At 67.6% G+C, this 56,068-nt stretch carries 51 protein-coding genes, 1 pseudogene and 1 riboswitch (2 of these 53 only partly in view); of the genes and pseudogenes, 18 read left to right on the top strand and 34 right to left on the bottom strand.

Translation table 11 applies throughout. From position 1 onward, the window contains the following. Positions 1–956, bottom strand: partial view of a patatin-like phospholipase family protein gene (locus ACEPA4_RS00995; RefSeq protein WP_065178417.1) — the 5' portion only. The gene continues 892 nt to the left of window position 1, outside the view; the window shows 956 of its 1,848 coding nt (coding positions 1–956); its start codon is at positions 954–956; the stop codon falls past the left edge of the window. A gap of 239 nt (positions 957–1,195) precedes the next feature. Between ACEPA4_RS00995 and ACEPA4_RS00990 the strand changes: the two genes are divergently transcribed. The 4 genes from ACEPA4_RS00990 (at position 1,196) to pncA (ending at position 5,524) form a co-directional block, all read left to right on the top strand. Then, complete coding sequence (locus ACEPA4_RS00990; protein ID WP_065178416.1) at positions 1,196–2,245, top strand: bifunctional nicotinamide-nucleotide adenylyltransferase/Nudix hydroxylase; 1,050 nt, start codon at positions 1,196–1,198, stop codon at positions 2,243–2,245. Between the two features lie 64 nt (positions 2,246–2,309). Next, positions 2,310–3,719 carry a nicotinate phosphoribosyltransferase gene (locus tag ACEPA4_RS00985; RefSeq protein WP_065185587.1) on the top strand — a complete coding sequence of 470 codons (1,410 nt, stop codon included), beginning with the start codon at positions 2,310–2,312 and terminating at the stop codon, positions 3,717–3,719. Between the two features lie 98 nt (positions 3,720–3,817). Further along, positions 3,818–4,032, top strand: a riboswitch (cobalamin riboswitch). A gap of 138 nt (positions 4,033–4,170) precedes the next feature. Continuing rightward, complete coding sequence (locus tag ACEPA4_RS00980) at positions 4,171–4,842, top strand: epoxyqueuosine reductase QueH (protein ID WP_061480745.1); 672 nt, start codon at positions 4,171–4,173, stop codon at positions 4,840–4,842. A 55-nt stretch (positions 4,843–4,897) separates the two neighbouring features. Continuing rightward, positions 4,898–5,524: a bifunctional nicotinamidase/pyrazinamidase gene (gene pncA, locus ACEPA4_RS00975; protein ID WP_139726612.1), complete on the top strand. Its 627-nt coding sequence runs from the start codon at positions 4,898–4,900 to the stop codon at positions 5,522–5,524. 287 nt (positions 5,525–5,811) lie between these two features. Here the strand turns inward: pncA and ACEPA4_RS00970 are convergent. Both ACEPA4_RS00970 and purU read right to left on the bottom strand, forming a co-directional pair. Continuing rightward, positions 5,812–5,964: pseudogene (locus tag ACEPA4_RS00970) on the bottom strand (formyltetrahydrofolate deformylase); the annotation flags it as partial. Positions 5,965–6,216: 252 nt separating this feature from the next. Then, entirely contained in the window at positions 6,217–7,068 is an 852-nt protein-coding gene (gene purU, locus ACEPA4_RS00965) for a formyltetrahydrofolate deformylase (protein WP_065178413.1), read from the bottom strand. Between the two features lie 114 nt (positions 7,069–7,182). Here purU and ACEPA4_RS00960 point away from each other — a divergent pair, with 114 nt between their 5' ends. Further along, positions 7,183–8,094 (top strand): LysR family transcriptional regulator, encoded by a 912-nt coding sequence (locus ACEPA4_RS00960; RefSeq protein WP_053499298.1) that lies wholly within the window; start codon positions 7,183–7,185, stop codon positions 8,092–8,094. A gap of 3 nt (positions 8,095–8,097) precedes the next feature. On the opposite strand, the gene ACEPA4_RS00955 is transcribed toward ACEPA4_RS00960, so the two are convergent. From ACEPA4_RS00955 to ACEPA4_RS00945, 3 genes are all read right to left on the bottom strand, one after another. Next, a complete protein-coding gene (locus ACEPA4_RS00955; protein ID WP_188239507.1) occupies positions 8,098–9,198 on the bottom strand; it encodes an NADH:flavin oxidoreductase/NADH oxidase in 1,101 nt (366 codons plus the stop codon). Between the two features lie 159 nt (positions 9,199–9,357). Then, positions 9,358–10,164, bottom strand: a complete 807-nt coding sequence (locus ACEPA4_RS00950; RefSeq protein WP_188239508.1) for an NAD-dependent protein deacetylase — start codon at positions 10,162–10,164, stop codon at positions 9,358–9,360. Between the two features lie 43 nt (positions 10,165–10,207). Beyond that, positions 10,208–10,609: an acyl-CoA thioesterase gene (locus tag ACEPA4_RS00945; protein ID WP_138953304.1), complete on the bottom strand. Its 402-nt coding sequence runs from the start codon at positions 10,607–10,609 to the stop codon at positions 10,208–10,210. A 90-nt stretch (positions 10,610–10,699) separates the two neighbouring features. Here ACEPA4_RS00945 and ACEPA4_RS00940 point away from each other — a divergent pair, with 90 nt between their 5' ends. Then, positions 10,700–11,335, top strand: coding sequence for a LysE family translocator (locus ACEPA4_RS00940; RefSeq protein WP_005420681.1), 636 nt, complete (start codon positions 10,700–10,702; stop codon positions 11,333–11,335). Positions 11,336–11,437: 102 nt separating this feature from the next. On the opposite strand, the gene ACEPA4_RS00935 is transcribed toward ACEPA4_RS00940, so the two are convergent. The 4 genes from ACEPA4_RS00935 to ACEPA4_RS00920 all read right to left on the bottom strand — a co-directional run bounded on the left by ACEPA4_RS00935 (position 11,438) and on the right by ACEPA4_RS00920 (position 17,412). Further along, complete coding sequence (locus tag ACEPA4_RS00935; RefSeq protein ID WP_005420683.1) at positions 11,438–12,457, bottom strand: ribonucleotide-diphosphate reductase subunit beta; 1,020 nt, start codon at positions 12,455–12,457, stop codon at positions 11,438–11,440. 147 nt (positions 12,458–12,604) lie between these two features. Next, the gene (locus ACEPA4_RS00930) at positions 12,605–15,007 is read right to left on the bottom strand and encodes a ribonucleoside-diphosphate reductase subunit alpha (protein ID WP_053499270.1); all 2,403 of its coding nucleotides are present in this window, start codon (positions 15,005–15,007) and stop codon (positions 12,605–12,607) included. Between the two features lie 636 nt (positions 15,008–15,643). Then, positions 15,644–16,744, bottom strand: coding sequence for a cell division protein ZapE (gene zapE / locus ACEPA4_RS00925; RefSeq protein WP_065178408.1), 1,101 nt, complete (start codon positions 16,742–16,744; stop codon positions 15,644–15,646). Then, positions 16,741–17,412, bottom strand: coding sequence for an alpha/beta hydrolase (locus tag ACEPA4_RS00920; RefSeq protein WP_374082925.1), 672 nt, complete (start codon positions 17,410–17,412; stop codon positions 16,741–16,743). The genes zapE and ACEPA4_RS00920 overlap by 4 nt, the downstream gene beginning before the upstream one ends. Positions 17,413–17,455: 43 nt before the next feature. On the opposite strand from ACEPA4_RS00920, the gene ACEPA4_RS00915 reads away from it, so the two are divergent. Beyond that, positions 17,456–18,313: an EamA family transporter gene (locus ACEPA4_RS00915; RefSeq protein WP_065178406.1), complete on the top strand. Its 858-nt coding sequence runs from the start codon at positions 17,456–17,458 to the stop codon at positions 18,311–18,313. Between the two features lie 118 nt (positions 18,314–18,431). On the opposite strand, the gene ACEPA4_RS00910 is transcribed toward ACEPA4_RS00915, so the two are convergent. From ACEPA4_RS00910 to ACEPA4_RS00900, 3 genes are all read right to left on the bottom strand, one after another. After that, positions 18,432–19,877, bottom strand: a complete 1,446-nt coding sequence (locus tag ACEPA4_RS00910) for an ExeM/NucH family extracellular endonuclease (protein ID WP_065178405.1) — start codon at positions 19,875–19,877, stop codon at positions 18,432–18,434. A gap of 173 nt (positions 19,878–20,050) precedes the next feature. Continuing rightward, positions 20,051–20,569, bottom strand: a complete 519-nt coding sequence (locus tag ACEPA4_RS00905; RefSeq protein WP_065178404.1) for a cytochrome c5 family protein — start codon at positions 20,567–20,569, stop codon at positions 20,051–20,053. A 195-nt stretch (positions 20,570–20,764) separates the two neighbouring features. Next, positions 20,765–21,382, bottom strand: coding sequence for a TetR/AcrR family transcriptional regulator (locus tag ACEPA4_RS00900; RefSeq protein ID WP_005420712.1), 618 nt, complete (start codon positions 21,380–21,382; stop codon positions 20,765–20,767). 158 nt (positions 21,383–21,540) lie between these two features. Between ACEPA4_RS00900 and ACEPA4_RS00895 the strand changes: the two genes are divergently transcribed. The 3 genes from ACEPA4_RS00895 to ACEPA4_RS00885 are packed head-to-tail and all read left to right on the top strand — an operon-like array spanning position 21,541 to position 26,334. Then, positions 21,541–22,704, top strand: coding sequence for an isovaleryl-CoA dehydrogenase (locus ACEPA4_RS00895; RefSeq protein WP_053499282.1), 1,164 nt, complete (start codon positions 21,541–21,543; stop codon positions 22,702–22,704). A 10-nt stretch (positions 22,705–22,714) separates the two neighbouring features. Further along, the gene (locus ACEPA4_RS00890) at positions 22,715–24,325 is read left to right on the top strand and encodes a carboxyl transferase domain-containing protein (RefSeq protein WP_111174940.1); all 1,611 of its coding nucleotides are present in this window, start codon (positions 22,715–22,717) and stop codon (positions 24,323–24,325) included. 26 nt (positions 24,326–24,351) lie between these two features. Beyond that, positions 24,352–26,334 carry an acetyl/propionyl/methylcrotonyl-CoA carboxylase subunit alpha gene (locus tag ACEPA4_RS00885; RefSeq protein ID WP_262090538.1) on the top strand — a complete coding sequence of 661 codons (1,983 nt, stop codon included), beginning with the start codon at positions 24,352–24,354 and terminating at the stop codon, positions 26,332–26,334. A 19-nt stretch (positions 26,335–26,353) separates the two neighbouring features. Here ACEPA4_RS00885 and ACEPA4_RS00880 read toward each other — a convergent pair whose 3' ends face one another. Beyond that, positions 26,354–27,520, bottom strand: coding sequence for a putative peptide maturation dehydrogenase (locus ACEPA4_RS00880; protein ID WP_065178401.1), 1,167 nt, complete (start codon positions 27,518–27,520; stop codon positions 26,354–26,356). Between the two features lie 138 nt (positions 27,521–27,658). Here ACEPA4_RS00880 and ACEPA4_RS00875 point away from each other — a divergent pair, with 138 nt between their 5' ends. Next, entirely contained in the window at positions 27,659–27,955 is a 297-nt protein-coding gene (locus ACEPA4_RS00875) for an NHLP-related RiPP peptide (protein ID WP_065178400.1), read from the top strand. 7 nt (positions 27,956–27,962) lie between these two features. Here the strand turns inward: ACEPA4_RS00875 and ACEPA4_RS00870 are convergent, their stop codons facing one another. The 4 genes from ACEPA4_RS00870 to aceB all read right to left on the bottom strand — a co-directional run bounded on the left by ACEPA4_RS00870 (position 27,963) and on the right by aceB (position 34,935). Then, positions 27,963–30,455 carry a putative peptide modification system cyclase gene (locus ACEPA4_RS00870; protein ID WP_235646194.1) on the bottom strand — a complete coding sequence of 831 codons (2,493 nt, stop codon included), beginning with the start codon at positions 30,453–30,455 and terminating at the stop codon, positions 27,963–27,965. A 13-nt stretch (positions 30,456–30,468) separates the two neighbouring features. Then, positions 30,469–31,509, bottom strand: coding sequence for a diguanylate cyclase (locus tag ACEPA4_RS00865; protein ID WP_032954692.1), 1,041 nt, complete (start codon positions 31,507–31,509; stop codon positions 30,469–30,471). 437 nt (positions 31,510–31,946) lie between these two features. After that, positions 31,947–33,248, bottom strand: a complete 1,302-nt coding sequence (gene aceA, locus ACEPA4_RS00860) for an isocitrate lyase (protein ID WP_061480262.1) — start codon at positions 33,246–33,248, stop codon at positions 31,947–31,949. A 64-nt stretch (positions 33,249–33,312) separates the two neighbouring features. Beyond that, the gene (gene aceB / locus ACEPA4_RS00855; protein ID WP_005420731.1) at positions 33,313–34,935 is read right to left on the bottom strand and encodes a malate synthase A; all 1,623 of its coding nucleotides are present in this window, start codon (positions 34,933–34,935) and stop codon (positions 33,313–33,315) included. 110 nt (positions 34,936–35,045) lie between these two features. Here aceB and ACEPA4_RS00850 point away from each other — a divergent pair, with 110 nt between their 5' ends. Both ACEPA4_RS00850 and ACEPA4_RS00845 read left to right on the top strand, forming a co-directional pair. Next, positions 35,046–36,014 carry a LysR family transcriptional regulator gene (locus ACEPA4_RS00850; RefSeq protein WP_053499296.1) on the top strand — a complete coding sequence of 323 codons (969 nt, stop codon included), beginning with the start codon at positions 35,046–35,048 and terminating at the stop codon, positions 36,012–36,014. 339 nt (positions 36,015–36,353) lie between these two features. Further along, complete coding sequence (locus ACEPA4_RS00845; protein WP_005420736.1) at positions 36,354–37,262, top strand: LysR family transcriptional regulator; 909 nt, start codon at positions 36,354–36,356, stop codon at positions 37,260–37,262. Positions 37,263–37,354: 92 nt separating this feature from the next. Here ACEPA4_RS00845 and ACEPA4_RS00840 read toward each other — a convergent pair whose 3' ends face one another. Beyond that, the gene (locus tag ACEPA4_RS00840; RefSeq protein WP_069138101.1) at positions 37,355–38,611 is read right to left on the bottom strand and encodes an MFS transporter; all 1,257 of its coding nucleotides are present in this window, start codon (positions 38,609–38,611) and stop codon (positions 37,355–37,357) included. 124 nt (positions 38,612–38,735) lie between these two features. Beyond that, on the bottom strand, positions 38,736–39,362 hold the full coding sequence (gene lepB, locus ACEPA4_RS00835; protein WP_164093672.1) for a signal peptidase I: 627 nt from the start codon (positions 39,360–39,362) through the stop codon (positions 38,736–38,738). A gap of 244 nt (positions 39,363–39,606) precedes the next feature. Between lepB and ACEPA4_RS00830 the strand changes: the two genes are divergently transcribed. Beyond that, complete coding sequence (locus tag ACEPA4_RS00830) at positions 39,607–40,008, top strand: hypothetical protein (protein ID WP_065178395.1); 402 nt, start codon at positions 39,607–39,609, stop codon at positions 40,006–40,008. Positions 40,009–40,011: 3 nt separating this feature from the next. Further along, a complete protein-coding gene (locus ACEPA4_RS00825; RefSeq protein WP_004153636.1) occupies positions 40,012–40,458 on the top strand; it encodes a 3-dehydroquinate dehydratase in 447 nt (148 codons plus the stop codon). A 117-nt stretch (positions 40,459–40,575) separates the two neighbouring features. Here the strand turns inward: ACEPA4_RS00825 and dcp are convergent, their stop codons facing one another. The 3 genes from dcp to arfB all read right to left on the bottom strand — a co-directional run bounded on the left by dcp (position 40,576) and on the right by arfB (position 43,881). Continuing rightward, positions 40,576–42,732 carry a peptidyl-dipeptidase Dcp gene (gene dcp, locus ACEPA4_RS00820; RefSeq protein ID WP_164093673.1) on the bottom strand — a complete coding sequence of 719 codons (2,157 nt, stop codon included), beginning with the start codon at positions 42,730–42,732 and terminating at the stop codon, positions 40,576–40,578. Positions 42,733–42,842: 110 nt separating this feature from the next. Continuing rightward, positions 42,843–43,445, bottom strand: a complete 603-nt coding sequence (locus tag ACEPA4_RS00815; protein ID WP_005420754.1) for a lysophospholipid acyltransferase family protein — start codon at positions 43,443–43,445, stop codon at positions 42,843–42,845. 4 nt (positions 43,446–43,449) lie between these two features. Then, a complete protein-coding gene (arfB, locus tag ACEPA4_RS00810) occupies positions 43,450–43,881 on the bottom strand; it encodes an alternative ribosome rescue aminoacyl-tRNA hydrolase ArfB (RefSeq protein ID WP_005420755.1) in 432 nt (143 codons plus the stop codon). A gap of 133 nt (positions 43,882–44,014) precedes the next feature. On the opposite strand from arfB, the gene ACEPA4_RS00805 reads away from it, so the two are divergent. Then, positions 44,015–44,548: a DUF2059 domain-containing protein gene (locus ACEPA4_RS00805; RefSeq protein ID WP_005420757.1), complete on the top strand. Its 534-nt coding sequence runs from the start codon at positions 44,015–44,017 to the stop codon at positions 44,546–44,548. A 75-nt stretch (positions 44,549–44,623) separates the two neighbouring features. Here the strand turns inward: ACEPA4_RS00805 and ACEPA4_RS00800 are convergent, their stop codons facing one another. From ACEPA4_RS00800 to ACEPA4_RS00785, 4 genes are all read right to left on the bottom strand, one after another. Continuing rightward, on the bottom strand, positions 44,624–45,367 hold the full coding sequence (locus ACEPA4_RS00800; RefSeq protein WP_139726599.1) for a pseudouridine synthase: 744 nt from the start codon (positions 45,365–45,367) through the stop codon (positions 44,624–44,626). Positions 45,368–45,453: 86 nt separating this feature from the next. Beyond that, complete coding sequence (locus tag ACEPA4_RS00795; protein WP_065185663.1) at positions 45,454–46,005, bottom strand: O-methyltransferase; 552 nt, start codon at positions 46,003–46,005, stop codon at positions 45,454–45,456. 32 nt (positions 46,006–46,037) lie between these two features. Then, the gene (ubiB, locus tag ACEPA4_RS00790; RefSeq protein WP_139726598.1) at positions 46,038–47,693 is read right to left on the bottom strand and encodes a ubiquinone biosynthesis regulatory protein kinase UbiB; all 1,656 of its coding nucleotides are present in this window, start codon (positions 47,691–47,693) and stop codon (positions 46,038–46,040) included. Then, complete coding sequence (locus tag ACEPA4_RS00785) at positions 47,690–48,325, bottom strand: SCP2 domain-containing protein (RefSeq protein WP_005420772.1); 636 nt, start codon at positions 48,323–48,325, stop codon at positions 47,690–47,692. The genes ubiB and ACEPA4_RS00785 overlap by 4 nt, the downstream gene beginning before the upstream one ends. Before the next feature lie 497 nt (positions 48,326–48,822). On the opposite strand from ACEPA4_RS00785, the gene ddlA reads away from it, so the two are divergent. Next, positions 48,823–49,917 carry a D-alanine--D-alanine ligase gene (gene ddlA / locus ACEPA4_RS00780; protein ID WP_065178469.1) on the top strand — a complete coding sequence of 365 codons (1,095 nt, stop codon included), beginning with the start codon at positions 48,823–48,825 and terminating at the stop codon, positions 49,915–49,917. A 76-nt stretch (positions 49,918–49,993) separates the two neighbouring features. Here the strand turns inward: ddlA and ACEPA4_RS00775 are convergent, their stop codons facing one another. The 3 genes from ACEPA4_RS00775 to oleC form a co-directional block, all read right to left on the bottom strand. Next, a complete protein-coding gene (locus ACEPA4_RS00775; RefSeq protein ID WP_005407633.1) occupies positions 49,994–50,149 on the bottom strand; it encodes a DUF1328 domain-containing protein in 156 nt (51 codons plus the stop codon). Positions 50,150–50,230: 81 nt separating this feature from the next. Continuing rightward, on the bottom strand, positions 50,231–51,223 hold the full coding sequence (oleD, locus tag ACEPA4_RS00770) for a 2-alkyl-3-oxoalkanoate reductase (protein ID WP_164093063.1): 993 nt from the start codon (positions 51,221–51,223) through the stop codon (positions 50,231–50,233). After that, positions 51,220–52,878 (bottom strand): olefin beta-lactone synthetase, encoded by a 1,659-nt coding sequence (oleC, locus tag ACEPA4_RS00765; protein ID WP_164093064.1) that lies wholly within the window; start codon positions 52,876–52,878, stop codon positions 51,220–51,222. The genes oleD and oleC overlap by 4 nt, the downstream gene beginning before the upstream one ends. Positions 52,879–52,982: 104 nt before the next feature. Between oleC and ACEPA4_RS00760 the strand changes: the two genes are divergently transcribed. Beyond that, the gene (locus tag ACEPA4_RS00760; RefSeq protein WP_005407630.1) at positions 52,983–53,414 is read left to right on the top strand and encodes a YkgJ family cysteine cluster protein; all 432 of its coding nucleotides are present in this window, start codon (positions 52,983–52,985) and stop codon (positions 53,412–53,414) included. Between the two features lie 76 nt (positions 53,415–53,490). Here the strand turns inward: ACEPA4_RS00760 and ACEPA4_RS00755 are convergent, their stop codons facing one another. The 4 genes from ACEPA4_RS00755 to ACEPA4_RS00740 all read right to left on the bottom strand — a co-directional run. Then, positions 53,491–54,381 (bottom strand): alpha/beta fold hydrolase, encoded by an 891-nt coding sequence (locus ACEPA4_RS00755; protein ID WP_065195998.1) that lies wholly within the window; start codon positions 54,379–54,381, stop codon positions 53,491–53,493. Positions 54,382–54,521: 140 nt separating this feature from the next. Continuing rightward, a complete protein-coding gene (locus ACEPA4_RS00750; protein WP_005420782.1) occupies positions 54,522–55,538 on the bottom strand; it encodes a 3-oxoacyl-ACP synthase III in 1,017 nt (338 codons plus the stop codon). A gap of 102 nt (positions 55,539–55,640) precedes the next feature. Next, positions 55,641–55,958: a DUF4156 domain-containing protein gene (locus tag ACEPA4_RS00745; RefSeq protein WP_005407628.1), complete on the bottom strand. Its 318-nt coding sequence runs from the start codon at positions 55,956–55,958 to the stop codon at positions 55,641–55,643. A gap of 100 nt (positions 55,959–56,058) precedes the next feature. Beyond that, positions 56,059–56,068, bottom strand: the 3' end of a protein-coding gene (locus ACEPA4_RS00740; RefSeq protein WP_374082924.1) for a M16 family metallopeptidase. Its footprint extends 2,840 nt past the window's final position; only the last 10 of its 2,850 coding nucleotides appear in the window; its start codon lies beyond the right edge, outside the window; the stop codon is at positions 56,059–56,061.

Below are 56,068 nucleotides of genomic sequence, written 5' to 3'. Positions count from 1 at the left end.
AGCGGCACCGCGCTGATCAGCAACGGGAAGCTCAGGCTCATGCGCGTGGCCACCAGCACCGGCAGCTTCGGACCCTGCGGCAGGTGGTAGTACCGGCGCCCTTCCACCTCCAGCGGCGGGCCGGCCTGCGTCACCAGCCACTGCACCACGCTGGCGGGGAACAACTGCTCGAACTCCTCGCGCAGGAACCAGAACTGCGCGCCGCCCAGCGGCAGTGTGCGTGGTTCGTTGTGCGATACGCAGGTGGTGATCATCTGCAGGCTGATCGCATGCGGGCTGTCCGGCTCGCCGGCATAGCGCGGCGCGTCATGCAGGTCGGCAAAGGTCAGCGGTGCATCCAGCGGCTTGCCGGACAACTGCTGCAGGCATTCATGCAGCCACTCGGTCAATGCCGGTTTACGTGCATCGCGACCGAGGCCACTGCACAGGCCCAGCAGGTTGCGCCGGGCCACGCGCGCCACGCGCAGCGCGGCTCCGGCCACGCCTGCACCGTAGGCGCACAGCAGCGACGGCAGCAGCGTCGCGGCCACGCCGCTCCAACCACCGCCCCACCCGCCCAAACCGAGCAGCAGCGCCAGCGACACCAGCACTTCCAGCGGCGCGATCTCGAATACCGCCACCGCCAGGCACAGCAGTTTGTGCGGCAAGCTGGCATTGCCGGTCAGCACCACCAGCAGCCGATAGGCCGCACGCGCGCCCCGCGCCGGTTGGAACAGGCTGTAGATGAACCCCCGCCGCGACAACTGCGCCGACACCGCCGACAGCCCGCCATAACCGGCATCACCGGGCAGGTGCTCGCCGGCCTGCTGGCGCCGATCACCGTATGCCGCCGCAGCCGCCACCGCCGCAGCGATGGCGCCGGCAGAGGTGCCGCCGATGCTCTTGAACCGATACTCGCGTGCCAGCGCCAGTACCGCGTTGGGGTACACGATGCCGCTGGTGATGCCGCCTTTCATGACCAGATCGCAGTACTTGTCCGCCACCGTCTTGCCCCCGAGCCTACCGTCCGCCGCGTGGATGCCAGTATGGCGCAGAGGCTTCTCAGGGCCTGAGAACACCACCGCAGTCCGGGCAGGAATCTGCGGCGTTCAGCAGATGGCAGGCCTGCAGGCTTGACCGGCTACACCATCGGCGTAGCATCTGCAGCAAGCCAAGGGACAGACCCGCGGCTGCCACAACGACATGAGGGATTCTCATGGAATTCGACTATCTCGTCTTCATCGGGCGATTCGAGCCCTTCCACAACGGCCACGCCGCCGTTGCCCGCCTGGCCCTGAGCCGGGCCCGCAAGCTGATCTTCCTGGTCGGCTCTGCCGATACCCCCCGCAGCCTCCGCAATCCCTGGACCGTGGCCGAACGCGCCGTGATGATCCAGGCCGCCCTCGATGGCCACACCGACCGCCTGCTGATCCGCCCGCTGCGTGACCACCTGTACAACGAAGCACAGTGGATCGCCAACGTGCAGCGCCAGGTGGCCGACGCCCTGCGCAACGACGGTGCCGCCGCCGATGCAAAGGTGGGCCTGATCGGCATGGACAAGGATGCCTCCAGCTACTACCTGCGGGAGTTCCCGCAATGGCCGCTGGTGGACGTGCAGCACACCGCCACCCTGTCGGCCACCGAGCTGCGGCGCTACCTGTTCGAAGCCGGCGACGTCGACTTCCACGGCGCGCTGCTGATGCTGCGTGGCAATGTGCCGGCGCCGGTGTACGACATGCTCGAAGCGTTCCGCAAAAGCGCGCCTGCGTATGCCCAGCTGGTGGCCGAGTACCGCTTCATCGAACAGTACAAGGCCGCCTGGAAGGATGCGCCCTACGCGCCCACCTTCGTCACCACCGATGCGGTGGTGGTGCATTCGGGCCACGTGCTGCTGGTACGGCGCCGTTCGGAGCCCGGCAAGGGCCTGTGGGCGCTGCCCGGCGGTTTCGTTGGCCAGGAGCAGAGCCTGCTGGACAGTTGCCTGCGCGAACTGCGCGAGGAAACCCGTCTGAAGATTCCGCTGCCGGTGCTGAAGGGTTCGCTGAAGGGCCAGCAGGTATTCGACCACCCCGACCGCAGCCAGCGCGGCCGCACCATCACCCACGGTTTCCACTTCGAATTCCCGGCCGGCGACCTGCCGCCGGTGCGCGGTGGCGACGACGCCGACAAGGCGCGCTGGATACCGGTGAGTGAAGCGTTGGACATGGGCCCGCAATTGTTCGAAGACCACCTGCACATCCTGGAGTATTTCCTCGGCCGCGGCTGACCGGCCCGGTTTTCCCACTGGCGGATAGACCGCTGGTGTCACTCGACGCGAAGGAGCTTCCGTCATGCACTACCTCGATAACCTTCTCCTCAACACCGACAGCTACAAGGCCAGCCATTGGCTGCAGTACCCGCCGGGTACCGATGCCACGTTCTTCTACGTGGAATCACGTGGCGGCCTGCACGATCGCACGGTGTTCTTCGGCCTGCAGGCGATCCTCAAGGACGCCCTGGCACGGCCGGTCACCCACGCCGACATCGACGACGCAGCTGCGGTATTCGCCGCCCATGGCGAGCCGTTCAACGAAGCCGGCTGGCGCGATATCGTCGATCGGCTCGGCGGCCACCTGCCGGTGCGCATCCGTGCCGTGCCCGAGGGTAGCGTGGTACCCACCCACCAGGCACTGATGACCGTCGAGTCGACCGACCCGGCTGCATTCTGGGTGCCGTCGTACCTGGAAACACTGCTGCTGCGCGTGTGGTACCCGGTCACCGTGGCCACCATCAGCTGGCATGCACGGCAGACCATTGCTGCGTTCCTGCAGCGGACCAGCGACGATCCGCAGGGGCAGCTGCCGTTCAAGCTGCACGACTTCGGCGCGCGCGGGGTATCGAGCCTGGAATCGGCCGCGCTGGGCGGTGCCGCACACCTGGTCAACTTCCTCGGCACCGACACCGTATCGGCCCTGTGCCTGGCCCGCGCGCACTATCACGCGCCAATGGCCGGTTATTCGATTCCTGCCGCCGAGCACAGCACCATCACCAGCTGGGGCCGCGAGCGCGAAGTGGACGCCTACCGCAACATGCTGCGCCAGTTCGGCAAGCCGGGCGCGATCGTGGCAGTGGTGTCGGACAGCTATGACATCTACCGCGCGATCAGTGAGCACTGGGGCACGACGCTGCGTGATGAAGTGATCGCTTCGGGCGCCACCCTGGTCATCCGCCCCGACTCGGGTGACCCGGTGGACATGGTGGCCGAAAGCCTGCGCCGGCTGGATGAAGCGTTCGGCCACACCCTCAACGGCAAGGGCTACCGCGTGCTCAACCACGTTCGGGTGATCCAGGGTGATGGCATCAATCCGGATACGATCCGCGCCATCCTGCAGCGCATCACCGACGACGGCTATTCGGCCGACAACGTGGCCTTCGGCATGGGCGGCGCCCTGCTGCAACGACTGGACCGCGACACCCAGAAGTTCGCGCTGAAGTGCTCGGCAGCACGGGTCGAGGGTGCGTGGATCGACGTCTACAAGGACCCGGTCACCGATGCCGGCAAGGCCAGCAAGCGTGGCCGCATGCGCCTGCTGCGGCGCCTGGATGACGGCAGCCTGCACACGGTGGCGTTGCCTCCCAGCGGTGACGAGGCGCTGCCGACCGGCTTCGAGGATGCGATGGTGACCGTGTGGGAGAACGGGCGCCTGCTGCACGACCAGCGCTTGGATGAGATCCGCGCGCGGGCTGCGGCGGGGCGTTGAGGCGCATCCCGACCGGGGTCGGATCCCGTTGCAGCGCAAAGGGCTCCGACCCCGGTGCCCCTTGACCCACGCCGGCAACGCGTCCACCGTGGGCACGCCGAAGGTATCCCTGCCGTGGCTGGATGGCGGCAGGAAGTTAAACGGGAATCCGGTGAAGGCGCTTCGTGCGCCCATTCCGGAGCTGCCCCGCAGCGGTGAATGGAAACGAATCCTGCCAACAGCACTGGGCTCGCGCCTGGGAAGCGGCAGGGAGTAGGTGGGCTGCGGCCCGTGTCCATCAGCCCGAATACCGGCCCCGGCCGGGGGACACGACCGTCCCCTGATTCGACCTGGACTCTCCGCGGGGAGGGCGCCGGGGCCATCGCCCGCCTGCACGTACAGGCGGCGTGGCCGCGCGCGTCCTGTTCACGGTAACCGGCCAGACCGCTCCCACGCCCTGACGCACGCCACGATGACCGAGTTCCAACGCCCCACCCTGACCCTGCCCGCCGATGGCAAGCGCCTGCTGCTGCATTCGTGCTGCGCGCCGTGCTCGGGCGAAGTGATGGAGGCGATCACCGCTTCCGGGATCGACTACGCGATCTTCTTCTACAACCCCAACATCCATCCGGTGAAGGAGTACGAGCTGCGCAAGCAGGAGAACATCCGCTTCGCCGAGCAGCACGGCATTCCGTTCATCGACTGCGACTACGACACCGACAACTGGTTCAGCCGTGCGCGTGGCATGGAGAACGAGCCCGAGCGCGGCATCCGCTGCACGATGTGCTTCGACATGCGTTTCGAACGCACCGCGCTGTACGCGCACGAGCACGGCTACGACACCATCAGTTCGTCGCTGGGCATCTCGCGCTGGAAGAACATGGCGCAGATCAACGACTGCGGCATCCGCGCGGCGTCGCGCTATGAAGGCCTGCAGTACTGGGACTACAACTGGCGCAAGGGCGGCGGTGCCAGCCGCATGATCGAGATCAGCAAGCGCGAGCAGTTCTACCAGCAGGAGTACTGCGGCTGCGTGTACTCGCTGCGCGATGCCAACCGCCACCGCCGCGAGAACGGCCGCGAGCGGATCAGGATCGGCCTGCTGTACTACGGGCAGGACGCTGAGGCGCCGCAGGGCGATTGACGTGCAGGCATGGGGCGGCCACGCTGGTCGCTCCTTCTGATGTAGTGGATCTGCCATGATTGCCCTGCCCGCCGATGTCGCCCTGCTGGTGATCGACCTGCAGCCGGACTTCATGCCCGGCGGTGCGCTGGCCTGCGACCAGGGCGATGCGCTGGTGGCACCGATTGCCGACCTGCTGGCACAGCGTCGCTACCGCACCGTGGTGGCGACCCAGGACTGGCACCCGGCCGACCACGCCTCGTTCGCCAGCCAGCACCCCGGCAAGCGACCGTTCGAGACCATCCTGCTGCACGCGCAGCCACAGACCCTGTGGCCCGACCATTGCGTGCAGGGCAGCGCGGGTGCCGACCTGCACCCGGGCGTGGACTGGACCGTGGCCGACCTGATCCTGCGCAAGGGCACCCGCCCACAGGTGGATTCGTACAGCGCCTTCCGCGAGAACCACGGCCCCGATGGCGAGCGCCCGGCCACCGGCCTGGCCGGCTGGCTGCATGAGCGCCGCATCCGCGAAGTGCATGTGTGCGGCCTGGCCCGCGACTACTGCGTGCTGTGGAGCGCGCAGGACGCGGTGAAATCCGGCTTCCGGGTGAAGTTCCTGTGGGAGCTGACCCGGCCGGTGACCGAGGCCAACGACGCGGTGGTGCGCGAAGCGCTGGGCAAGGCGGGGATTGCGATCGTCTGAGGCGTGACCGCCGGGCATGGCCCGGCGCTACCGCGCACGTCGCTTATGCCGCTTGCGCGCTCCTGCCCACAACAACACAATCGATTCATCCAGCCCCCTAACTACGCCCCCCTATAGATCGCGGGACGGCCGAACCGGGGGCTTTTCATTGGATGAAATCAGGATTCGGTAGTGCCGGCCGCTGGCCGGCAACCTCGGGATCTCTGCAGTTGCCGGCCAGCGGCCGGCACTACCGGATAGCACCCGTGGTAGCGCCGGGCCATGCCCGGCGGACGCGGGATGGGCGATTACCGGAACACCACCGTGCGATGCCCATTGAGCAGGATGCGGTGCTCCACATGGCGGCGAACCGCGCGTGCCAGCACCAGCGATTCGGTGTCGCTGCCCAGCCGCACCAGCTCGCTCGGCGCCATGGCGTGGTCAACGCGGGCCACGTCCTGCACGTCGCTTATGCCGCTTGCGCGCTCCTGCCCACAACAACACAATCGATTCATCCAGCCCCCTAACTACGCCCCCCTACAGATCGCGGGACGGCCGAACCAGGGGCTTTTCATTGGATGAAATCAGGATTCGGTAGTGCCGGCCGCTGGCCGGCAACCTCGGGATCTCTGCAGTTGCCGGCCAGCAGCCGGCACTACCGGATAGCACCCGTGGTAGCGCCGGGCCATGCCCGGCGGACGCGGGATGGGCGATTACCGGAACACCACCGTGCGGTGCCCGTTGAGCAGGATGCGGTGCTCCACATGGCGGCGCACCGCGCGCGCCAGCACCAGCGATTCGGTATCGCTGCCCAGCCGCACCAGCTCGCGCGGCGCCATCGCGTGGTCCACGCGGGCCACGTCCTGTTCGATGATCGGGCCTTCGTCCAGATCCTCGGTGACGTAATGCGCGGTGGCGCCGATGATCTTGACCCCGCGCGCGTGCGCCTGATGATACGGCTGAGCGCCCTTGAAGCTGGGCAGGAAGCTGTGATGGATGTTGATCGCACGGCCGGCCAGCACGCGGCACAGCGTGGGTGACAGGATCTGCATGTAGCGCGCCAGCACCACCAGGTCGATGCGCTCACGCTCGACCAGGTCGATGATCTGCTGCTCCTGCACCGCACGCGTATCGGCGGTCACCGGCAGGTGGTGGAACGGTACCTGGTAAGACGCGGCCAATGGCGCAAAGTCGGCGTGGTTGGACGCCACTGCCGCGATATCGACCTTCAGCTGGCCGCTGTGGGCACGGAACAGCAGGTCGTTGAGGCAGTGCCCCTGCTTGCTGACCAGCACCAGCAGGCGTGCCCGGCGGCGCCCATCATGCAGCTGCCAGTCCATGCCGAAGCCTTCGGCAAGTTTGGCCATCGCGGCATGCACGGTCTCCAGCAGCAGGCTGGCATCGCGGTCGAAATGCACGCGCAGGAAGAAGCGGCCACTTTCCTCGTCGCCGAACTGCTGGGCGTCGAGGATGTTGCAGCCGTGGTCGAACAGCAGGCCGGACACTCGGTAGACGATACCGGTACGGTCGGGGCAGGACAGGGTGAGGATGGAATCGGGGCGCATCTCCACAGTGTAGGGCAGCTTCCTTCCCAGCAGCCGGATGATCACCGATGCAACCGAACCGCTTGGTTCAGTCCCAAGCGATACTTGGCAATCACCGTGGCAAGCTGGTCGGTCATGAACCTGTTGCAACTGATCCGCAGCTTCACCCGCACCGCAGAGACCGGCAGCATTGCCGCCGCGGCCCGCATCCTTGGCATCAGCGCCACCGCAGTCGGCCAGAACATCAACCGACTGGAAGCGCATCTGGGCGTACGGCTGCTGAACCGGAGTACGCGCCAGCTGGCCCTCAGCGAGGCCGGCGCGCTGTACCTGGCGCAGGTGCGCCACATCGAGGGCGACCTGGCGCGCGCGCAGGCGATGGTGACTGCCGGTGATATCGAACCGGCCGGTCCCCTGCGCATCGCCAGCAGCAGCGCCTTCGGCCGCCACGTGCTGGCACCGTTGCTGCCGTCACTGCAGCAGCGCTACCCGCAACTGCAGCTGGAGCTGCGCCTGACCGACCGCGCCGTGCAGCATGGTCCAGAGGCGGTGGATGCCAGCATCCGCATCGGCGCGCAGCTGGAGGACGGTGTGGTCGCACGGCAGCTGGCGCGCGTGCCATTCGTGTTCTGCGCCTCACCAACCTACCTGAAGACCCATGGCACGCCGCAGGAACCCTCGGACCTGGGCAGCCATCGCGGGCTGCTGCACCGCTTCCCCACCGATGGCCGGCCGCTGCGCTGGGGCCTGCTGAAGGACGGCCAGCGCGTGGACGCCGCGCTGCCGCCGAGCATGGTCTGCGATGACATCGATGCGCTGGCGTCGCTGGCGGCGGCCGGTGCCGGCCTCACACGATTGGCTGCCTTCGTGGCCGAGCCCTACCTGCGCGACGGCCGCCTGCAGGCGGTGTTCGGCGCCGACACGGCGTGGCGCCCGGAGCCGATGGAGGTCTATTTCTGCGTCAGCGACCGCCGCGACTTCACCGCCAAGATCCGCGCGCTGTTCGAGCATCTGCAGGCCGGCATGGCGCCGGCCTGGCGGGTGTGAGCCTCAGCGCGCCTTGAACACGCCACGCGCCTCGCGCGGCTCGCAGCGCAGGTACTGCGGCGCCGGCTCCACGCTGTCGCGCAATGCGGCAGCAGCGTGCCACGGCCAGCGCGGGTCGTAGAGGATGCCGCGTGCCAGCGCTACCGCATCGGCGTGGCGATGGCGCAGGATCGATTCGGCCTGCTCCGGTTCGGTGATCATGCCCACCGCGATCACCGGCATGCGCACCTTGGCCTTGATCGCTGCTGCGAACGGCACCTGGTAGCCCGGGCCGACGGTGATCTTCTGGCGCTCGTCCAAGCCACCGCTGGAAACGTGCAGGAAGTTGCAGCCGCGCGCGTCCAGCACCTGGGCCAGCGCTTCGCTCTGCACCAGATCCCAGCCGCCATCGACCCAGTCGCTGGCGGAGATGCGCACGCCCACGGCGACCTTGTCCGATACCGCCGCACGCACGGCGTCGAATACTTCCACGAGCAGGCGCAGGCGGTTCGGCAATGAGCCACCGTAGCCATCGGTGCGGTGGTTGCTCAGCGGCGACAGGAACTGGTGCAGCAGGTAGCCGTGCGCGGCATGCAGCTCGATCAGCTCGAAGCCCAGGCGCTCGGCGCGCACCGCACTGGCGGCGAAAGCGGCGATGAGCTCGGCGATGCCGGCCTCGTCCAGTTCCTGCGGTGCCGGATCGGCGGCATGGAACGGCAGCGGCGACGGCGCCACCGTGGCCCAGCCACGCGCATCATCGCCCGGCAGCTGGCCGCCGCCGTCCCACGGGCGCTTCACCGAGGCCTTGCGACCGGCGTGGCCGAGCTGGATGCCCAGCGGCATCGGCGACCAGCGGCGGACGCTGGCCAGCACCTGCGCCAGCGCGGCCTCGGTGCCGTCGTCCCACAAGCCCAGGTCGGCCCAGCTGATGCGGCCGCGCGGCTCGACCGCAGTGGCTTCCAGGATCAGCAGGCCGGCGCCGGACTGCGCCAGGTTGCCCAGGTGCATGGCGTGCCAGTCGCTGGCGCGACCGTCTTCGGCGGAGTACTGGCACATCGGCGCGATGACGATGCGGTTGGACAGGGTGAGGGGGCCGAATGAAATCGGCGAGAACAGCTGGCTCAAGACGGTGATGAACGACGTAGGGGGTGCGTATTGCACCGCTGCGCGGCTCGCGGATCAACCATCTGGATGGATCGCTGTTTCGCGTGACCTGCAGCAGCCGAGCGTGCGCTCGGCCCTACAGAAGCCCTCGCCCCTTGTAGAGCCGAGCCCGTGCTTGGCTCAGCGCGCAGCCCACGTGGCCAGCGCTTCAGCGCAGTCCCGCTCATCCTTGAACAACAGCAGGTCGTCGGCTCGGGTGCGGCCTCGGTTCAGCGCCACCACCGGCAACCCTGCCTTCGCGGCCGCCTGCACGAAGCGGAAGCCGGAATAGACCATCAGCGACGAGCCCACCACCAGCACGGCATCAGCCTGTTGCAGGTGGTCATGCACCGCCGCCACCCGTTCACGCGGCACGTTCTCGCCGAAGAACACCACATCCGGCTTCAGCAGGCCGCCGCAGTAAGGGCAATCGGGCACCACGAACGTGGAGAAATCGGTCTCCAGATCGGCATCGCCATCGGGCGCGATACCGGCCTCCAGCGCATCCCAGCCCGGATTGGCGTCCAGCAGCCGCTGCTGGAAATCCTCGCGGCCACTGCGGCGCTCACAGCCCATGCAGCGCACCCGGTCCAGGCGGCCATGCAGGTCGATCACCTTGTGGCTGCCGGCGCGCTGGTGCAGGCCGTCCACGTTCTGGGTCAGCAGCACCTGCAGCTTGCCGTTGTTTTCCAGGGCGGCCAGGGCCTGGTGGGTGCCGTTGGGCCGGGCCAGGCCGAAGCGCGGCCAGCCCAGCAGGCTGCGCGCCCAGTAACGCTGGCGGGTACCCGCTTCGCCCATGAACGCCTGGTAGGTCACCGGCGGCGTGCGCTTCCACTGGCCGTCGGTATCGCGGTAATCGGGGATGCCCGAGGCGGTGCTGCAACCGGCGCCGGTCAGCACGAACAGGCGCTGGGCGCGGTCGATGAAGTCGGTCAGCGGCGAGGTCATGGCTGCCAGATGGGGGCGCCGCAGCGCCCGTGCAAGCGCCGGCTCAGGCGGCCGGCAGCGGCGGCACCGCGATCGGGTGGCCGTCCTCGTCCAGCGCGATCATCACGAAGTGGCCGCGGGTACACAGCTTGCGCTCACCGCTGTGCAGGTCCTCGGCGACCAGTTCGACCTCGACCTTCATCGAGCTGCGCCCGACTTCGACGATGCGGCCGATGGTTTCCACCATCTGGCCGATGCGGATCGGCAGCTTGAAGTCGACCTGGTCGCTGCGCGCGGTCACCACGGTGCGGCGCGAATAGCGGGCGGCGGCCAGGAAGGCGGCCTTGTCCATCCACGCCAATGCCTGGCCACCGAACAGGGTGCCGAGGTGGTTGGTGTGGTTGGGGAAGACGATTTCGGCCATGCGCACTTCAGTGGGCGGCACAGTGTCGGGGATCGGGGTCATGGGGGTGCTTCGGTGTGGGGTCCGTCAATTTTAAGCCAGGCCCCCTGCAGGCGGCGCTACACTGCGCCACGCCCACTGCCAGGACCGCCCATGCCCGCACTTTCCGACCTGCTGGCCTTCGCGCTGGTTTCCCTGGCCATGGTGCTCACGCCCGGGCCGAACATGATCTACGTCATCTCGCGCTCGATCTGCCAAGGGCCGCTCGCCGGGCTGATCTCGCTGGCCGGGGTGGCGCTGGGCTTCGTGTTCTACATGCTGTGCGCGGCGCTGGGCATCACCGCCCTGCTGATGGCCGTGCCGTTCGCCTATGAGGCGCTGCGCATCGGTGGCGCGCTGTACCTGCTCTACCTGGCGTGGCAGGCGCTGAAGCCCGGCGGCCGTTCGCCGTTCGCGGTGCGCGAGCTGCCGCAGGACAGCCCGCGCAGACTGTTCACGATGGGCTTGCTGACCAATCTGCTGAACCCGAAAGTGGCGGTGATGTACCTGTCGCTGCTGCCGCAGTTCCTGCATCCGGACAGCGAAGGCAGTGTGCTGATGCAGTCGATCGTGTTGGGCTGCACCCAGATCCTGGTCAGCGTCAGCGTGAACGGCCTGATCGCGCTGACCGCCGGCAGCATCGCCGGCTTCCTGGCCGCGCGCCCCACCTGGCAGAGGGTGCAGCGCTGGCTGATGGGCACGGTGCTGGCCGGGTTGGCGGTGCGCATGGCGGTGGAAGGGCGGCGCTGATCGTAGAGTCGAGCCATGCTCGACTCTACAAAAGCCAGGCGCGCAACAAAAAACCCCGGCATTGGCCGGGGTCTTTCGTTGCGACAGGCCTGACCGGTTCGATCAGAAGTTCATGTCGAAGGCGACTTCGCCCTGCACGCCGACCTGGTAGGCCGAGACGCGGCGCTCGAAGAAGTTGGTCAGTTCCTGCACGTCCTGCAGTTCCATGAACGGCAGCGGGTTGCGCACGTTGTACTTCTTTTCCATGCCCAGCTTGGCGAAGTGCTGGTCGGCGCAGTGCTGCAGGTACTGGCGCATGTCGCGGGTGGAAATGCCAGCCACGCCACCGGACAGCACGTCCTCGGCGAACTGCACTTCGCATTCGATCGCTTCGGCCAGCATGTCGTAGACCTGCTGCTTCATTTCATCGTCGAACAGGTCCGGCTCTTCCTCACGCACCACGCGCACCGACTCGAACGCGAACTCCATGTGCGCGCTCTCGTCGCGGAACACCCAGTTGGTGCCCGAGGCCAGGCCCGGCAGCAGGCCGCGCGAACGGAAGTAGTACACGTAGGCGAACGCAGCGAAGAAGAACAGGCCTTCGATGCAGGCAGCGAAGCAGATCTGGTTGAGCAGGAACTGGCGGCGCTGTTCGCGGGTCTCGATGCGGGTCAGGTCCTGGATCGAGTCGATCCACTTGAAGCAGAAATCGGCCTTCTTCTTGATCGAGTCGATGTTCTCCACCGCCGAGAACGCCTTGGCGCGCTCTTCCGGGTCCGGCAGGTAGTTGTCGAGCAGGGTCAGGTAGAACTGCACGTGCAGCGCTTCTTCATACAACTGGCGCGACAGGTACATGCGCGCTTCCGGCGCATTGAGGTGCTGGTACAGGTTCAGCACCAGGTTGTTGGACACGATCGAGTCGCCGGTGGCGAAGAACGCGACCAGGCGGTGGATCAGGTGGCGCTCGCCTGGCGACATCTTGCTGTGCAGGTCGGTGATGTCGATCTGGAAGTTGATCTCTTCCACCGTCCAGGTGTTCTTGATCGCATTCCGGTACATGTCATAGAACTGCGGGTAGCGCATCGGGCGCAGGGTCAGTTCAAAACCGGGATCGAGCAGCATCTGCTTGGGCTTGTCGGCCATGGGTGTTTCCTTGAATTCTCGGGTCAAAACGCCGGGCATGGCCCGGCGCTACCGTGGTGTTTCCGTGCTGCAGCCGAGCATGGCTCGGCTCTACAGGTGCGAGGTGTTCGAGTGCCGACCAACGGTCGGCACCCACCGCGCGGCGTGTTACTGGCAGGCCTCGCAGGCTTCCGGGTTTTCCAGCGAGCAGGCGATGGCTTCGTCCGGGCTGAACACCTTGGCCGGTGCGGCGGCACTCACCGTGGTCTTGGCGATCTTGGTGGCCGGGCGCGAACGCAGGTAGTAGGTGGTCTTGATGCCCTGCTTCCAGGCGTACATGTACATGGAGGACATCGCGCCGATGTTCGGGCTTTCCATGAACAGGTTGAGCGAGGCCGACTGGTCGATGAAGGCGCCACGCTCGGCGGCCATGTCGATCAGCGAACGCATCGGCAGTTCCCACGCGGTGCGGTAGACCTCGCGCAGCGTTTCCGGGATCTGCGCCACGCCGGCGATGGAGCCTTCGGCCAGCTTGATGGCATCGCGCATTTCCGGCGTCCACAGCCCCAGCTTCTTCAGCTCGTTGACCAGGTAGCGGTTGACCTGCAGGAAGTCACCGGACAGGGTCTCGCGCTTGAACAGGTTGGACACCTGCGGCTCGACGCACTCGTAGCAGCCGGCGATCGAGGCGATGGTCGCGGTCGGCGCGATCGCGATCATCAGCGAGTTGCGCAGGCCGTGTTCCTTGATGCGCTCACGCAGGGCATCCCAGCGCGCAGTGTCTTCCGGCACCACGTTCCAGGCATCGAACTGCAGTTCGCCGCTGGCGGCACGGGTGTCGTTGAACGACGGGTGCTTGCCGCGTTCCTGGGCCAGCTCGCAGGAGGTTTCCAGCGCGTGGAAGTAGATCGCTTCGGCGATCTTCTTCGACAGCGCGCGGGCTTCGGCGCTGTCGAACGGCAGGCGCTTGCGGAAGAACACATCCTGCAGGCCCATGCAGCCCAGGCCGACCGGACGCCAGCGCAGGTTGGCGCGGCGGGCGGTTTCGATCGGGTAGAAGTTCAGGTCGATGACGCGGTCGAGCTGGCGCACGGCCAGGCGCACGGTCTCGGCCAGCTTCTCGAAGTCGAACTCGTTGTGCTCGTCGAAGTGGTTGCCCAGGTTGATCGAACCCAGGTTGCACACTGCGGTTTCATCGTTGGACGTGACTTCCAGGATTTCGGTGCACAGGTTGGACAGGTGGATCACGTTGCCCGGACGCAGGGTCTGGTTGCTGGCGCGGTTGCACTTGTCCTTGAAGGTCATCCAGCCGTTGCCGGTCTCGGCCAGCGTACGCATCATGCGGGCGTACAGCTTGCGCGCGGAGATGGTGCGGTTGGCCTTGCCCTGGGCTTCGGCCTGCAGATAGGCAGCCTCGAAGGCTTCGCCAAACAGGTCGGTGAACTCCGGCACGACGCGCGGATCGAACAGCGACCATTCCTGGTCGGCCTCGACGCGCTTCATGAACAGGTCCGGCACCCAGTTGGCCAGGTTCAGGTTGTGCGCACGGCGGGCTTCGTCACCGGTGTTGTCACGCAGTTCGAGGAAGTCCTCGATGTCGGCGTGCCAGGTTTCCAGGTACACGCAGGCTGCGCCCTTGCGCTTGCCGCCCTGGTTCACCGCGGCCACGGACGAATCCATGGTCTTCAGCCACGGCACGATGCCGTTGGAGTGGCCGTTGGTCGACTTGATCAGCGAACCGCGCGAACGCACGCGGGTGTAGCTGACGCCGATGCCGCCGGAGAACTTCGACAGCTGGGCGATGTCGCCGTACTTGGCATAGATCGACTCCAGCGAGTCCTGCGGCGAGTCCAGCAGGAAGCACGAGGACAGCTGCTCGTGGGTGGTGCCGGAGTTGAACAGGGTCGGGCTGGACGGCAGGTAGTCCAGATTGCCCATGCGCTTGTACAGCGCCAGGGTCTCGGACACGTCCTCGCTCAGCGCGCTGGCGATGCGCAGGAAGAACTGCTGCGGGGTCTCGATCACCTTGCGGGTGTGCGGATGGCGCAGCAGGTAACGGTCGTACAGGGTACGCAGGCCGAAGTAATCGAAGTTCAGGTCCAGCGCGCCGTCGATGGCGTCGTTGAGCTTGCGTGCATTGGTCTGCACGAAGTTCAGCAGGCGGTCGTTGATCAGGCCGACTTCATGGCCGCGGCTGACCGACTGCGAGAAGGCGTAGATTTCCTGGCCCGAGACTTCCTTGGCGATGTAGTTGGCCAGCAGGCGCGCAGCGAGGCGGCCGTACTCGGGCTCTTCACCGATCAGCAGGGCGGCGGTGCGGATGGACAGTTCGTCCAGCTCGCGGGTGGTGGCGCCGTTGTACAGGCCGGAAATGGTGCGGGTGGCCACGCGCATCGGATCGACGGCGTGCAGGCCTTCGGAGGAACGCTGCACCGCGCGCACGATCTTGTTCAGGTCCACCAGCTCGGTGGTCCCGTTGCGCTTGGTCACACTCATCGCGTTGGCCGTCGGCGGCGACGTCAACAGGAACTCGCTTTCCTTCTCGATGGTGGCGCTGGATTCGGTGCTCACGGCGTATGTCCTCTTGGCGTGATTGGGGGTACTCGATGCATCGGGGTGACGCAGCCCGGGACATGACGGCCCAGGATGGCAGGACGGCGTCGCAGGGGATGAGACCCTGCGCCTGCCACTGCCGTTGACGATCGCGGATGGGTGCTGCTGCCAACCCCCAGACCTGGGGTTGCTGCGACCGACGGCCACAAGATAGTGGGGGTAGTGGGGTCCGTCAACGCCAAATGTAGTGAAATTCGGCAATCCCTTGCGCCGCAAGGATCGTGCCGACGGCGCCCGGATCAGACGCTTCAGACCTGCCGGAACGGGCTGCGCAGTCAAGCCCGAAAGGCGTCACTGCGGTGGCACAACGCACCGCGGAAACGGAACAATGACAGCTTCACATGACAGTGATGAAACTGGCTAGGGACAACCCTGTGGATAGAGCGTGGGCAGCCGGTGGGAATCCGGTGGATGCCGGGATCACCCGCCGGGCAGCGACGCGAGGCTGAACATGTCGGCCGGGCCGGAGGAGCGGCCGCAGGGAAACGCCGTTGCGCCCTATCCCCCGATCATTGCCGGCCAGCGGCCGGCACTACCGGAATCCCAGGGTGGTCGTGCCGGCCGCTGGCCGGCATTGCATTCGCGCGGAACCCCTCACGCCCGGTGCGGGGTGCCCAGGTACTCGGCGCTCTGCATCTCGATCAGGCGCGAGGCGGTGCGCTCGAACGCGCCCTGCAGGCGCTGGCCGGTGTACAGCTCGACCGGCGAGGTGCTGGCGGTGCAGACCAGGTTGACGTGGCGGTCGTACAACTCGTCGATCAGGTTGACGAAGCGGCGCGCGGCATCCTCGTTCAGGCGATCAAAGGCCGGAATGCCGCCCAGCAGTACCGTGTTGAACTCGTGCGCGATCTCGATGTAGTCCGAGGGCCCGCGCGGGCCCTCGCACAGCGCGGCGAAATCGAACCAGGCGATGCTCTTGCCGCGGCCGCGGACCGGAATCTTGCGGCCCTCGATCTCGATGTTGCCGGGCCTGGCCGGTTGGCCGCCGCTCAGTTCGCTCCAGCGCGTGGCCAGCCAGTCGTCGCTGTCTGCGGCCAACGGTGCGCGGTACACCGGCGAGCGGGTCAGCGCGCGCATCCGGTAGTCCTCGGTGCCTTCTGCGTACAGCTCCACGCAGAAGCGCTGCAACAGGCCGATGGCCGGCAGGAAGCTCTCGCGCTGCAGGCCGTTGAGGTACAGGTTCTCAACTGCGGTGTTGGAGGTGGTGACCAGGGTCACGCCCTCGGCGAACAGGCGCTCCAGCAGCCGCGCAAGCAGCATCGCATCACCGATGTCGGTGACGAAGAACTCGTCCAGCACCAGCACGCGCAGGTTGCTGCGCCACTCCTGGGCGATCTTCGCCAGCGGGTCGCTCTGCCCCTGGTGCTCGCGCAGACGCTCGTGGACGCTGCGCATGAAGCGATGGAAATGCGTGCGGTACTTCTGCTTGATCGGCAGCCCGTCGTAGAACAGGTCGACCAGGAAGGTCTTGCCGCGGCCGACGCCGCCCCAGAAGTACAGGCCCTTGACCGGCTCGGGCTTCTTCCAGAACGAGGACAGGCGGTCCAGCCAGCCGTCCTCGGCACTGTCCAGCAGTCCCAGGTGGATGCGGTCCAGCTCGGCCAGCGCTGCATGCTGGGCCGGGTCGTCCTGCCAGTCACCACGGGCGACCCCTTCCGCGTACCGCTGCGACGGGGTCAACTCGGTTGCACTCATGCCGCCGCGCCCAGCCAATGCTTCACGCCGTGGGTCAGCGCGCCGCGCAGGTCGATCAGCTTGCGGTGGAAGAAGTGGCTGGTCTCGGGCATGCGCACCAGCTCATGCGGGAAGTCCAGCGTGTCCAGCCACTGGTAGACGGCCTGCGGGTCGACGATCTCGTCCTGCTCGCCCTGGATCACCAGCCAGCGGGCCGGCGGTGCGATACCGTCGAAATCCCAGCGACCAGCCGGCGGCGCGATCGAGATCAGCGCTTCCGGCTGCAGCGCGGCAGCCGCCTTCAGCGAAACGAACGAACCGAAGCTGAAACCGGCCAGCCATAGGCGGTCGTCCGGGCGCTGGCTGCGTACCCAGGCGGCGACGGCCTTCAGGTCATCCTGCTCGCCCACGCCGCCATCGAAGGTACCGGCCGAAGCGCCGACGCTGCGGAAGTTGAAGCGCACCGTGGCGATGCCCAGCTCGCGCAGGGTGGTGGCGGTCATGGTGACCACCTTGTTGTGCAGGGTGCCGCCTTCGGTGGACAGCGGATGGCAGACAACGGCCACGATCGGCTGCACCGGCACATCGGCCTTGGGCAGGTCGACGACCACTTCCAGCGGGCCGGCCGGGCCATCCAGTTGGAGACAGGCGGTTTCGCCGGGGGCGACGGGGAACGAGGGCTTGTGCATGGCACCATGATACCGTCCCCCGCCCCTGCCCTGTGCCCGCCCCATGCTCTACCTGTCTTTGGCCGTGATCTGCAGCGTGCTGGTCTCGGTGTTGTTGAAGGTGGCCGGACGCCGCCAACTGGATGTTGCGCAGATGGTCACCTGGAACTATCTGGTGGCGGCAACGCTCACCGCGGTGGTGCTGCAGCCGCCGCTGGATGCGCTGCGCGCGCCGCATGCGCCGTGGCTGTCATTGCTGGCGCTGGCGGTGGTGCTGCCCTCGATCTTCCTGGTGCTGGGCCGCGCAGTGGCGGTGGCCGGCATCGTGCGCAGCGATGTGGCGCAGCGCCTGTCGCTGCTGCTGTCACTGGCTGCCGCCTTCCTGTTCTTCGGCCAGAGCGCGACGCCGTGGAAGCTGGTCGGCCTGGCGCTGGGCCTGGTCGCCATGGTGGCGATCAGCCTGCGCCCGCGCGGCCCGGCGGTGGCGTCCTCGCCCGGCGGCTGGGGCTGGCTGCTGGGCGTATGGGGCGGGTTTGCGGTGGTGGACGTGCTGCTCAAGCAGGTGGCGCTGTCGGGCACGCCGTCGATGGCGGCGGTGCTGGCCAGCTTCAGCGTGGCCTTCGTGCTGATGCTGGCCCTGCAGCTGTGGCGGCATGTCAGTGGCCGCAGCCAGCTGGCCTGGCGCAACCTCGGCGCGGGTGCGCTGCTGGGCCTGCTCAATGGCAGCAACATCCTGTTCTATGTGCATGCGCACCAGTCGATGCCGGACAACCCGGCCACCGTGTTCGCCGGCATGAACATCGGCGTGGTGGTGCTGGGTGCACTGGTGGGCGTGTTCGTCTTCGGCGAGGCCACCACGAAGTGGAACCGTGCCGGTTTGGCGCTGGCGGTGCTGGCGATCGGCTTGATCGCCTGGGGGTGAGCATGTGCATCGGGGTCAGATCCCATTCCGTGGGAATGGGATCCGACCCCTGACGCGACCATTGCCCCGGGGTCGGATCCCATTCCCACGGAATGGGCTCCGACCCCGGCGTTGAGGGTTATTTGTCGAAACCCAGCAGCAGCGGGTCGTGGTCGGAGCTGCGCCACGGGCCCTGCACGTTGCGGCCCTGGTAACCGCTGGCGTCCTGCTCGTCGGCGTTGCTGTGCCATTCGGCGGCACCGCGCAGGCGCTTGGCCATGCCCGGGCTGAGCAACGCGTGGTCAAGGCGGCCGGTGTAGCCGTTGTAGACGTAGCTGTAGGGATGCTCGACCTTGACGACCTTGAACGCGTCCTGCCAGCCCAGGTCGTGCAGGGTGCGGATCGGGTCTTCCATCGCGTAGGCGTTGAAATCGCCGAGCAGTACCGCGTCCTTTGTACCGGTACCGGTCGGATCCGTCTGCAGCCAGGCATGCAGCTGCTGCGCCGAGGTCACGCGGGTGGCGTTCCAGCAACCCTGGTTGTCGTTGCGGTCGGCGTCGGCGCCGCTTGCGTCGCGGCAGCCCTTCGACTTGAAGTGATTGGCCACCACCACGAACGGCGCGCCCTGCTTGCCCTGGAAGGCCTGCGCCAGCGGCACGCGGCTGTGCTCGACGAACGGGCCGCCGGTCAACGTGGCCGGCGTGCCGACCGGCTGCAGGCGTGAGCTGCGGTAGATGATGCCGACCCGGATCGGGTTGTCGCCGGGGCCGTTGCCGGCATCGACGAAGCGCCAGTCGCCCTGCGCGCCGCGGTCACGGTTGAGCGCATCGACCAGTTCGGCGATGGCCGACTGCGGTCCGTAGCCGTCGTTCTCCAGCTCCATCAGCGCGGCGACGTCGGCGCCCAGCGCGTTGACCGTGGCGACCAGCTTGGCCACCTGCGCTTTGTGCTCGTCCAGCGTGCGGGCGCCGCGCAGGGTCGGGAAGCCGCCGCCCTGGCCATCACCGTTGAAGAAGTTCTCCAGGTTGAAGGCGGCCACGTGCAGGCTACCCGGCACGGTCGGCACTGCGGGGCGCTTGAGTTCCGGCAGTTTCAGCGCACCCTCGACCTGCAGGCGCGGACGGCCCTGCGCGTCCACGCGCACGATGCCCTCCACATTGCGCAGCTGCATGCCAGTGCGCAGCACCGGGTTGCCCGGCAGGTAGGCCACGCTGGCCGGATCGCGGGCATCGCTGCCATCGTCCAGCACCAGGCGACGACGCTGGTTGTCGGCCATCACCTGCTCATAGCCGGCCGTACCCGGCGCGGCCACTTCGGTCGGCTGCCAGAGGCGGCCATCGAAGGCCACGGTGAGCTGGCCGAAGCGCTCCAGGCCATCGGTGCCGGCCAGGGTGAGCGGTGCGGCGATGCGCACGCGCTGTCCATCCAGCGCGCGCCAGTCGGCTGGCGCGGCGGTCAGCACCACGCTGGCGCTGCTGCGCGCAGCGGGCGGCGTCGCGACCGGCGTGGCCTGCGGCTGGGCCTGGGCGATGGCGCCGGCCGGCAGCAGCAGGGACAGGGCAAGGGCGAGGGAGCAGCGGCGCATCGACGGGCGATTCCTGGGACGAGGGCGCACAGACTAACCCTGAAATGCGAAACCCCGCCTGCGAGCGGGGTTTTGACCTTGGTGGGCAAAGCCTGGGTCGTGCCGGCCGCTGGCCGGCAACCTCATGACCTTCGTGCGATGTGTGGTTGCCGGCCAGCGGCCGGCACTACCGCTTACTTCAGATTGGCCAGCATCCAGTCCACGGTGGCGTGGATCTGTTCTTCCGTCAGGGCCGGGTTGCCGCCCCTGGGGGGCATGATGCCGCCGTCGGGGCCGGTATAGCCCTCGATGGCGTGCTTGTAGAGCGTGTCCTTGCCCTGCGCGATGCGCTTGTCCCAGTGCGAATGGTCCAGCGTCGGTGCCATGCCCACGCCGGTGGTGTGGCAGGCGGTGCACAGGTTGTCGAAGATCACCTTGCCATCCTTGGTGCCGCCGTAGGCCACCTGCGACGCGGCCTTGGCCAGCGCGGCGGCCTTGGCGGCGGCCTGCGCGGCAGCGCCGGTACTGCCGGCATAGACCGCGCCGGTGGGCGAGATGCGCTGTTCGGTGCGTTTGGCCGCGGTCGGCGACACCTCGGGCGGAATCCGGGTGTGGATGTAGGCGGCAAGGAGAATGAGGCCGAGGGTGATGGTCGCCAGCAGCGCGATCACCATGGAGAAGCGTTTCAGGAACTCCAGATCGTAATTCCGCACTCTTCGTTACCCCTGGCTGATAGTCGTTGGACCACGGCTGAGCGACTGCGTGATGGGCCGAGTATAGAACGCACTTTGCGTGCGACAACAGGCGTCACTGCTGATGCGGCGCAGCATGCCGGGGCTGGGGTCAGATCCCTTTTGCGCCGCAAAAGGGATCTGACCCCAGCAACAGAAGCCGGCCAGCGGCCGGCGCTACCGGATTGCCGGGGCGCCGATCGCGCGCAGGCAGAAGCTGCAGATCGCATCCACCAGCGCGTCTTCGTCGCGGTGCGCTTCGCGGCTGGGCGCGGTCGGGCCGACCATCGCTTCGGTGAAGGCACCGACCAGGCACGCGGCGGCCACATGCGCGTCCTGCACCGGCAGCTCGCCGGCCGCTACGCCCTCCTCCACCAGTCGCAGGAACACGTCGCCGAAGGCGCGACGGCCGCGCATGCGCTCGGCTTCCACGTCCGGGTCGACCGGTTCAACGATGAAGGCGTGCGCCAGCCCCGGCCCGGCCAGGGCACGGCGGACGAAGGCGGTGATCGCCAGCCGCAGCCGCTCGCTGGCCGCCTCCGGGCCACTGGCGATGCGCTCCATGATCGCGACCTCGTGGGCGACGGCGGCATTGAGGACTTCCACGAACAGCTCTGCCTTGGACGGGAAGTGGCGATAGATCAGGCCGGTGGACACCCCGGCCTGGGTCGCCACGGCCGTCACCGGAGCATTGCGCCAGCCGCCCGTGGCGACCAGCTCGCGGGTGGCCAGCAGGATCCGTTCACGGGCGCCCGCCAGGCGTTCTTCCATCAATGCAGAGCGTTTATAAGCCATGTTCTGATTCTAGTTTCAATTTTTGAATTCGTATTCACTTCTTACCCGAACCCCGCTACGCTGGGGCCATCGCCCGTGTGGGTGGCGGTCCTGCAGACCGCCCCCCACTCCCCCGCCGGGTGCGTCCATTCCTGCCATCCCGCCGTGGAGCCACCACAATGCACGTGCCATCCCTGAACTTCGATCTTGGCGAAGACATCGACCTGCTGCGCCAGAGCGTGGCCCATTTTGCCGCCGCCGAGGTCGCTCCGCTGGCCGCCGAGGCCGATGCCAGCAACCAGTTCCCGCTGGCGCTGTGGCCGAAGCTGGGCGAACAGGGGCTGCTGGGCCTCACCGTGGAAGAAGCATACGGCGGCACCGGCATGGGTTACCTGGCCCACGTGGTGGCGATGGAAGAGATCTCGCGCGCGTCCGGCGGCATCGGCCTGTCCTATGGCGCGCATTCCAATCTGTGCGTGAACCAGCTGCGCAAGAACGGCAACGAGGAACAGAAGCAGCGCTTCCTGCCCGACCTGTGCAGCGGCGCCAAGGTGGGCGCGCTGGCGATGAGCGAACCGGGCGCCGGTTCGGACGTGGTGTCGATGAAGCTGCGTGCGGACAAGCGCGGCGACCGCTACGTGCTCAACGGCAACAAGATGTGGATCACCAACGGCCCGGATGCCGACGTGCTGGTGGTCTACGCCAAGACCGACATGGAGGCCGGCGCCAAGGGCATCACCGCGTTCCTGGTCGAGAAGGGCATGAAGGGCTTTTCCACCGCGCAGAAGCTGGACAAGCTGGGCATGCGTTCTTCGCCCACCTGCGAGCTGGTGTTCCAGGATTGCGAGATTCCTGAAGAGAACGTGCTGGGCCAGGTTGGCGGTGGCGTGCGCGTGCTGATGTCCGGCCTGGACTACGAGCGCGTGGTGCTGTCCGGTGGCCCGCTGGGCCTGATGGCTGCGGCGATGGACGTGGTGATGCCGTACGTGCACGAGCGCCACCAGTTCGGCGAGCCGATCGGCAGCTTCCAGCTGATCCAGGCCAAGATCGCCGACATGTACGTGGGCCTGGGTGCCTGCCGCGCGTATGTCTATGCCGTGGCACGTGCCTGCGACCAGGGCCGCACCACCCGCCAGGACGCCGCCGGTGCCATCCTGTACGCCGCCGAGAAGGCCACCTGGCTGACCGGTCAGGCGATCCAGATCCTCGGCGGCAACGGCTACATCAACGAATACCCGACCGGCCGCTTGTGGCGCGATGCCAAGCTGTATGAGATCGGCGCCGGCACCTCGGAGATCCGCCGCATGCTGATCGGCCGCGAACTGTTCCAGCGCACCCTGTAAGGCCACTGCGATGACCGTATTGAGCACCCAGCTGCAACCGGGCAGCGAAACGTTTGAAAGCAACCGCGCGGCCATGCAGGCCGTGGTCGACGACCTGCATGCCACCCTCGCCCGCACCGCGCTGGGTGGCAGCGAAGCCGCACGCGCCAAGCACACCGCGCGCGGCAAGCTGCTGGTGCGTGACCGCATCGACGCGCTGCTCGACCCCGGCAGCGCCTTCCTGGAAATCGCGCCGCTGGCCGCGCACGGCATGTACGAAGACGCCGTGCCGGCCGCTGGCGTAGTGGCCGGCATCGGCCGCGTCAGTGGCGTGGAATGCGTGATCGTGGCCAACGATGCCACGGTCAAGGGCGGCACCTACTACCCGATGACGGTGAAGAAGCACCTGCGCGCGCAGGAGATCGCCGAGCAGAACCACCTGCCGTGCATCTACCTGGTCGATTCCGGTGGTGCGTTCCTGCCACTGCAGGACGAAGTCTTTCCCGACCGTGACCATTTCGGCCGCATCTTCTACAACCAGGCCAATCTGTCGGCGCAGGGCATTCCGCAGATCGCCTGCGTGATGGGCAGCTGCACCGCTGGTGGTGCCTATGTGCCAGCGATGAGCGACGAGACGGTGATCGTGCGCGAGCAGGGCACGATCTTCCTCGGCGGCCCGCCGCTGGTGAAGGCGGCCACAGGCGAAGTGGTGACGGCCGAGGAACTGGGTGGTGCCGATGTGCACACGCGCATCTCCGGCGTGGCTGACCACATGGCCGACAACGACCTGCAGGCACTGGCACGGGTGCGCGCGATCATCGCCCAGCTCAACTGGCGCAAGCCGGAACCGGCCATGGCGGTGCAGGCGCCCGAGGAACCGCTGCTGCCGGCACACGAACTGTACGGGGTGATCCCGGCCGATACGCGCAAGCCCTACGACGTACGCGAAGTGATCGCGCGGCTGGTCGATGGCTCACGCTTCGACGAATTCAAGCCGCGCTACGGCGCAACGCTGGTCACCGGCTTCGCCCATCTGAACGGCTACCCGATCGGCATCATCGCCAACAACGGCATCCTGTTCTCCGAGTCGGCACTGAAGGGCGCGCACTTCATCGAGCTATGCACCCAGCGCAACATCCCGCTGGTGTTCCTGCAGAACATCACCGGCTTCATGGTGGGTCGCAAGTACGAACAGGGTGGTATCGCCAAGGACGGGGCCAAGCTGGTGATGGCGGTGGCCTGCGCCAGGGTACCCAAGTTCACCGTGGTGATCGGTGGCTCGTTCGGTGCCGGCAACTACGGCATGTGCGGCCGCGCCTATTCGCCGAACTTCCTGTGGATGTGGCCGAACGCGCGCATCGGCGTGATGGGTGGCGAACAGGCCGCCAGCGTGCTGGCCACGGTCAAGCGCGATGGCATCGAGGCCAAGGGCGGCCAGTGGCCGGCAGCGGAGGAAGACGCGTTCAAGGCACCGATCCGCGACCAGTTCGAGCAGCAGGGCCACCCGTACTACGCCAGCGCACGCCTGTGGGACGACGGCGTGATCGATCCGGCCGACACCCGCCGGGTGCTGGCGCTGGCGCTGTCGGCCAGCCTCAATGCCGCCCCGCAGCAGACGCGCTTCGGCGTGTTCCGCATGTAACCCGTGCCATGACCGAGCCTGTTGCCATGTTCACCAAAGTCCTGATCGCCAACCGCGGCGAAATCGCCTGCCGCGTCATCGCCACCTGCCGCCGCCTCGGCATCGCCACCGTGGCGGTGTATTCCGATGCCGACCGCAACGCACGCCACGTACGCCTGGCCGACGAGGCCATCCACATCGGCCCGGCCGCCGCGCGTGAGAGCTACCTGCGCGGCGACGCCCTGCTCGACGCCGCACGCCTGACCGGCGCGCAGGCGATCCACCCCGGTTACGGCTTCCTGTCCGAGAATGCCGACTTCGCCGATGCCTGCGCCGCCGCCGGCGTCACCTTCATCGGGCCGCCGGCCAGCGCGATCCGCGCGATGGGTGACAAGAGCGCGGCCAAGGCGTTGATGGCCAAGGCCGGTGTGCCACTGACGCCGGGCTACCACGGCGACCAGCAGGAGCCGACGTTCCTGCGCGCGCAGGCCGATGCCATCGGCTACCCGGTACTGATCAAGGCCAGCGCCGGTGGCGGTGGCAAGGGCATGCGCAAGGTCGAACGCAGCGAGGACTTCGTCGATGCACTGGCCAGCTGCCAGCGCGAGGCCGCCTCGGCATTCGGCAACGACCATGTGCTGGTCGAGAAGTACGTCGAGCGCCCGCGCCATATCGAGATCCAGGTGTTCGGCGACAGCCACGGTGATGCGGTCTACCTGTTCGAGCGCGATTGCTCGGTGCAGCGCCGCCACCAGAAGGTGCTGGAAGAAGCGCCCGCCCCGGGCATGAGCCCCGAACGTCGTGCGGCGATGGGCAAGGCCGCGGTCGATGCCGCGCGCGCGGTGGGCTACGTCGGCGCCGGAACGGTGGAGTTCATCGCCGGCCCGGACGGCGATTTCTACTTCATGGAGATGAACACCCGCCTGCAGGTCGAGCACCCGGTGACCGAGTACATCACCGGCACCGACCTGGTGGAGTGGCAGCTGCGCGTAGCCTCGGGCCAGCCACTGCCGCTGCGCCAGGAGCAGCTGGCGATCCACGGCCACGCCATCGAGGCGCGGCTGTATGCCGAAGACGCCGACCGTGGTTTCCTGCCGTCCACCGGCCTCCTGCGCCGCCTGCGCCTGCCGGCGCCGTCGACTCATGTGCGCGTGGATACCGGTGTCGAGGAAGGCGACAGCATCACGCCGTACTACGATCCCATGATTGCCAAGCTGATCGTCTGGGACGTGGACCGCGACGCCGCACTGCGCCGCATGAGCCAGGCCCTGGCCGACTGCCAGGTGGTGGGCGTGACCACCAATGCCGGTTTCCTGCGCCGCCTGGTGAACACCGATTCGTTTACCCATGCCAAGCTGGATACCGCGCTGATCGAGCGCGAGCAGGCCGCATTGGGCCGGGTGGGTGACAGCGATGATGCGCTGTGGCTGCTGGCGGCGGTGGCCGCCGTGGCCACTACTGCAGGTGCAGCCAGCGACGCGCGCGACCCGCATTCGCCGTGGCAGGCGCAGGATGGCTGGCGCCTTGGCGCGCCCGCGCCGCGCGTGCTTCCGCTGCAGCAGGGTGAACGCCGGCACACGCTGAAGGTGTGGGCGCAGACCGATGGCTGGCGCGTGCAGTGCGATGACGCGGCACCCGTGCAGGTGATCGGCACCGCCGATGTGCGGGGGCTGGCGGTGCAGCTGGGCGGGCGCCGCTGGACACTGCAGCTGCTGCGCGACGGTGACCAGCTGTACCTGTTCGGCACCGACGGCCAGCACCGTTTCACCCTGCATGATCCGGTGAGCGAATCGGACCACGCCGTGGCCGATGCCGGCAGCCTGCTGGCACCGATGCCCGGGAAGATCGTGGCCACGCTGGTCGCCGCCGGTACCGAGGTCAAGCGCGGCACGCCGCTGGTGGTGCTGGAAGCGATGAAGATGGAGCACACCCTGCAGGCGCCGGCCGACGGCACGGTGAAGGGCTACCGCGCCAAGGCCGGTGACCAGGTCAACGACGGCGCGGTGCTGGTGGACTTCGAAGCGGCGTGAACGCCAGGGCGACGGTCGCTCAGCGGTCGTCGCCCGCCGTCACCCGACCAGCGGGATCGAATTCTGCCGTGTCCAGTGTGGCACTGCGCCAGCCCAGGCCGCAGATGGCCATCGCGCTCTGGCCGATGCCATCGAAGCCGAAGGCACGATCGACATCGGCATCGTTGATGGCTGCGGTGACGAAGGCGGCCAGGCCGCGCTCGGTCGCGCACAGGTACAGCAGCTGCGAGATGTGGCCGACATCCAGCGTCACCGCACGATGCGCCTTGGCGTGGTTGCGGTACTTCCAGAAGCAGCGGTCATAGCGCGGCGCCAGCACCAGCAGCGCCGGCGCATCCGCGAACCACGCCTGCCCGGACAGCATCCGCCGCGCCAGCGCCGGCAGTGCCTGCGACGGTGGCGAGGGCAGCGGCAGCACGGCGTGCTGCACCGGGTGGTAGTGATACAGGCCCGGTGCCAGTCCTTCCACGTTCTGCACCAGCAGGAAGCCTTCGGTAGGATGCAGGCCGCCACCGGAAGGCACGTTCTTCTTCAGGAACTCGGTGTCGCGCTCGACCTTCTGCACCGCGTGCGCCATCAGCGTGCGCTGCAGCACCTGGGCCAGCAATGGCAGCGGCAGCGCGCGCTGCGGGTCGAAATTGCGGCAGGTGGTGCGGCGCGCCAGCAGTGCATCGAACGCGGCCTCTTCGCTGCGCGGCAGCGGCTGGTAGTCGCCCTGCATGGGCTGCACCACCGGCGGTGGCGGCCCGAGGCGCTGGCGCAGGCCGGCAGCGGTGTCCAACCCCTGCCGACGCATGTCCTCCACGCTGTCCACGGCCTGCCAGCGCGCATGGCGATGGGCCAGCGCGGCCAGCGGCCACCACTGGCTGCGCCGCAGTGCCTCGTCGCGCAACTGATGCCCCACCTCGCTCGGCGGGTCGGTCAGCAGCAGGCCCTGCTCGACCAGGCGGGCCAGCATCGCCGGGGAGGCATCGGCGGGCGGTTCGCTCCAGCGGTGCGCGCTGAGCTCGCCCAGCAGCTGGCGCTCCTCGGCGTCCACCGGCAGTGGCTGGTCCAGATGCGCGGCCAGCGCCACCCAGCTGATCTGGCTGTCCATCTCGGCGTGGCCGGCCAGCATCGCGCGCAGGTCCAGGGTGACCGCCTCGCGGGGCTCGAACATCAGGCTGGCGCAGCGGCGCAGGCGCATAAGTTTCCTTCCTTCTGCCGCACAACCGGCATAGCAGCAACGACCGCGGCGCGGCCAACTTTAGCGATGTGCGCAGCGCGGCCCTCAATGGCAGGCTGTCGCGGCCGATACGAGAAACTCCACCTACGGACGATCCCCATGAGCACCCATCCCCGCCTTTCCGCCGCAGACGCCAGCACCCTGCTGGACCACCTGATCGGCAGCGACGACTTCCGCCGCCACTTCACCGCGTCGCCGGCCAAGGCCCTGGCCTCGATCGGGCTGGACGGTGCCGTTGGCGAGAACGACTGCATGAAGATCGGCACCCTGGCCTCGGTCGAGGAGCTGAGCCAAGTGCGTGACGGGCTGCAGGCCCACCTGTCCGGGTCGGTGGCGGCCATGACCGTGGTGTTCTGCTTCGAAGCCGGCAAGGTCGGCGAGCGCATCGACGGCTGACCCGCCATCAGGGCGCGCCGGCCGTGGCCGGCGTAGCCCACGTGGAGACGTCATACACGTTCAGCGGTTGCCACACCTGCAGGGCGGTGACCTCGGCAATGGCCTGGCCGCGATGCTGGGCCAGCCAGGCCTGCTGGCGGCGCACGGCGGCTTCATCGCCCTGCGCACGCAGCGCGAGCAGCAGCACGACGCGCGCCTGCACCGGCTCGCTGCCATCCAGCATCGGCTCGATCAGGGCGCGGGCAGCCTCGGGGCGCTGCATCTGCAGCTCATCCATGGCGCTGACGATGCGTAGCCAGCGGTCCGCGACCGGACTGCGCAGGCTGCGCAGCAGGGGCCGCTGCTCGTCCAGCCAACGCCTGGCCAGTTCGAACTGGCCCTGCCGCTGCGCCAGGTGGACCAGTGCCAGCCACTGCAGGCCACGGGCATGCAGCATGGGATCATCACGCTCCTGCAGCGTCGGCTGCAGCAGCGCCGCAATGGCCTGCAGCCCGGCACGGTCAGCGCCCGGGCACAACGCCGCCACGCTGGCATGCTGCAGGCGCTGCTGCACCTGAAGATCGACCAGCGTCGGCGCCGCTGCATCTTCGCGTATCGCCCGCTGCATCGCCGGGCAGTCGCGCTGCGCGGCCGCCAGCAGCAGCTGCGCACGCAGCTTCATCCGCTGCTGCAGGGCATCGCTGGCATGGATCTGCGGCAACAGCTTCGCTGCCTTGGCGTACTGCCCCTGCGCCACCAGCACATCCACGCCGGTCTCATCGGCGTCATCACGGCCGCGCAGGATCTGCGCCTGTGCCAGTGTTTCGGCAGCGAGCTGCGGTTGGTTGGCAGCGATCTGTATCCGCACCAGGTGGACCAGGGGATACAGCCGCAGCGGATCCTGCGGCACTGCGGCGGCACGCGCATAGGGCTCGGCCTCGCTGAACTGGTTGGCCTGCAGCAGGTACCAGGACGTGTTGGACAGCCCCGCGAACGAATCCGGATAGACCTTGGCCAGCGTGCGCCATTGCTCCAGCGCCCAGCCACCCGGCTCCAGCTCGGCCATCCAGGCCTTCAGGTACAGCCGCTCGCGTGGCGGCAGCCGATCCTGCAGGTCCAGCGCATGCTGCATGGCTTCGCGTGCACGCCGCCCTTCCTCGACGCGCGCATGCAGTTTGGCCACGCCCATGTAGGCCAGGGCGAAACCGGGATCGATATCGATCGCCGCCTGGTAAAGGTTGCGCGCCTCCTCAAAGCGACGCTGGCCCAGTGCACTCTCCGCCAGCGCGAATGCACGCAGTGCGCGCAGGTCCTGGGTCGATGCCCGCGGCAGCGGCAACGACTGTTCCAGGCTCGCCACCGATTCGCCCAGTCCGCGCCGCAGGCGCCCGACCACATCGTCCACCGCGAACACCATCTGATCGGATCGATCCGCGGTGGCGGTGAACGTCTGGATCACCTGGCCGCTGCCCGGTGCTGCGACGTCGATGGCCAGCTCGTAGCCACCGATCTTCTGCCGCACGGTCGGCAACAGCACGGCGCGCGCGCCTTCCCGCACCGCCACGTTGGCCGCGGTATCGCGGCTGAGCCGGGTATCGCCGGAGAGCCGCGCCATTTCCAGGCTTTCGCGGATCTTGCCCTCCGACAGCACGTTCACGTAGCGCGACTGCTCCAGCGCGATCCGGATCGCATGCCGCATCGAGTCGTCGAAGATCGGGTCGCCGGTGAGGTTGTCGACATCGCCGAGCACCACCCAGTCGCGCTCGGCGAACGCAATCGCCGGTTCCGGCCGCAGCAGCAGCCAGCCGCCCAGCACCGCCACCGCCAGCACCAGGCCTTCGGCGGCCAGCACCAGCGGCTGCCGCCACAACGGCATGTCGCGGCGGGCCTTGGCATTGGCACGCGGCATGCGCAGCGGTGCGGAGCCGATCTCGCCCACTTCGATCACTTCCTGTACCACCGCCACGCCCTTGAAGCGCCAGCGCCCGTGCGACTTCCACAACAGGCGCGTGCCGCGCTCGCCCAACGCATCGGTGGCACGGCGGGTCAGCGATTCGGCTACCGCCGACAACAGGATCTGGCCGGGCCGCGCCAGCATCATCAGGCGCGCCGCCATCGGCTTGGCCAAGCCTTCCACTTCCATCGACTTGGCGCCGGCGCGGACCGCCTCTGCACTGTTTTCCCAGGTCAGCACGTCACCCACATGCAGGCCGGCACGCGCGCGCAGTTCAATCGCACGCTGCTGGCCCAGCGCATGTAGTTCGCGCTGGTAGTCCAGGGCGAAGCCCAGGGCATCGATGGCGCGCTCGAACAGCATGAACAGGCCGTCCGAACGATCGATCAGCTGGCCATTCCAGCGGTGCTGCAGCACCAGCACCAGGCGGTCGTGTTCCTGGAACAGGCTCGCCGCCGCCACGTCGCCGATCCGCTCGACCAGCTGCAGCGAATCACACAGATCAGTGAACAGCAGGGCGCGTAGCTGTGGGCTATGCGGGGCTGACGTTCCGTTGTCGCCATTCATCGCCTGCATCTCCCTATTGGCCGTCCGGATCATCCACCCAGCGCAGGCAGTTGCCGCCATCACGCTTGGCCCGGTACAGCGCCCGATCGGCGCTGGCATACCACTCGCTCCAGTCCGCGTCGGCATCCAGCAGGCTGGCTCCGATGCTGACCAGGCTTACATGCGGCGTGCCATGGCTGCGCTCGAGCAGGCCGTGCACCGCGCTGAGGATGAACTCGGCAGCGTGCTGCACGATCTCGCGGTTGCCACGGCGCAGCATCAGGCAGAACTCATCACCGCCAAGCCGGCAGGCCAGGTCCTGTTCGCCAGCCATCGAGCGCAGGATGTTGCCCATGCTCTGCAGCACGCGGTCGCCGGCCTGGTGGCCGTGGCGGTCGTTGATCTGCTTGAAACGGTCGCAATCGATCAGCAGCAGCGCCTGCGGCGGCCCCTCGGCACGCTCGCGGCACTCCTGCAGGTACAGGGTGAGGCCACGGCGGTTGTGCAGACCGGTCAGTTCATCGGTACGCACCAGCTCGCGGGTGTGGGTCAGCTGGTGGGTGGTGATGTAGAGGTTGTCCAGCGCGGTTTCCAGATCGTGGTTGCGCCGGCGCAACTGGCTGATCAGGGCCTGTTCGTTGGCCAGCACGCGCATGATCGTGCGGCGCAGGAAGTAGGCCACCAGGCCCGGATCGGATTCGACCAGCCGGTGGAAATCAGCCGGCCCCAGTTCCAGCACATCGCAGTCGACCAGCGCGCGCGCGCTGGCGCTGCGCAGGTGGTCGCCGACCAGCAGGCCCAGTTCTCCGAAGAACTCATGCTGCCCGAGTGTCTTGATCACCAGGTCCTCGCCGAAGTCCAGTTCGATCTGGCCTTCGAGGATCACATACATGCGCTCGCCGCGGTGGCCACGCTGGAACAGCCACTGTCCGGCACGGAGCTTGCATGCGCGGGCGAATCTGGCAAACAATGCCACCTCGGCATCTGACAACAGCGCGTGCACGATCTCGGCCATCGCCACCCGGGCGATACCTGTCGTCACATCACTGTTCTCGGCCGCACCCCTGCCGGTCATTCCCTGCACCCGCCGCCAGCGTCCCCTGGTGAGCCGCGGAGCATAGCACCGCTTTAAAGTGTGCGCCCTATCTCATTTTGACCGTTCTGCCGATCTTGATTGACGTGAAGATCGGTGGTGGCCCGTTCTGGTCACGGGTGCCCGGGCAAAACCCCTGCTGGATCAATTCGATGCCGGGTTTCACAGGGTTTCGGCCAAGTTGCCGGAACCCGGGGTGCGCCTGATTGACGCTGCCCGCTGGCTGCCCCCCTTGCATCGATACAACAACGCCGGCAGGTCCCCCGACCGGCCGGCGTTGCCTGGCCCTTCCCTGGCCACCCTGATCGGATTTCCAGGCCCCGGTAGAGCCGGCCGCTGGCCGGCTGCCACGCAGCGCCCGGAGCATCCCGTGATTGCCGGCCAGCGGCCGGCACTACCGGATCACGCCGCGCACCGGATCACGCCGCGCGTTCGCTGCGCCCGCCGTGGAACTGCTCTTCCTCGGTCGATCCGGTCAGCGCGGTGGTCGACGACTGGCCCTGCTGGATCGCCTGGGTCACCGCATCGAAATAGCCGGTACCGACCTCACGCTGGTGCTTGACCGCAGTGAAACCGCGCTCGGCCGCTTCGAACTCGGCTTCCTGCAGTTCCACGAACGCACTCATCTGGCGGCGCGCGTAGCCGTGGGCCAGATTGAACATGCCGTAGTTCAACGCATGGAACCCGGCCAGGGTGATGAACTGGAACTTGTAGCCGTAGCTGCCCAGTTCGCGCTGGAACTTGGCAATGGTGGCGTCGTCCAGGTTCTTCTTCCAGTTGAAGCTGGGCGAGCAGTTGTAGGCCAGCAGCTTGCCCGGGAACTTCGCGTGGATCGCCTCGGCGAATTTGCGTGCAAACTCCAGGTCCGGCTTGCCGGTCTCGCACCACACCAGGTCGGCATAGGGTGCATAGGCCAGGCCGCGGCTGATCGCCTGGTCCAGGCCGTTGCGGGTCTTGTAGAAACCTTCGACGGTGCGCTCACCGGTGGTGAACGGCTTGTCGTTGCCGTCGATGTCACTGGTCAGCAGATCCGCAGCTTCGGCATCGGTGCGCGCGACCAGCAGGGTCGGCACGCCCATCACGTCGGCGGCCAGGCGTGCGGCGTTGAGCTTCTCGATCGCCTCGCGGGTCGGCACCAGCACCTTGCCGCCCATGTGCCCGCACTTCTTGACCGAGGCCAGCTGGTCCTCGAAGTGCACGCCGGCGGCGCCGGCCTCGATCATCGCCTTCATCAGTTCAAAGGCGTTGAGTACGCCGCCGAAGCCGGCCTCAGCATCGGCCACGATCGGCTGCAGGAAGTCGATGTCATCCTTGCCTTCGGCGTGGTGCAGCTGGTCGGCGCGCAGCAGCGTGTTGTTGATGCGCTTGACCACCGCCGGCACCGAATCTGCCGGGTACAGCGACTGGTCCGGATACATCTGGCCGGCCAGGTTGGCGTCGGCCGCCACCTGCCAACCGGACAGGTAGATCGCCTTCAGGCCGGCCTTGACCTGCTGCATGGCCTGATTGCCGGTCAGTGCACCCAGCGCGTTGACGAACTCGCGCTCGTGCAGCGACGCCCACAGCTTCTCCGCACCCAGGCGGGCCAGCGAATGCTCGATGTGGACGGTGCCGCGCAGGCGCACCACGTCGGCGGCGCTGTAGTTGCGCTGGATGCCTTCCCAACGCGGGTTGGTATCCCAGTCGTGCTGGATCTGTTCGGCAGTGGGCAGCTTGCTCATGTCTTTCTCCAGTTCGGTTCGTGCGTGCAGCGGGGAGGGAAACGGCGGTAGACGCGGGCGGCAGTCAATCGATGCGCGCGTAGGCCGGCAGGGTCAGGAAATCGGTCAGTTCTTCGCTGCGGCTCAGTTCGCCGAGCAGGGCGATGGCCTCGCTGATGCGCGCGCCACCGGGCAGCGCGGCGGTATCGCCCAGCCGTGCAGGCAGCTGCGACAGGGTGGAATCCAGCAGGGCCAGGTCGATCGCGGTGCCATCGTCCAGCTGCTGGCCCGGCGTATGCAGCCACTGCCACAACTGGCTGCGGCTGATCTCGGCGGTGGCCGCGTCCTCCATCAGGTGATGGATCGGCACACAGCCGTTGCCATCCAGCCACGCCGCCAGGTAACGCACGCAGACTTCCACGTTGCCTTCGAAGCCGGCGCGGGTGATGGTGCCCGGCGGCCGCGCGATCAGTTCGTCGCGGCCGACGCGCACGTCCTGGCGCAGCACGCTGTGCTGGTTCGCACCGGGCATGTGCTCGTCGAAGATCGCCATCGCCACCGGAATCAGCGCCGGATGCGCGACCCAGGTGCCGTCGTGGCCGGCGCTGACTTCGCGCAGCTTGTCGGCGCGCACGCGGGCCATGGCCTGTTCGTTGGCGGCGGCATCGTGGTTGATCGGAATCTGCGCGGCCATGCCGCCCATCGCATGCGCACCGCGGCGGTGGCAGGTCTGGATCAGCAGTTCCGAATAGGCCTTCAGGAACGGCTGGGTCATGGTCACCTGGCCGCGTTCGGGCAGCACGCGGTCGGCGTGGCGGCGGAAGGTCTTCAGGTACGAGAAGATGTAGTCCCAGCGCCCGCAGTTCAGGCCGACGATGCGATCACGCAGCGCGTGCAGGATCTCGTCCATCTCGAACACCGCCGGCAGCGTTTCGATCAGCACGGTCACCTTGATCTGGCCGTGCGGCAAGCCGAGCATCCCTTCGATGTGCGACAGCGCGGTTTCCCACAGCGCCGCCTCTTCCATGCTCTGCAGCTTGGGCAGGTAGAAGTACGGGCCACGATCCTTGGCCTGCAGGGAGCGGGCGTTGTGGAAGGCGAACACCGCTGCGTCGAACAGGCCGCCGGCGAGGAACTGGCCGTCGACGCGTACGTGCTTCTCGTCCAGGTGCCAGCCACGCGGGCGCACGATCAGCACCGCCTGTTCGTCGTATGGGCGCAGCGTGTAATGCTTGCCATTGGGGGCGGTGTATTCGAGATCGCCGCGCACCGCCGCGGCCAGCGACTGCTGCCCGGCCAGCAGGTTGCGCCAGGTCGGCGAGGTCGAATCCTCGAAGTCGGCCATGAACACCTTGGCGCCGGAGTTCAGCGCGTTGATGACCATCTTCGGGTCGGTCGGGCCGGTGATCTCGACGCGGCGGTCCTGCAGCGCGGCCGGCAGCGGCGCAACGCGCCAGTCGCCGCTGCGGATCGCAGTGGTGTCTTCACGGAAGTCCGGCAGGCCGCCCTGGTCGAAGAACGCCTGGCGTTCACGGCGGGCCTGCAGCCTCGCCTGCCGGCCCGGTTCCACCGCGCGGTGCAGCGACACCAGCAGGGCCAGCAGCGGCGCCGGCAGCACGGTGTCCTGGCCGGCCACGCGGGTCGCCAGGGCGATGCCGGGGGTGGCCTTGGTGGCGGGGGTGGGAACGGCGGAAGCGACGGCGGACATGGGGCTACTCCAGCGGTGGGGGAACGTCTCCACGGTGCCGCTGGGCCTCAGTATTTGGCAAAACAGTTTTTGCAATGTTTTACATAAGTTGTGCTAATACTCGTTACACGATGAGCACACGCGCCCCGCCAAGTCCTCGTTTTTCCTACAAATCCGACCGGCTCAAGCCGCTGCGCGCATTCTGCCAGACCGTGCGCCTCGGCTCGGTCTCACGGGCGGCTGAGGCACTTTTCGTCAGCCAGCCGGCCATCAGCCTGCAGTTGCAGGCGTTGGAACGGGAGCTGGGGGTGCCATTGTTCGAGCGCAGCGGGCGGCGCCTGGTGCCCAGCCGCGAGGGCCAGCTGCTGTACGAGATGGCACAGCCGCTGGTGGAGAACCTGGACGGGCTGGAGGCGCGCTTCCGCGACAAGGTGCGCGGCCTGGACGCGGGCGAGCTGAACATTGCCGCCAACAGCTCGACCATCCTGTACCTGCTGCCGAAGATCGTCGAACGCTTTCGCCTGCACCACCCGGACGTGCGCCTGACCCTGCACAACGCGATCAGCGCCGACGGCACCGACCTGCTGCGCGAGGATGCCGCCGACCTGGCGATAGGTTCGATGACCGATGTGCCGGCCGACCTGACCTACGCCCCGGCCTACCGCTTCGAGCAGGTGCTGATCGCACCGCACGATCATCCGCTGGCCAAGGGCGGCGAGCTGGAGCTGGCCGACATCGCGCGCTATCCGCTGGTGCTGCCGCCGAAGCGGCAGATCACCTACCGCCTGGTGGACCAGGTGTTCCAGCGCCACCGCATCGCCTACACCGTGGCGCTGGAAGTGGGGGGCTGGGAAGTGATCAAGCAGTACGTGGCGATGGGCATGGGCATTTCCATCGTGCCGGCGCTGTGCCTGAACGAGGCCGACCACGAGCGGCTGGCGGCGCGGTCGATGAAGCGCTGGTTCCCCGAGCGCAGCTACGGGGTGATCGTGCGCCGGGGCAAGGCGCTGTCGGCGCAGGCGCGGGCGTTCATCGAGCTGATCCAGCCGGAGTTGTTCAGTCCGCGCGATTACGATCAGAGCGGGCATTCGGAGCGGTGAGGGGTGTTCTGGTTTGCAGGGTTGCCGCCCTGCACCTGCAGAGGCCGAAGCAACGGCAACGTCAACGGCAACAGCGGGCATTCCGTGGGATGGCGGGGTGGGTCCGGTTGCGGGGGACGCCGTAAACCCGTCCATGGAGGCTCGGTCGCGCCATCCATGGCGCTCACGCCCCCGCAACCGGACCCACCCCGCCTTCGACTGTTTTCTGCGAACTGTGGGAAATGCTTCCCATGGTGGGTGCCGACCGTTGGTCGGCACGGGGTCGGATCCCGTTGCTGCGCAACGGGCTCTGACCCCGCCTCTGATTCATTTCCGGCTGACGATGAATAAACTGGCCCCATGTCCATCGAACTCCGCCACCTGCGCTACTTCCTCGCCGTCGCCGATACGCTGCACTTCGGCCAGGCGGCGGAGCGGCTGGGCATGTCACAGCCGCCGCTCAGCCAACAGATCCGCCAGCTGGAAGAACTGATTGACGCGCGCCTGTTCGTGCGCAGCCATCGCCGCGTGCAGCTGACGCCTGCGGGCGAACTGCTGCAGGAACGTGCACGCGCCATCGTGCAGCAGGTGGAGACGGCCGTGGACGAGGTGCAGCGTGCACAGCGTGGTGAGCAGGGTGAACTGCACATCGGTCTGACTCGCGCCACGCCGCTGTCGCCGCAGATTCCGCGTTCGATCCTGCGCTACCGTCAGCAGTACCCGCAGGTGCGGCTGCAGCTGAGCGAGATGAACACGCTGCAGCAGATCGACGCGCTGCTCGACGGTTCACTGGACGTGGGCATCATCCGCAAGCGCGCGCTGCCGCCGGAACTGGTGGCGCACAGCCTGTTCGTCGACCCGCTGGCGCTGATCGTGCACGCCGACCACCCTGCCCTGCGCAGGCTGTCGAAGCAGGGCACGCTGTCGCTGCGCGACTTCGCGCAGGAGCCTTTCGTGGCGTTCCGCCGCAGCGCCGGCGCGGGCATCCACGACCACATGATCGCGTTGTGCGCGGCGGCGGGCTTCACGCCGCGCATCGTGCAGGAAGCCGGTGAAGCATCGACGTTGATCAGCCTGGCCGCTGCGGGCCTGGGTGCGGCGATCCTGCCGTCGTCATGCGATCACATACGCGTGGAAGGATCGCGCTTCGTGGCACTGGCCGATGCCGGCGCGCATTCGGAAGTGCAGCTGGCCTGGCACCGCGAACGGGTAACGCCGCTGATCCGCAATTTCGCCACGCTGCTGCGTGAGGCGTTCGCCGAAGGGTGAAGTGCAACCCACCCGGGTAGTGCCGGCCGCTGGCCGGCAACCCCACATGGGCCGGCATGCCGGCCAGCGGCCGGCACTACCGTAGCGGTGGATCACGCGGTGACCGGCTGCGGCGCGCGCTGCTGCAGTGCCCAGACGATGCCACCACCGATCAGGGTCAGCACGGCAGCGAACAGGCACACACCCAGCCAATCCCAGGCCGCATAGGCCAGGCCACCGACCCCGCCCAGCACGCTGGACCCGAGGTAGTAGGCGAACAGGTACATCGCCGAGGCTTCGGCGCGCATCGTACCGGCGCGGCTGCCAACCCAGCTGCTGGCCACCGAGTGGCCGCCGAAGAAGCCGAACGTGACCAGTGCGATACCCAGTGCCATCGCACTCAGCCACGGCATTGCCAGCAGTGCGATGCCCGCGCCGATCAACGCGAACGAGATCGACAGGATGCGGCCGCGCCCGTAGCGCGTTGCCTGCTGGCCCATCCACGCCGAACTGAAGGTGCCCACCAGGTAGACACTGAAGATCAGGCCGACCACGGTCTGGCTGAGGTGGTAGGGCGGCGCCAGCAGGTGGTAGCCCAGGTAGTTGTAGAGGGTGACGAACACGCCCATCAGCACGAACGAGGTGGCGAACAGCCACGGCAGGCCCGGGTCGGCGAACAGCATGCGCCAGCGCGACGGCAACTGGCGCAGGCCGTCACGACGGGGATGGAAGTGGCGCGACGGCGGCAGCTGAAGCCACAGCAGCACCGTGCTGGCCACCGCGATGATCGAGACCACGCCGATACCCCAGCGCCAGCCCCAGTGGTCGGCGATGATGCCGGCCAGCAGGCGCCCGCTCATGCCACCGATGGCATTGCCGCCGATGTACAGGCCCATCGCCAGGCCCAGCGCACGGCTGTCCATTTCCTCGACCAGGTAGGTCATCGCCACCGCCGGCACGCCGCTCAGCGCCAGGCCGAGCAGCGTGCGCAATACCAGCAGCGTGGTCCAGTCATCCACCAGCGCCGAGCTCAGCGACAGCATGGCCGAGGCCAGCAACGCGACGATCATCAACGGGCGGCGGCCGACCGCATCGGACAGCAGACCAGCCAGCAGCATCGCCACGGCCAAGGTGCCGGTGGTCAGCGACAACGACATGGCGCTGCCGGCGGCGGACACGCCGAAATGGCGGCTGAACTCAGGCAGCAGCGGCTGCACCGTGTACAGCAGGCCGAAGGTGGAAAAGCCGGCCAGGAACAGTGCCAGCGCGGTGCGACGAAAGGCCGGTGTGCCCTGCTGGATGCGGGTCTCGGCGCTGGGGTCGACAGTGGGGGGGCGGCGTTCGACGGCCGCCGCAGTTTCGCCAGTCATGGGATCGATGGGCCGGTGGGGGCGGCCAAGCGCGGGAGGGAACGGGCCTCAGACTAGGCCCGTCTATCCAGTCGATCCATAACCTGATAGGTCATGATTGATATACGAGAAGTATCAATTCAGCTTACAGGCGCTGCCACTCGAAGCCGTCGCCCCGGCGGTAGTACACCGCCACCGCGCGGCCGTAGAGCTTGTCGGCGTCGACGAAGCCGAAGAAGCGGCCATCGAAGCTGTTGCCGCGGTGGTCACCCAGCACCAGCACCTTGCCAGTCGGCACCACCAGGTCGGCGATGTCCGGACCGCCGCCCATGTCCAGATCAAGGCGGGCACGTCGCTCGCCGAAGGCTTCCACGTCCTGCAGGTCGGCCATCTGCAGCGGCTGCCCGTTGATGCTCAGATGGCCTTCGCGCATCTGCACATGGTCGCCCGCCACTGCCGCCACGCGCTTGATCAGGCGGGTGCCGTCGGCCGGTGAATCGAACACCGCCACTTCACCACGCTGCGGAACGCCGGTGGTCATCAGTTCCTTGCCGGTGAACGGCAGGCGCAGGCCATAGGCACGCATGTCCACCACCACCCGGTCGCCGGGCTGCAGGGTCGGCTGCATCGAACCACTCGGCACCACGTAATGGTTGGCCAGGGTATCGCGGGCGGCGGCGAGCAGGCCGAGCATCACCAGCAGCGGCAATGCTTCCTTCTTCAGCCAGGCCACGGCGCGTTGGGAAAAGGGGGGACGGGCAACAGCATCCATGACAGGCTCCGGTTGGGTGGTGGCTGCATCAGACCACATCCGGGCGCAAGAGGTTCCCGCGCCGCGCTCCTGTAGAGCCGAGCCTACGCTCGGCTGCTCTGCGCCCCAGTCCTGGCAACCCTGGCGCTGCAAAAGGGGTTACGCAGGTTTTACGCCCCGGCCCGGCCGCGGGCATCGCACCTTTACGGGCAGCACGCGCATCGTGTGCCCACCGCGCCACACGGCGCATTCCGCAAGGTGTTGTATGACCCTCCTGGTGATCCGCCACGCCTCTTCGTCGGCACCGCGTCCCCAACTGCCGGCACAGCTGGCCGGCCATCGCGTGCTGTGCAGTGACTGCGCCAGCCTGTCCGAGGTACGCCGGTGCCTGTGCCAGCCGCAGGCGCGCTCGGCCGACTGGGTACTGCTGGATGTCGGTGCCGCCGACGAGGCGCAATGGCAGGCCGAAGGTGGCGCGCTGCAGGCGGCGCTGGAACGGCTGCCGGCGCAGTACATCGAGTTGCAGGCGCCCAGCGAACCTGGTCTGGATGCACGCCTGCGCCTGCAGCACGGCCCCGCCGCCGTGGTGGTCGACCAGCGCAGCCAGCAGGCCGGTTACCCGTTGTCGCTGGCCATTGTCGGCCGCCGCCTGGCGCAGGAGGGCTGAGTCATGTCGATCTTCATCATCCGCGGCCCGGAAGCGGCCGGCGCCCTGATCCGCACCGCGATGCCGCTGCCGGCACCGGTCCTGAAGTCGCTGGTGCATCGCGCGATCGACGCCGGCACCAGCGTGGCGATCCGCGCCTGCGGTTCGGAACAGGAACTACTCGATGCGCTGCGCGTGGCCGACCACAGCCGTGGCGAGGTGACGCTGCTCGATCCGGGTGCGTGTGCCAACAGTCTGCGCCTGCAGCGGCTGCTGCCCTATCTGCACAACGCGTACGTAGAGGTGCATGACGACGGCGCAGTGGCCGAACCGTGCCTGCCGGCCGGTGTCGGCCAGCGCCTGGGCATTGCTGCTGGGTATGGCGCGCAGAGTTATGTGCTGGCGCTGGATATCGCGCTCGATCACCTGGGCCTGGCCGAGCAGGCCAACCGGGTGCACGTGGGGACGTGATCCGCTTGTGTAGAGCCGAGCCCATGCTCGGCTGCGTCTCCAGAAAAAGCCAGCCGAGCATGGGCTCGGCTCTACACAAAGAAAAACGGCGGGGTTGCCCCCGCCGCTTTCTGTTTCTTACTTCAGCCCGCGGAACTTCAGCAGCGGTTCCACCGACGGGTCCTTGCCGCGGAAATCGCGGTACAGGGTCGACAACTCCACGCTGTTGCCGCGCGAGAGGATCTTGTCGCGGAACTCCTGGCCGTTGGCCGCCGTCAGGCCACCGTGTTCGGTGAACCACTGGTAGGCGTCATGGTCCAGCACTTCGGCCCAGAAGTAGGCGTAGTAACCGGCCGAGTAACCACCACCCCAGATGTGGTCGAAGTAGGTGGTGCGGTAACGCGGCGGCACCTGCGGCAGGTCGACCTTGAACTTCTTCAGCGCGCTGGCTTCAAAGGCACCGACATCCTGCAGCGGCGCATCGGCCTTCTGCGTGTGCCAGGCCAGGTCGAGCAGCGCGGCCGACAGATACTCGGTGGTCGCATAGCCCTGGTTGAAGCTGCGCGCCTTGAGAATCTTGTCGACCAGTTCCTGCGGCATCGCCTCGCCGGTCTTGTAGTGCTTGGCGTAGTTGGCGAACACCTTCGGGTCCAGTGCCCAGTGCTCGTTGAACTGCGACGGGAACTCGACGAAGTCACGCGAGGTGGCGGTGCCGGCGATCGACGGGTACTTCACGTTCGAGAACATGCCGTGCAGCGCATGGCCGAACTCATGGAACATCGTGGTGACGTCGTCGAAGCTGATCAGCGCCGGCTGGCCGGCGGCCGGCTTGGTGAAGTTGCAGACGTTGTAGACCACCGGCTTGGCACCGGTCAGGCCGTCCTGCTCGACGAACACGTCCATCCAGGCGCCGCCGGACTTGCTGTCACGCTTGAAGTAGTCGGTGTAGAACAGGGCCAGCGAGGTGCCGTCCTTGTCGAACACTTCGTACACCTTCATGTCCGGGTTGTAGGTCGGAATGTCGGTGCGCGGCTTGAAGGTGATGCCATACAGCTGGGTGGCGGCGTAGAAGACGCCGTTCTGCAGCACGTTGTCCAGTTCGAAGTACGGCTTGATCTGCGACTCGTCCAGATCGTACTTGGCCTTGCGCACCTGCTCGGCGTAGAAGTCCCAGTCCGAAGCGGCGACCTGGAATCCGCCCTTCTGCGCGTCGATGACCTTCTGGATCTCACCGGCCTCGGCGCGCGCCTTGGCGGTGGCGGCCGGCACGGTGTCGGTCAGCAGCTTGAGCGCGGCAGCCGGAGTCTTGGCCATCTGGTCGCCCAGCTGATAGTCGGCGAAGGTGTCGAAGCCGAGCAGCTTGGCCTTCTGCGCACGCAGCTGTGCCAGGCGCTGCACGGTCTGCCGGGTGTCGTTGGCATCACCGCGCTCGGCGCGGGTTTCAGAGGCCTTCAGAACGGCGGCACGCTGGTCGCGATCGCTCAGCGAGCCGAGCACCGGCTGCTGGGTGGTGTTCTGCAGCGGCAGCAGGAATTTGCCATCCAGCTTGCGGTCCTTGGCGGCGGCCGCAGCATTGTTGATCGCGCCCTCGTCCAGGCCGGCCAGCTTGGCCTTGTCGTCAACGACAACAGCCGCAGCGGCGGTCGCGGCCACCAGGCGGGTGTGGAACTGGGTGGAGAGCGTGGTCTCTTCCACGTTGAGCTTGCGCAGGGTCGCCTTGTCAGCGTCGGACAGCTGCGCACCGGCGCGCACCAGGCCATCGTAATAGTGCTCGACCAGGCGCTTCTGCACCGGGTCCAGCCCCAGCGTGTCACGCTGGTCGTACAGCGACTTCACGCGCGCGAACAGCTTCGGATCGAGGTTGATCTCATCCTGGTGCGCGGCCAGCTTCGGCGCCACTTCTTCCTGGATCTTCTGGCGCGCATCGTTGGTGTCGGCCTGGACCAGGCCGAAGAAGATGCGCGACACGCGGGTCAGGGTCTCGCCGCTGCGCTCCATCGCCACGATGGTGTTGTCGAAGGTGGCCGGCTCGCTGCTGTCGGCGATCTTGCGCACGTCGGCCAGGTGCTGGCGCATGCCTTCTTCGAAGGCCGGCAGGTAGTCGCTGTCCTTGATCTTGTCGAACGGCGGCGCCTGGAACGGCAGCGTGCTGGCGCTCAGCAGCGGATTGGTGGAGGCTTCGGCCGGCTGCGGGGCCGGGGCTTTCTGGGCATCGGTCACGGGGGTGGACTCCTTGCCGGAACAGGCCGCCAACGCCAGGCTGATGGCGGCGGCCAGGACTACGGTACGCGACATGTAAAACGCTCCTTGGGCAGACGGTATGGATACCAGCCCTCCACCCTACTCCTGTCGCGCTCGCCCGGCATGTGCCGGACGTGGCGTCTATGCGGCGGCCTGCGGCCGGCTCAGACCGTGCCGCGGGTCTTGCCGATCCAGGGCCGGTAGAACTCGCGGATGGCAGCCATGTCGGCCACATCGTCGCCACTCGGGGTGAACAGCGGACCGATGCCGATGGTCTTTTCCGGATAGTGGAAATACGCGGTCAGGATCGGCACGTCGGCCATCCGGGCGATCTTCAGGAAGCCGGCCTTCCACTCCTTCACCGCCTTGCGGGTGCCCTCGGGCGTGATGGCGAACCACATCTTCTCGTTGTTGCGCAGCAGGTCCACCGCCTGGCCCACCGTACCCTGTGGCGAGCTGCGATCGAGCGGAATCACGCCCAGCCGGTGCAGCAACGGGCCCAGCGGCCACCAGAACAGCGACGCCTTGCCCAGCACCTTCACCTTCATGCCGAGCGCGATCTTCGCTGCCATGCCCCACAGCCCGTCCCAGTTGGACGAATGCGGGGCGATGATGAAGACCAGCCTGGGGATGTCAGGCAGGGTGCCGGTCACCTTCCAGCCCCCCATGCGCAGGGTGCAGCGCGCCAGCCAGCGCAGGAAGGCGTTGGGTTTGACCTGCGGCATCTGCGGCGGCACGGCCGGCAGCAACGAAGTCGGGTTGTTCAAGCAATCACTCCCAGTCACGTGATGAGCGCCCGCGCTTGATCTGCGCGCGCCCGCGTTTGGCGTCCAGACGACGCAGTTTCGACCCGAGGGTCGGCTTGGTGGCTTTGCGCGGTTTGGGCACGCTCAGCCCGGCCTGGATGAAGGCCGCCAGCCGCTCGCGCGCATCCTCGCGATTGCGATCCTGGGTGCGGAAACGTTGCGCGTCGATGACCAGCACGCCTTCGCCGGTCATGCGCCGGTCACGCCGCGCCAACAGCCGCGCGCGCAACGGTTCGGGCAACGAGGGCGAGTTGGCCACGTCGAAACGCAGTTCCACCGCAGTGGACACCTTGTTGACGTTCTGGCCGCCGGCGCCACTGGCGCGCACGAACCGCTCGACGATCTCGCCGTCGGGGATTTCAAGCTGCGCGCTGATGGTGACCGGTCCACTGCCCATCCGCGCATTGTAGCGGCAGCCACGTGGTGGAGTGCGCCATCGCGCCCCGTATGCCGCCGATCAGGCGCCGAACACGCCGCCTTCGCCTGGGCTGCAGGTATGCTGGCGGTCCCATGTACCGCAGGAAGCCCGCATGACCCGCTTCGCACCCGCCCTGCCGTCCCTGCTGCGCCGCGCCGCCCTGCTGCTGGCACTGGCCACGGCCAGCGTCCCGGCCCTGGCCGCCCCGCCGACCGACGGCGACATCAACCGCCTGCTGTCGGCCTCGCGCGCGCAGAGCATGATCGACACCATGGTGCCGCAGATCGAAGCCATGCAGCAGCAGCAGTTCCAGCAGGTGGCCGCGCAGCGCCAGCTCACCGCCCAGCAGCAGGAGCAGCTGAAGCGGATCCAGGCGCGGACCAGCCAGACCCTGCGCCAGGCCATGTCGTGGCAGCAGCTGCGGCCGATGTACGTGGACCTGTACAAGAAGACGTTCAGCAAGGAAGACGTGCTGGCGATGGCCGAGTTCTACGAGAGCGCGGCAGGCCAGAGCCTGCTGGACAAGACCCCGGCACTGATGCAGAACGTGATGGTGGCCATCCAGGCGCGCATGCAGCCGCTGTTTGCGGACCTGCAGAAAGACCTGGAAGCGATCGTCAACGAGCCGGAAAAGAAACGAGAATGAGGTAGTGCCGGCCGCTGGCCGGCTCCCCAGTACACCTGGAATCACGCAGCTGCCGGCCAGCGGCCGGCACTACCGTCAAACTGCGTCCACCTGCCAGCCGAACAGGTCCAGTGCCTTCTGGAACTGGCGGTCCAGCGGCGCACTGACATCCACGTTGCCGCCCTCCGGATGCGGAAAGCGCAGGCGCTCGGCGTGCAGCAGCATGCGGTGCACGCCCTGCATGCGGAAGATGCGGTTGTGGCGCCCATCGCCGTGGCTGGTATCGCCGATCATGTGATGTGACAGGTGCTTGAGGTGACGGCGGATCTGCCGGAAGCGCCCGGTCTGCGGCTGGCAGCGCAGCAGCGCGTAGCGCGAGCTGCTGAACTCGCCCACCGGCACCGACAGCTCGCCAGTGGCCAGGCGCTGGAAATCGGTGATCGCCGGCTTCTTCACCGGCTTGCCCGGCCCGCCGTCCAGATCATGGTCCACCCGCCAGGACAGCTCGGCCGGCCAGCCTCGGCAGACTGTCAGGTAGTCCTTGGCCACTACGCCACCCATCAGTGCCTTGCCCAGCGAACTGGCGGTTTCGCGGTCGAAGGCCAGCAGCAGGCAGCCACTGGTGGCCCGGTCCAGGCGGTGCACGAGGAAGATCGGCCGCCCCAGCTGCTCACGCAGGCGGTCGGCCAGGAAATCATCTTCGCCACGGGCCAGCTTGCTGTCGTGGACCATCAGCCCGGCAGGCTTGTTGACCACGGCCAGGCGCTCATCCAGGTGCAGCAGCTGCAGGGGCGCGGTTTCAGTCTCGACCGCGGCGAGGGTGTCAGGTTCGGTACTCACCGCGGGATTATAAGGGTGCCCTGTATGGGGTCAGATCCCTTTTCCACGGGAAAAAGGGATCTGACCCCGGGTCTGTGGCGTGGCAATCAGGCGTTGCGCACGGCCAGCAGTTCGCCGTTGCCCACCGGCACCACGCTGGTGCTGAAGTCCGGATCGGCATCCAGCAGCAGGCACAAGGGCTCCATCTCTTCCGCGTGCGAGGTGGCGTTGTCCACCACCAGCAGGCCCCCCGGCCGCAGCACGCGGCGCAGCTGCGGCCACCAGCCGGCGTACTGCCCGCGGTCCGAATCCAGGAACAACAGGTCGATGCAGCCTTCGCCGGCCTCTGCCAACCACTGCCCGGCATCGCCATGCACCAGCGTGATGTGCGCGGCCAACCCGCTGCGCGCGAACGTGGATCGCGCCAACGCCACCTTGTCCTCGGCGACTTCCAGCGTGGTCACGTGGCCGTCGATGGCGGCTGCGGCTTCGGCCAGCCACAGCGTGGAGTAGCCATTGGAGGTGCCGATTTCCAGTACCCGTCGCGCGGTGCCGAAACGCACCAGCACCGACAGGAATTCACCGGTATCCGGCGTGATGTTGAGCATGCGCCGAGCGCGCTCGGTTTCATGCGCGTCGTTTTCAGCACCGAAGTGCATCAGTTCGTTCTTCAGCGTCTGCAGCACCGGGTCTATCTCCACCACGCGCGCGCCAGCGCCAGCGCGCCGACGGCACCGGACACCCAGCTCCACATCGGCAGGTCGCCCCAGTACCAGCCCGGTGGCTGCAGCACGTACATCAGCGCGGCGATGGCCAGCAGGCCGACGCCGGTGATCGCGCCGACCGCGCGCCTCTGCAGGCGCTGCACGCTGGCATCCAGCGCAACCAGATCGCGCGAGCGCATCGCCAGCTCGTGGCGCCCCTCCACCTGCTGGGTCAGCCAAGCGTGTACCAGGCGCGGCATGTCCGGCGCGTGGGTCATGATTTCCGGCAACCGCTTGCCGATCTCGCGCACCACCCGGCGTGGGCTGTAGCGCTCGCGCAGGATCTTCGCCAGCACCGGCTTGGCCACCGCCCAGATATCGATCTGCGGATCCAGCTGCCGGCCGACACCTTCGATGTTCAGCAGGGTCTTCTGCAGCAGGATCAGCTGCGGCTGCAGGGTCAGCTGGTAGCGCTGCGCCACGCGGAACAGCTTCATCAGCACTTCGGCCAGCGAGATCTGCGACAGTGGGCGGGTGAAGTACGGCTCGCACACCGAACGCACGGCCGCTTCCAGATCATCGATGCGCACGTTGTCCGGCATCCAGCGCGCCTGCACATGCAGTTCGGCGATGCGGCGGTAATCGCGGTTGAAGATGGCCATGAAGTTCTCAGCCAGGTAGTACTGATCCTCCTGCGACAGCTGGCCCATGATGCCGAAGTCCAGCGCGATGAATCGCGGGTTGGCGCGGCGGCCCGGATCGGTGTCGACCCAGATGTTGCCGGCGTGCGCATCGGCATGGAAGAAGTTGTCGCGGAACACCTGGGTGTAGAAGACCCGCACGCCCTTGGCGGCCAGTGCCTTGCGGTCGATGCCCGCCTTGTCGAGCGCGGCGATGTCGTCGGACGGAATGCCCCACACGCGTTCCAGGGTCAGCGCGCGCTCGGCGGTATGGCTCCAGATCACTTCCGGCACATACAGGTCGTCGCTGTTCTCCCAGAAGCGGCGCAGCACGCTGGCATTGGCGCCTTCGCGCTGCAGGTCCAGCTCGGCGGCGAGGGTGTTCTCGACTTCGGCCACCACTTCGCGCGGTCGGATCTTGTCGGCACGCGGATGGGTACGCTCGACCAGCGCGGCCAGCGAGTTGAGCAGGGCGATGTCGGCATCGATCTGCTTCTCGATGCCGGGGCGCAGTACCTTGACCACCACCTGGCGGCCATCGGCCAGCGTGGCCGCATGCACCTGCGCGATCGAAGCCGAGGCCAGTGGTTCGGTATCGAAGCTGGCGAACGCCTCGCTGACCGGCAGGCCAAGCGCTTCCTCGACAATGCGGCGCGCAGTGTCACCGTCGAACGGCTTGACCCGGTCCTGCAGCAGGGTCAGCTCATTGGCCACATCCGGCGGCACCAGGTCGCGGCGTGTGGAGAGGATCTGGCCGAACTTGACGAAGATCGGGCCGAGATCCTGCAGCGCCAGGCGCAGGCGCGCACCGCGCGACTGCGCGGCGATGTCGGCCGAGGCACGCGGCACGAACGGCTTGGCCAGGCGCAGCCAACGCTCGGCCGGCGTGCCCTGCAACAGGTCGTCAAGGCGGTAACGCAGGATCACCCGGCCGATGCGGCTCGCCCGCAGCACGGCCTTCATGCGGCACCCCGCAGGCGCTGCACGCGCGCGCCAAGACGCTCGACGTCATCGCGCAGCACGTCCACATCATCATGGAAGGCATCCAGTTCGGCGCGCGGCACCACGTCGCGCGATTCCTCGGTGATGAATTCGGCGGCGCTGTGGGCCAGGTCGATCGCCCCCTGGCGCGCGTGCTGCAGGGCGCTGCGCAGGGTGTTGGCGACCTGCACGCCCAGTACCTCGCCGAATACGCTGACGAACGGCTGCTGCCAGTCCGGGTCGAAGCCCTTGGCCAGCTGCTGCAGGCGCCGCGCCAGTTCGGCGTCACCGGCCACGCGTACTCGGCCCTTGTTGTTGGACTCGCCGCGCCGTGCGTTGGCCAGCAGCGGCAGCTGCGCCAGCACGCCGGCCAGGCTGCTGCGCACGGCCAGGTCGGCTTCCTGCGCATCCACCGGGCCGACCCGCAGCTGGTCGCCGTCGACGCTGATGCGCATCGCCAGCGACGGCGCTTCCAGGGTCAGGTCAATGTGCCGGCCATCGAGGCTGGCCAGGGCATGGCGGGTATCCGGATCCAGCGCCAGCGCGCGGTTCAGGGCGATCTGCAGGGCGCGGCCAGCGACCGGCTTGAGGGACTTGAGCAGGGAAAGAGCCATGGGCGCATTCTACCTGCGTGGGTGGGGGGCTTGGGCCGGGCTGCCGCCCGGCACCCGCGGTAGTGCCGGCCGCTGGCCGGCAACCTCAACACCAACAGCAACAGCATGCATTCCGTGGGATGGCGGGATGGGTCCGGTGGCGGGGGACGCCGTAAACCCCGCTCCGCGGTCCGGCCCAGCCGCTGGCGGCTGGGCGTTCGGGCGCTTGCGAAGCAGTGCTTCGCAAGCAAAGCGCCCTCACCCATGGGGGCTTGGCCGCGGCATCCATGCCGCGGACACCCCCGCAACCGGACCCATCCCGCCTTCGACAGTTTCCTGTCGTCCGTGGGGTCGGATCCCGTTGTTGCGCAACGGGCTCCGACCCCTGTTGATGGGCCATGAGGACGGTAGATCCACGCCATGCGTGGATGGATTTCTGGTTCATCTGTGCCTCACGCGGTGGGCCGATGAAGGTTCATGCTATGGGGCCACGCAACGCACAGGACATCGCACTCCCCATGGCACGGACCCGGGTCGGCATCATCTTCGGGGGCAAGTCTTCCGAGCACGAAGTTTCACTGCAGTCGGCGAAGAACATCCTCGATGCGCTTGATCGCGAGCGCTTCGAGCCGGTGCTGGTCGGCATCGACAAGCAGGGCCAGTGGCATCTGAGCGAGCCTGCGACCTTCCTGCTCAATGCCGATGATCCGGCACGCATCGCGCTGCATCGCTCCGGCCAGTCGCTGGCGGTCTTTCCCGGTGCCGAGCAGGCACAGCTGCAGCCCTCCGATGCGGCCAGCGTGCTGGGCCAGATCGATGTGGTGCTGCCGATCGTGCACGGGCCTCTGGGCGAGGACGGTGCGCTGCAGGGGCTGCTGCGCATGGCCAACCTGCCCTTCGTCGGTTCGCCGGTACTGGGCTCGGCAGTGGCGATGGACAAGGACGTGACCAAGCGTCTGCTGCGCGACGCCGGGCTGCAGGTGGCGCCGTGGCTGTGCATCCGCCGCCACCAGGTGGCGGAAGTGGATGTCGATGCGGTGATTGCCCAGCTTGGCCTGCCGCTGTTCGTGAAGCCGGCCAACCAAGGCTCGTCGGTAGGCGTGAGCAAGGTCAAGGATGCGGCGGGCTTTGCCGAAGCGCTGGCATTGGCGCTGCGCTACGACCACAAGGTGCTGGTGGAATCGGCGGTGATCGGCCGCGAGATCGAGTGCGCGGTGCTGGGCAACGAACATCCGCAGGCCAGCCTGTGCGGCGAGGTGGTGGTGCACGACGAGTTCTACGCCTACGACACCAAGTACATCAACGCCGATGGTGCCGAAGTGGTGGTACCCGCGGATATCGATGCCGGCACCCAGGCACGCATCCAGCAGATCGCGCTGCGGGCCTACCAGGCGCTGGAGTGTGCCGGCATGGCGCGCGTGGATGTGTTCCTCACTGCGGGCGGCGACATCATCATCAACGAGGTCAACACGCTGCCGGGCTTCACCCGCATCAGCATGTACCCGAAGCTGTGGGGTGCCAGCGGCGTGGACTACACCACGCTGATCACCCGCCTGATCGAGCTGGCGCTGGAGCGCCATGAGGCCGATCGCGGGCTGCAGAGCGCTGTGTAACGTCGTGATCGCCCGCAGAGTCGAGCATGGCTCGACTCTGCGGAAAGCGATGCCGGCCAGCGGCCGGCACTACCGGCTAGCCGCGCTTGCGGAACATCGAGATCACCGCAAGGATCAGGAACACCACGAACAGGATCCAGGCGATGTTGGTTGCGGCGCCGGCGATTCCGGAGAAACCCAGAACAGCGGCGATGATGGCGATGACAAAGAAGATGATGGCGTAGTGCAGCATGGCGCTCCTCGCGGGTGGTCGAGCCTTGGATGGCGTGGGTCCATCCTCCCGATCCTGCGGTGTGCAACCAGTGACGGCGATCTATGCAGCAGATGAAGCCTTCAGCCTGCGCAGCCCCTCTTCGATGCTGACCTGCGGCACGTAGCCGAAGTCACGGCGCGCCGGTTCCATGCTGTACCAGTGCGGCGTGCACAACTGCTCGGCCAGGAAGCGGGTCAGCGGCGGCTCGCCACGCAGGCGCAGCAGCGGCCACAGCCGCTCGCAGATGGCGCCGACACGGTACGCGGTATTGAAGCTGATCGCCTTGCCCACCGTCGGCGCGCCAACAGCGGCCAGCAGCTTGTTGACCAGCTCGCGCATCGGCAGCGGCTCGCCATTGGAGATGAAGTAGGCCTTGCCCGCACACGCAGCGCCCGGCGCCAGTGCCTCGAAGGCGAGGAAGTGCGCGAGTGCGGCGTTGTCGATGTAGGTGGTGTCCACCCTGTTGTTGCCATCCCCCACCAGGCGCAGGCGGCCCTGCCGCGCACGCTCGGCCAGCCTCGGCACCAGCTGCTGGTCGCCTGGGCCCCAGATCAGGCGCGGGCGCAGTGCCACCGTCGCCAGCGACGCATCGTTGGCGGCCAGCACGCGCTGTTCGGCGATTGCCTTGGTAGCCGCATACGGCGCCTGGAAATCTTCGCCGTACGGCACCTCGTCAGCCCCGAGGCCTTCCACCGGGTGCGTGGCACGATGGGTCACGCTGGGCGTGGAGGTGTAGACCAGCCGGTTGATGCCATGCGCGCGGCAGGCCGCGAGGACGTTGTCGGTGCCGACCACGTTGGCCTGGTGGTAGCTGTCATAGCTGCCCCATGCGCCGGCCTTGGCGCCGTTGTGGAACACCGCATCAACGCCGGCCACCGCATGCAGCACCGCCTGCGCATCGGCCAGATCACCGCGGATCTGGCCCACGCCCATCGCCTGCAGTTCCGGGTAATGACTGCGGTTGAACGCCAGCACCTGGTGGCCACGCTCGACCAGCCCGCGGCACAGCGCCTGCCCAAGGAAACCACCGCCACCGGTGACCAGGATCTTCATGCGCGCTTCTCCAGTTCGGTGCTGGCCCAGACGGCGAGCTTCTCGCGGCCGATCTTGGCGTTATGACGGATATCGACGGGGAACGAAGGGTGTACCAGGAAGTGCTCCAGCCCGGCTCCGGCCAGGCATGCGGCGGCCTTGGCACGCAGCGCTTCCTGCAGTGCCGGGCTGTCGGACCGGCCACGCTGCAGCTCCACGCACAGCACCGGCACCTGCGCACCGGCGGCCCCCACGCCAACCAGCGCAGTGCGCGCCACGCCGGCCACGGTGTTGAACATCGGCTCGACCTGCTCGGTGTACAGCGGCCCGCGCGCGGTTTCCACGCGCTGCGTCTTGCGCCCGCAGAACCACAGGCGGCCCTGCACATCGAAATAACCAAGGTCGCCCATGCGATGCACCACGCGGGTGCTGCCATCGGCCAGCGTCTCGCGGATCTTCGCCGCCGCAGTGGCCTGCGGGCGGTTGAAGTAGCTGTCGGTGGCGGTCGGCCCGGCCACGGTGATCTCGCCCACCTCGCCGGTGGCCAGCACACGTGCCTGCGACCAGTCGGCCAACGGTGCGTCGTCGATGGCGATGATGCGCACCTCGTTGGGGGCCACCACGTTGCCCACGCAGGTGCCGGCACCGGCCTCGGTCGCCGCGCGGGTGCGCTCCAGTTCGCGGCCTTCGACCACCGCCACCGGCAGGCACTCAGTGGCGCCATAGGGAGTCCAGAACTGCGCATCGGCCGGCAGCAGGCTGCGGATGGTGGCGACCACGTCCGGCGGCACCGGTGCCCCGGCCGAGGTCACCCGGGTCACCGTCGGCAGTGGCCGCCCGTGCCGAGCCAGCACCCGCATCAGCGCTGGCGAGCCGAACAGCTGGGTTACGCCGAAGCGCTGGATGGCATCGTGCAGGCGTCCCGGGTCGGCCTGCGCCGGCCGCGTCGGGTCCATGTCCGGGATCACCGAAGTCAGGCCCAACGCCGGGTCGAACAGCGCGAACGGTGGGAAGGTCGGCAGGTCCACCCCACCCGCTTCCATGCCGAAGGCACTGCCCAGCAGCTGGATCTGGCCGACGAAGTGGCGGTGGCGGTAGACCACGCCCTTGGGCACGCCGGTGGAGCCGCTGGTGAACAGGATCGCCGCCATGTCCTCGCCATCGGTATCGGCCAGCATGGCCCCCCCCTTGGCACCGGCACGTTCCAGCGCGGCCAGGCTGGTACCGCCCCAGCCGAGGCGGCGGCCGACCGTCACCAGCCGGGTGGCCGACGGCGCCCAGCGCAGCACCAGCCGCGCCACATGCGCCAGAGGAATGCCGATGAAGGCCTGCGGCTGCGCCTCGTCCAGGCACTGCTTAAGCGCGCGCCGGTCGATGCCCGGATCGACCAGCACCGGCACTGCGCCCAGCTTGAACAGCGCGAACATCAGCAGGAAGAACTCCGGAGAGGGCCGCACCATCACCACCGTGCGCACGCCACGGCCGATCCCGTAGCCGGCCAGGCCGGCGGCCATGGCATCACTGCGGGCGTCCAGCTGACGGTAATCGAGGGTGACATCGTAGGCGGCCATGCCGTTGCCGGCGCCGCGGCGGCCCGGGCAGCGGATGGCGATCTGGTCGGGGCGTTCACGCGCCAGTTCAGGCAAACGGGCCGCAATGTTGCAGGGTCGGTTCATCCGTTCATTGTCGCCGCTTACGGAATTTCTTGCGCGGCGGCCCACTTCGTGGAAAATCCGCACCCTCGTTCCCGATTCCGACTGCCGCCCGAGGCGGCTTGCCCATGCAACATCCCTGCATGACCTGCGGCGCCTGCTGCACCCAGTACCGCGTGGCCTTCCACTGGATGGAATCGGACGAGGTCACCCCCGGCGGCGTGCCGCATCAGCTCACTGAGGTGCTGGATCCGCACCGCCTGTGCATGCGCGGCACCCATTCCAAGCCGGTGCGCTGCGTCGCGCTGGATGCGCAGATCGGCGTGTATTCACGCTGCACGATCCACCCCAACCGGCCCAGCGTGTGCCGTGAGGTGGATGCATCGTGGGAATACGGCAAGGCCAGCCCGCAGTGCGACAAGGCGCGCATTGCCTATGGCCTGGATCCGCTGACGCCGGCCGACTGGCGCTGGCGCGATGACGCCGACAATGACGACGATCACCCGGACGACAACGGCAACAGCCCGTCCTCGCCACCACAGGCGCCGGTCGCCGCATAATCCGGTGTGCCGACCAACGGTCGGCACCCACCCATACCTTCCACTTGTGGGTGCCGACCGTTGGTCGGCACATCGATCAGATCGGGTTGGCGTCCAGGAACGCGCGGATTTCCGGCACCAGCACGTCCTGCTTGTCTTCCAGCACATAGTGGCCGGCATCCTCGAAGGCATGCACCTGGGCATTCGGCAGCGCGGCCTGGAAGCCCTTCAGGAAATGATGGTCGAACACGAAGTCGCGCAGGCCCCAGCCGAGGAAGGCGGGACGGTCGGCGAACGACGGCAGCGCCTTGCCGGCGCGTTCCAGCAGCGACCAGGCCTTGTCGGCCGGCGACAGCGGGATGTCCTGCATGAAGCGGATGGTGCTGATGCGGTTGGCCCAGCTGTTGTACGGCGACACGTAGGCGCGGCGCACATCGGCCGGCATCTTCCGCTCCACGCCCAGCCACGAGGCACCGGACGAGAACGCGTTGAAGCTGCGGATGATCCACTCGCCGATCTTCCAGTGGCGACCCAGTGCGATCTGCCACGGCATCTTCTTTGCCGCCGGCATCGGGAAGGCAGCGGTGTTGAGCACCACCAGGCGCTTCACCTGCTCGTGGTGCGACAGCGCCCAGCCGAACCCGATCATGCCGCCCCAGTCGTGCACGGCCAGGGTCACCGGGCCGCTGATGCCCAGGTGCTTCAGCAGCGCATCAAGATCGTCCACGCGCGACTGCAGCGTGTACTCATAGCGGCTGTCGTCCGGCTTGTCCGACAGGCCCATGCCGATGTGGTCCGGCACGATGCAGCGGTAGGTGTCCGACAGGCCGGCCACCAGCGTGCGCCAGTAGTAGCTCCACGACGGGTTGCCGTGCACCATCACCACCACCTCGCCATCGCGCGGGCCCTCGTCGAGATAGTTCATCGACAGGCCGGGGCGGACCTCGAAGCGCTGCGGGTGGGCGGGGTAACCGGGAAGATCGCGCATGCGGAGCACCTAAGGAGAGTCGCGGCGCAATGTAGAGCCGAGCCGTTGCTCGGCTGCTCTCCGGTCCGCTGCGGAAGAGCCGCGCTGCGCGCGTGAGCCGAGCATGGCTCGGCTCTACAGGAGGTCGGGCAACGGGCTGCTTACCAGACCACTTCAGCCATCGAGCAGTTCAGGCCCGAGCCAATACCCAGAAGCGCGATGCGATCACCCTTCTTCAGCTTGCCCAGCTGCTTGAGCTTGCTCAGCACGATCGGCACCGAGGCCGGGCCGATGTTGCCGTGCTCGCCGAAGATGGTCATGACCTTCTTCGGGTCGATGCCGAAGTTCTTGATGAACGCGGCGGTGTGCGGTTGGCTGACCTGGTGGATCACGAACTGGTCCAGCTCCTCCACGGCCCAGCCGAGTGCGATCTTGGCGGCGCTGAAGGTCTTCTGCGCCAGCTTGATGCCTTCGATCAGCAACAGGCGGGTGTCGGTGACCATGCGGTCCAGGTTGCCCAGGCACAGCTGGTTCCACTCGGTGGCCGAGCGGGTCACGCCGCCCTTGTAGCGCGGCGCGTCCGGCACCAGCTCCGCGCGCGCCATCACCATCGCGGCGGCGCCCGACCCGGTGGTCAGCGCGGCCAGCTCGTTGCGGAAGTCATCGGCGGTGACGTCCGGGGCGGTCATGCGCTCCAGGGTCTTCTCGTACACCAGGTTGGCGGTCTCGCCGTCCACCACCAGCGCGTAGTCGATATCACCGCGCTCGATCATGCGCGCCGCGATGTCCATGCCGTTGATGAAGGCCAGGCAGGCGTTGGCGACGTCGAAGGTCATGCATTCGTCGCTGACACCGAGGTTGCCCGACACGATCGAGGCCGTGGACGGCTCCAGGTAGTCGCGGCTGACCGAGGTGTTGACCAGCAGGCCGACCTGGGTCGCGGTGATGCCCGCGTCTTCCAGTGCCTTACGGCCGGCCATGGTGGCGGCGTCCGACGCCAGCACGCCGTTGTCCCACAGGCGGCGGGCGTGGATGCCGGCGATGTCGCCAAGCACATCGGTGCGGATACCCAGGCGATCCAACGTCGGCTGCAGGCGTTCGTTGATTTCCTTGGTCGTCAGCGTATGCGGTGCGTCGACGTGTGCCAGGCCGGCGATCGAGACATTCTTGAAGAGCATCGAGGTTAGCGCCAAGGCTCAGGCAAAAGGGGGCGCTATTCTATAACCCCCGGGCTTTCACCGCATCTTTACGAATTCAGCCTCGGCCGTATGGTGAAGCGTTCAGCGCGGCGGGCACTGGAACGCGGCGAAGCGCTGGCTGCCATCGGCGGGGGCCGCAGCGGCCTGGACGGCATTGGCGCCGGCGCTCGGGGCCTCGTTGCGGGCCAGGGTTTCCAGCTCTTCCTGCACCCGCAGCGGGTTGCGGTTGTAGAAGCCGACCTTGCTCTTCACGGTGACCACCACCTCGCCCTTGGCGATGCAGCCGGCCGGAACCGGCCCTGCCGGCAGCACGCGGGTTGCCTTGCCGGCCGGTTCGATCGGCACCCAGGTACAGGCGGTGACGGTGAGCAGCAGGGAGGAAAGCAGCAGAACGCGCATGGGCAGATCCTGGAAGGGTATGGGGGGATTCTGCCTGAACAGCCTGAATCGGGGGTAGCCGGGGGGAGCCGGCCCGCCACATGGCGGGCCGGGTCTTGCCTTATTTCTTG

Origin of the sequence: Stenotrophomonas sp. P2112, assembly GCF_041897515.1 — a bacterium.
In the GTDB taxonomy this organism is placed as follows: domain Bacteria; phylum Pseudomonadota; class Gammaproteobacteria; order Xanthomonadales; family Xanthomonadaceae; genus Stenotrophomonas; species Stenotrophomonas sepilia.
Note: the sequence above shows the minus strand (reverse complement) of the source record. Positions and strands in the feature narration are given on the sequence as shown.

Coding starts and splice junctions, on each gene's coding strand:
- ACEPA4_RS00915 (WP_065178406.1), top strand. CDS start 17,456: ATGCTCTACCTGTCTTTGGCCGTGATCTGCAGCGTGCTGGTCTCGGTG.
- lepB (WP_164093672.1), bottom strand. CDS start 39,362: ATGGATGCTGTTGCCCGTCCCCCCTTTTCCCAACGCGCCGTGGCCTGG.
- ACEPA4_RS00980 (WP_061480745.1), top strand. CDS start 4,171: ATGACCGAGTTCCAACGCCCCACCCTGACCCTGCCCGCCGATGGCAAG.
- ACEPA4_RS00755 (WP_065195998.1), bottom strand. CDS start 54,381: ATGCGCGATCTTCCCGGTTACCCCGCCCACCCGCAGCGCTTCGAGGTC.
- ACEPA4_RS00840 (WP_069138101.1), bottom strand. CDS start 38,611: ATGACTGGCGAAACTGCGGCGGCCGTCGAACGCCGCCCCCCCACTGTC.
- aceA (WP_061480262.1), bottom strand. CDS start 33,248: ATGAGCAAGCTGCCCACTGCCGAACAGATCCAGCACGACTGGGATACC.
- zapE (WP_065178408.1), bottom strand. CDS start 16,744: ATGAGTGCAACCGAGTTGACCCCGTCGCAGCGGTACGCGGAAGGGGTC.
- ACEPA4_RS00760 (WP_005407630.1), top strand. CDS start 52,983: ATGCAACATCCCTGCATGACCTGCGGCGCCTGCTGCACCCAGTACCGC.
- ACEPA4_RS00960 (WP_053499298.1), top strand. CDS start 7,183: ATGAACCTGTTGCAACTGATCCGCAGCTTCACCCGCACCGCAGAGACC.
- aceB (WP_005420731.1), bottom strand. CDS start 34,935: ATGTCCGCCGTCGCTTCCGCCGTTCCCACCCCCGCCACCAAGGCCACC.
- ACEPA4_RS00885 (WP_262090538.1), top strand. CDS start 24,352: ATGTTCACCAAAGTCCTGATCGCCAACCGCGGCGAAATCGCCTGCCGC.
- ACEPA4_RS00985 (WP_065185587.1), top strand. CDS start 2,310: ATGCACTACCTCGATAACCTTCTCCTCAACACCGACAGCTACAAGGCC.
- ACEPA4_RS00745 (WP_005407628.1), bottom strand. CDS start 55,958: ATGCGCGTTCTGCTGCTTTCCTCCCTGCTGCTCACCGTCACCGCCTGT.
- ACEPA4_RS00830 (WP_065178395.1), top strand. CDS start 39,607: ATGACCCTCCTGGTGATCCGCCACGCCTCTTCGTCGGCACCGCGTCCC.
- ACEPA4_RS00950 (WP_188239508.1), bottom strand. CDS start 10,164: ATGACCTCGCCGCTGACCGACTTCATCGACCGCGCCCAGCGCCTGTTC.
- arfB (WP_005420755.1), bottom strand. CDS start 43,881: ATGGGCAGTGGACCGGTCACCATCAGCGCGCAGCTTGAAATCCCCGAC.
- ACEPA4_RS00920 (WP_374082925.1), bottom strand. CDS start 17,412: ATGCACAAGCCCTCGTTCCCCGTCGCCCCCGGCGAAACCGCCTGTCTC.
- ACEPA4_RS00895 (WP_053499282.1), top strand. CDS start 21,541: ATGCACGTGCCATCCCTGAACTTCGATCTTGGCGAAGACATCGACCTG.
- ACEPA4_RS00805 (WP_005420757.1), top strand. CDS start 44,015: ATGACCCGCTTCGCACCCGCCCTGCCGTCCCTGCTGCGCCGCGCCGCC.
- ACEPA4_RS00775 (WP_005407633.1), bottom strand. CDS start 50,149: ATGCTGCACTACGCCATCATCTTCTTTGTCATCGCCATCATCGCCGCT.
- ACEPA4_RS00890 (WP_111174940.1), top strand. CDS start 22,715: ATGACCGTATTGAGCACCCAGCTGCAACCGGGCAGCGAAACGTTTGAA.
- ACEPA4_RS00795 (WP_065185663.1), bottom strand. CDS start 46,005: ATGCACTTCGGTGCTGAAAACGACGCGCATGAAACCGAGCGCGCTCGG.
- ACEPA4_RS00910 (WP_065178405.1), bottom strand. CDS start 19,877: ATGCGCCGCTGCTCCCTCGCCCTTGCCCTGTCCCTGCTGCTGCCGGCC.
- pncA (WP_139726612.1), top strand. CDS start 4,898: ATGATTGCCCTGCCCGCCGATGTCGCCCTGCTGGTGATCGACCTGCAG.
- ACEPA4_RS00880 (WP_065178401.1), bottom strand. CDS start 27,520: ATGCGCCTGCGCCGCTGCGCCAGCCTGATGTTCGAGCCCCGCGAGGCG.
- ACEPA4_RS00940 (WP_005420681.1), top strand. CDS start 10,700: ATGCCCGCACTTTCCGACCTGCTGGCCTTCGCGCTGGTTTCCCTGGCC.
- ACEPA4_RS00850 (WP_053499296.1), top strand. CDS start 35,046: ATGAGCACACGCGCCCCGCCAAGTCCTCGTTTTTCCTACAAATCCGAC.
- ACEPA4_RS00865 (WP_032954692.1), bottom strand. CDS start 31,509: ATGACCGGCAGGGGTGCGGCCGAGAACAGTGATGTGACGACAGGTATC.
- oleD (WP_164093063.1), bottom strand. CDS start 51,223: ATGAAGATCCTGGTCACCGGTGGCGGTGGTTTCCTTGGGCAGGCGCTG.
- oleC (WP_164093064.1), bottom strand. CDS start 52,878: ATGAACCGACCCTGCAACATTGCGGCCCGTTTGCCTGAACTGGCGCGT.
- ACEPA4_RS00875 (WP_065178400.1), top strand. CDS start 27,659: ATGAGCACCCATCCCCGCCTTTCCGCCGCAGACGCCAGCACCCTGCTG.
- ddlA (WP_065178469.1), top strand. CDS start 48,823: ATGGCACGGACCCGGGTCGGCATCATCTTCGGGGGCAAGTCTTCCGAG.
- ACEPA4_RS00785 (WP_005420772.1), bottom strand. CDS start 48,325: ATGGCTCTTTCCCTGCTCAAGTCCCTCAAGCCGGTCGCTGGCCGCGCC.
- dcp (WP_164093673.1), bottom strand. CDS start 42,732: ATGTCGCGTACCGTAGTCCTGGCCGCCGCCATCAGCCTGGCGTTGGCG.
- ubiB (WP_139726598.1), bottom strand. CDS start 47,693: ATGAAGGCCGTGCTGCGGGCGAGCCGCATCGGCCGGGTGATCCTGCGT.
- ACEPA4_RS00845 (WP_005420736.1), top strand. CDS start 36,354: ATGTCCATCGAACTCCGCCACCTGCGCTACTTCCTCGCCGTCGCCGAT.
- ACEPA4_RS00900 (WP_005420712.1), bottom strand. CDS start 21,382: ATGGCTTATAAACGCTCTGCATTGATGGAAGAACGCCTGGCGGGCGCC.
- ACEPA4_RS00870 (WP_235646194.1), bottom strand. CDS start 30,455: ATGAATGGCGACAACGGAACGTCAGCCCCGCATAGCCCACAGCTACGC.
- ACEPA4_RS00945 (WP_138953304.1), bottom strand. CDS start 10,609: ATGACCCCGATCCCCGACACTGTGCCGCCCACTGAAGTGCGCATGGCC.
- ACEPA4_RS00825 (WP_004153636.1), top strand. CDS start 40,012: ATGTCGATCTTCATCATCCGCGGCCCGGAAGCGGCCGGCGCCCTGATC.
- purU (WP_065178413.1), bottom strand. CDS start 7,068: ATGCGCCCCGATTCCATCCTCACCCTGTCCTGCCCCGACCGTACCGGT.
- ACEPA4_RS00990 (WP_065178416.1), top strand. CDS start 1,196: ATGGAATTCGACTATCTCGTCTTCATCGGGCGATTCGAGCCCTTCCAC.
- ACEPA4_RS00750 (WP_005420782.1), bottom strand. CDS start 55,538: ATGCTCTTCAAGAATGTCTCGATCGCCGGCCTGGCACACGTCGACGCA.
- ACEPA4_RS00935 (WP_005420683.1), bottom strand. CDS start 12,457: ATGGCCGACAAGCCCAAGCAGATGCTGCTCGATCCCGGTTTTGAACTG.